The following is a 40,521-nucleotide window of genomic DNA, read 5'->3' on the forward strand; positions in this document are numbered from 1 at the left end:
CCTCCGTGTGGTGCAGTCCTAGACAGCTCCACCACACCGGAGGTCTTCGCCATGATCAAGACCCACCAGCGTCAACAACGCTCGTGATCAATACACCTAGCGGTGTTCCCCGACCAGCCGCCGGGCGGCGGTCAGCGTCCCGTCGGTGCGCATCTCGCCCGCGACGGCGCGCGCCCGGTCCGCCACCGTGGGCGCGAGCGCCTGGTGGAGGGCCGCGCGCAGTGAGTCGGCGGTGGGACCACCGGAGGCCTGTGCGTTGCCGATGCCCAGCTCCTCGACGCGCCGGGCGAAGAAGAACTGGTCGAACATCTGCGGAACGACCACCTGTGGCGCCCCCGCCATCGCGGCGGCCGTGGTCGTACCGGCCCCACCGTGGTGCACCACCACCGCCACCCGCCGGAACAGGGCCTGCTGGTTGACCTCGTCGATCACCATGCAGTCGGGGTGGCCGTCCACGGGCGACAGCCCGGCCCAGCCCCGAGAGAGGACCACCCGGCGGCCGAGCGCACGAGCCGCGTCGATCACCGCCCCGGTGACGCCCTCGGGGGCGCGGACACTGCCGAACCCGCAGTAGACGGGCGGCTCCCCGGCGTCCAGGAACCTCTCCAGTCCGGCGGGGAGCGAGCGGTGGTCCGGGAGTGTCCAGGCGCCGGTCCGGATCACCTCCAGCTCGGACGGCTCCGGCCACGGAGCCAGTACCGGGTCCGCGGCCAGCCACGGGGTCCGGGTGAACAGGTGGTCGCGCACATCCTCGACCGGGGGCAGTCCGACGGCCGCGCGCCGCGCGGTGAGGGCCGCGCCCCACTGGGTGTTCCAGCGTGCGGCGTCCTCGGCCCAGAGGGTGCGGTGGTCCACCGCCCCGTCCGGGGGCCGCTGCCCGAGCATCCCGAAGACCGGGGGCGCGTGGTGCGCCGAGGGCAGGGTGACCGGAGCGAACGCCGCGTAGACGTAACCGATGCCGTGGCGTTCGGCCACCGAGTGCGCCGCGATGGCGAGCGCTCCCCCGGCCACGATGACGTCACAGCCATCGGCGGCCGCGCCGACCGCGTCGAACTGCGCCGCGACCGTGCCCTCGATCATCTGCCGCCGCTGTTCCGGCGAAGGGACGGCGGTGGCGCTCCGCCGCGCCGTCCCCCGCAGCTCGGGGCCCACGGACACATAGGTGACGCCCAGGGACTCAGCCCACTCCCGGAAGTCGGGCGGCGCGCACACCACGGCCTCCTGCCCCATCGCCATCAGCCGGACGGCCAGTGCCACCACCGGCTGGACCTCACCGCGTGACCCGATCGTGGACAGCAGAACCCGCATGTCGCTCCCGTCTCGCGTCCGGCCCTCGGAACGCGAGCAGCGATTTTCGCCCGGTATGGGGGCCTTGCGGCAAGGCCCCCTGTCTGCTATACGGTGTAAATGCGGGGGCGTCGGCCGGCGTGGCACCTGCCTGCGGCCCGTCTGCCGCCTAGGCGCAGGAGGGGCAGAGCCCCTGATAGGTGACCTCGACCGCGGACACCGTGAAGCCGAACCGTTCCTCCGCGGGAAGACCGGCCAGCAGGTCGCCGGTCGGATGCACATCGCGGATGGTGCCGCAGCCTGAGCACACCAGGTGCTGGTGCGGATGGTGCGCGTTGGGGTCGTAGCGCTTGGCCCGACCGTCGGTGGAGACCTCTATGACCTCACCCAGGGAGACCATCTCTCCGAGGGTGTTGTAGACGGTCGCCCGGGAGATCTCGGGCAGCCTCCGGGCCGCACGGGCGTGCACCTCGTCGGCGGTGAGATGCACATGATCGCCGTCGAGGACCTCCGCAACGACACGCCGCTGGGACGTCATCCGCCAGCCGCGCCCTCGCAGTCGCTCCAGCAGGTCACTCATATCGGTTCACCTATTCAGGTTCGGTGGGACTCCCGAAGTTTACCAATGGGCATCCGGGATCCGATCGGATATGGGTTTGGCGCACTTCTTGACTTAGATTCTGTCCATCGTAGGATCGGTTCCGGCGAGAGCCAAGAGACAGGAAGCCTCCAGTACGACAGGAGAAAGAGACGTGACGGGACCACCGCCGGACAGCCCCGCGGTGCAGGCCCTCGGGTGACGGCCTCCCGCGTCGCGCGGTCCGAGCACGTGGCCCCCTGCCTCCCTCCCCCGTCATGCGCGAGGACATCCGCCTCACCGCGTCCGACGGCACCGGCCTCCCGGTCGTCTTCCCGACCGAGGACGCCGGAGTCACCTGCCGGGGCAGCGCCCCGACCGTTCCACCATCCGCAGTTCATGAGCACCGTGATCCGCCTGGTCCGGAAGGATTCCCATGTCTGAGAACCATGACGCAGTCGTCGTAGACGCGAAGACGGAAGGCGGAGGCTGCCCGGTCGCCCACGGGCGCGCACCGCACCCGACGCAAGGCGGCGGAAACCGCCAGTGGTGGCCCGACCGGCTGAACCTGAAGATCCTTGCCAAGAACCCGGCCGTGGCCAACCCGCTCGGCGAGGAGTTCGACTACGCCGAGGCGTTCCAGGGCCTCGACCTCGCCGCCGTGAAGCGGGACATCGCCGAGGTGCTCACCACCTCGCAGGACTGGTGGCCGGCCGACTTCGGCAACTACGGCCCGCTGATGATCCGCATGGCCTGGCACAGCGCGGGCACGTACCGCATCAGCGACGGCCGCGGTGGCGCGGGCGCAGGTCAGCAGCGCTTCGCCCCGCTGAACAGCTGGCCGGACAACGGCAACCTGGACAAGGCCCGCCGTCTGCTCTGGCCGGTCAAGAAGAAGTACGGCCAGGCCATCTCCTGGGCCGACCTCATGATCCTCACCGGTAACGTCGCCCTGGAGTCGATGGGCTTCGAGACCTTCGGCTTCGCCGGTGGCCGTGAGGACGTCTGGGAGTCGGAGGAGGACGTCTACTGGGGCCCCGAGACCGAGTGGCTCGGCGACGCCCGTTACTCCGGCGACCGTGAGCTGGAGAGCCCGCTCGGCGCGGTCCAGATGGGCCTCATCTACGTGAACCCCGAGGGCCCGAACGGCAACCCGGACCCGATCGCCGCGGCCCGGGACATCCGTGAGACGTTCCGCCGGATGGCGATGAACGACGAGGAGACCGTCGCGCTGATCGCCGGTGGCCACACCTTCGGCAAGACCCACGGTGCCGGTCCGGCCGACCACGTCGGCGACGACCCCGAGGCCGCGGGCCTCGAGGAGCAGGGCCTGGGCTGGCGCAGCACCTACGGGACCGGTAAGGGCGGCGACGCCATCACCAGTGGCCTCGAGGTGACCTGGACCAGCACCCCGACCCGGTGGGGCCACGAGTTCTTCAAGAACCTCTTCGAGTACGAGTACGAGCTCACCCAGAGCCCGGCCGGTGCCAACCAGTGGGTGGCGAAGAACGCCGAGGCCATCATCCCCGACGCGCACGACCCGTCGAAGAAGCGTCTCCCGATGATGCTCACCACCGACCTGTCGCTGCGTTTCGACCCGGTCTACGAGCAGATCTCGCGCCGCTTCTACGAGAACCCCGACCAGTTCGCGGACGCCTTCGCCCGCGCCTGGTACAAGCTGACCCACCGCGACATGGGCCCGGTCGTGCGCTACCTCGGCGCCGAGGTGCCCTCCGAGGTGCTGCTCTGGCAGGACCCGCTGCCCGCGCGCACCGGTGAGGCCATCGACGCCGCCGACGCCGCCGCGCTCAAGGAGCAGGTCCTCGCCTCCGGTCTGACCGTCTCGCAGCTGGTCGGCACCGCCTGGGCCTCGGCCTCGACCTTCCGCGGCAGCGACAAGCGCGGTGGCGCCAACGGCGCGCGCCTCCGTCTGGAGCCGCAGCGCGGCTGGGAGGTCAACAACCCGGACGAGCTCGCCCAGGTGCTCCGCACCCTGGAGGGCATCCAGGAGTCCTTCAACGCCAAGGGTGGCAAGCAGGTCTCCCTGGCCGACCTGATCGTGCTCGCGGGCAACGCGGCCGTCGAGCGGGCGGCCAAGGACGGCGGCGTCGAGGTCGAGGTGCCGTTCTCGGCGGGCCGGGTGGACGCCTCCCAGGAGCAGACGGACGTCGAGTCCTTCGCCGCCCTGGAGCCGGCCGCCGACGGCTTCCGCAACTACGTGGGCAAGGGCAACCGCCTGCCGGCCGAGTACCTGCTGCTCGACAAGGCCAACCTGCTCACCCTGAGCGGCCCCGAGATGACCGCCCTCGTCGGTGGCCTGCGGGTGCTGGGCGCCAACCACGGCGGTTCGAAGCACGGTGTCCTCACCGACCGTCCGGGCACTCTGACCAACGACTTCTTCGTCAACCTGCTCGACCTGGGCACGACCTGGAAGTCCACCTCCGAGGCGCAGGACGAGTTCGAGGCCCGCGACGCCAGCGGTGCGGTCCGGTGGACCGGCACCCGTGCCGACCTGGTCTTCGGCTCGAACTCCGAACTCCGCGCGCTCGCCGAGGTCTACGCGAGCGATGACGCGAAGGAGAAGTTCGTGCGGGACTTCGTCGCCGCCTGGGCCAAGGTCATGGACCTGGACCGGTTCGACCTGGTCTGATCCGCTCCACCACGCCACGTCCAGGCCGGCCCGTCACGGGTCGGCCTGGACGCTTTTCGTCCGGTGGTCCGGTGCCGTGTTTCCCGGCTAGGAGCGGGTGGCCGCCGCGGTCAGTTCCGGGGCGACCTCGGCGCACAGGGCGGTGAACTCCGTCAGGTGGCGGGCGGCGAAGTCGGCCGCCTGCCAGGTCTCCGGGCGGACATCGCCCTCGCGCCAGAGGTAGGCCCAGCCCTGGGCGCCGGAGGTCAGCGCTATCCGGCCCGGCTCGTACTCGTCGTCCTCGAACGCGTCGAGGATCTTCCATTCGGTGAGGCTCAGATCGATGAGCAGCAGACCGGGGGCCGCGGCACCGGGTGCGGGGACCAGCCCCGGGTAGACACGGCCTTCGAGGGCGGCGGCGCGCCAGCCGGGGGCGGCCGCGGGGGTGCTCCGGGGCAGCCGGCCGAGCAGATGGGTGAGTACGGCGTCGAACTGGAGGGTGCCGTAGACGAACAGCGCGTTGGGTCCGCCAGCGAGGCGGTCGCGCAGGGCGGCGTCGGGGCCGGTCGAGTGCTCGACGGGGGTGGCGTCCTGCACGTGTCTCTCCGTTCCCTCCGCAGGAGCGGTCGGCGGCTTCCCGGTCACCTTATACGTCGGGTCACGCGGCGGGTGTTTCAGTGCCCGGCGGGAACCTCGCGCCCGGTCCGGGACGGTACGCACCACCAGGCGAGAGCCGCGGCGGTCAGATAGGCGAGGGCGCCGATGGCCATGCTGAGACGCAGTCCGCGGCCGTAGGTGGCGGCCGTGGCGAGCAGGGTGCCGCCGAGTGCCACTCCGGTGGCGCTGCCGAGTTGGCGGGTGGTGTTGAACAGGGCGGAGGCGGTGCCCGAGTACGCCGGGGGCACGGCGCCCATGATGGTGGAGGTCGAGCCGGTGAGCGCGAACGAGGTGCCGAATCCCGCCGCCATCATCGGGACCACCAGCAGCGCGTAGCCGGGGTCGTCCCCCGCCGCTGCCCAGCCGCCCAGCCCCAGGGCGGCCAGCAGCATGCCGCTGACCACCAGCGGACGGTCGCCGGTCCTGCGGGTGAGCCGTCCGGACAGGACGGAGGCGAACATCGTCATCGCCACCGCGGGGAACAGTGCCACCCCGGTGGCCAGGGCGCTGAAGCCACGCTGGTGCTGGAAGTCGAGGCTGGCGGTGAACACCATGCCGTAGAAGCCGAAGTTGAACAGCAGACCGATGGCGGCTCCGCCGCCCAGCGCCGGTGACCGCAGCAGATCCGGCGGCAGGGCGGGGCCACGGGCCAGCCGCTCGCGCACCACGAACGCCACGGCAGCCACCACGGAGAGCCCCACTCCGGCGAGGACGGCCGGATCGGACCAGCCGCGCCGCCCGGCCTCGTTGAGCGCCGCGGTCAGCGACGCCACGGCCGCGACCACCGCGCACTGCGCGGGCCAGTCCAGGGCCCTGCCGGTGACCGTCGGGGAGCGGGCCACATGGCGCGGGGTGAGCACCAGACAGGCGACGCCGACGGGCAGGTTGATGAGGAACACCCACCGCCAGCCCACCGTGGAGACCAGCAGTCCGCCCAGCAGCGGCCCGGCCGAGGCAGCGATGCCCGCCACGGAACCCCACAGTCCGAAGGCCCGTGAGCGGTCGGCCGGATCCGGATACGCCTGCTGGAGCAGGGCCAGCGAGCCGGGGACGATCAGCGCCGCGCCGAGCCCCTCCGCCAACCGGGCCGCGACCAGGAACGGCGTGGTCGGCGCGAAGGCGCACGCGGCCGAGGAGACGGTGAACACCGCCACCCCGGCGCAGAAGACCCGGCGGTTCCCCAGCCTGTCCCCCAGCGCTCCACCGGTCAGCAGGAACCCGGCGAAGACCAGGGTGTATCCATCGGTGATCCACTGGATTCCGGTGAGCGAGGCCGACAGCTCCCGGCCGATCACCGGTACGGCCACATTGATGACCGTGACGTCCAGGATCACCATGAAGTACCCGGCGCACACGGCCAGCAGCGGGACCAGCGACCGGCGGGAGGCGGGTGGCCCGTCCCCGCCGGAAGACTCCGCGAACGCCACGTCCCCAGCTCCATCCCGTTCCCGCATGTTTTCTGACAAAAGCCGCGACAAGGGATGAATACCACAGGGTGCTCAGGCGGAGCCGACACGGCGACCGCGCGGCCGGCGGCGCCGGTAGTAGGAGACGGTGACCGCCCCGGTCAAGGGGCCCCACAGTACGAGCGGCTGGTAGAGGATGCCGACGACGAGGCTTCCGGTGTCCGTCATGTCGGGGTGGGAGTAGGTCCACCACCGGGGGACGTCGGCCCAGAGAGCGGTCAGCGCCACCGCGCCCAGCGCGGCCGGCACGACGGCGGCCATCGGGCGCACGGCCCGCCCGCCGAGCCACGGTATCCAGCGCGGCACGACCTCACCCCACGGCCGCACCAGGCCGATCGTCAGGAAGGCCACGCATTCGCACACCACGCTCAGCGCCAGCATCCAGACCTTCGCGCCCGGAGACCGGAAGTCCGCGAAGCCCTCGCCGGTGTAACCGGCCGGATGTCCCAGCACCAGGGCGATACGCCACAGACCGCTGGGCAGGACGACCCAGGTGGTGGCGTGGGCCGCCCACACCGCCCAACGGGGCGCCGGGGCAATGGGGGTCGAGGATGCGGGGACCGTCTGCGAGCTCATGCAGAACATCCTGCTGAGCCCTTCAGCGCGGGGCGTCGTCCCACGGGGCCGTTCCGCCCGGTCCCGGGGATGACACCGGAAGGGCCCGCTCGGCCACCCGGCGGAAGTCCCGTCCACCGCGCGGACGAGATGCTGGGCGATGTGCCGGGCGAGGCTCCGGGACGCGCGTTGGCTCAATGGGGGGCTGGCCCCCGGGGGTGACACCGGCCATCATGGCGCGGACACCACCCCCACACCTCCGGGACGGACTTCGTGAACGGATCCCTCGTCAGACCGTTACTGGCCACCGTCCTGGTACTGCTGTGCCTCTCGGCACCGGATGCCACCGCCGCCCCGCGGACGGCGCAGCGCGCCCCGGCGGGCGCGGAGGCGGCGCCCACGCCCACCCCGGCGGCGGCCGACTGGAAGGGGCCGCTGAGCACTCGGGGCCGCTGGATCGTGGACGCCGACGGGAAGCGGTTCAAGCTGAAGTCCGGCAACTGGCACGGCGCGAGCGGGACATGGACGGGCTCCGGCGGTCAGGACGAGGACGCCAACCACCACGCGGGCGAGAACGCGGGACGGATGCCGCTGGGACTGGACCGGGCGTCCATCGAGGAGATCGTCTCCGGATTCCGGGAGCTGGGCATCAACAGCGTCCGGCTGCCGTTCTCCAACGAGATGATCCATGACACCCGCCCCGTGACGGACGACGCGGTCGCCGCCAATCCGGAGCTGCGCGGCAGAACTCCCCTCCAGGTGTACGACGTGGTGGTACGGGAACTCACCGCCGCCGGACTCGCGGTGATCCTGAACAACCACACCAACACCACGCGGTGGTGCTGCGCGGTGGACGGCAACGAGCGCTGGAACGCGAGCCGGTCGGCGGCGGACTGGGAGAGCGACTGGCTGTTCATGGCCCGCCGCTACCGGGACAACGAACGGGTGGTCGGCGCAGACCTCTACAACGAGGTACGCCGCTCGGTGTGGGACGACCCCAACTGGGGTCTGGGCGACCGCCACGACTGGTTCGCCGCCTCCCAGCGGGCCGGTGACCGCATCCTGACCGAGGCCAACCCGGACCTCCTCATCATCGTCGAGGGCATCAACTGGACCGGGATCCCCGTCGACGGACTGCCCCATGAGCGACCCACCCTGGAGCCCGTCCGCAGGCTGTCGCACACCCTCGTCGACTCCGGCAAGCTGGTGTACTCCGCGCACTTCTACGACTACACCGGTCCGCGCCACACCGGCGCCACCGGTGTGGGCGAGACCAGCGACCCCCGCTACCGGGACCTCAGCCCCGCGGAGCTGGCCGCCACCCTCACCCGCCAGGCCCTCTACGTGGCCTCCGAACCGGACCGCCACTTCACCGCTCCGGTCTGGATCAGTGAGTTCGGCGTCGGCGGCCGTGAGGAGACCGGTGCGAAACAGCGGGCCTGGTTCGAGAACTTCGTCGACGAACTCATCCGCGCCGACGCCGACTTCGCCTACTGGCCGCTGGTCGGACACCACGAGAACCGCACGGGGAACGGGTGGGCACTGCTGCACTGGGACGCTGCGGGCCACCGCATGGGCCTGTACGACGGGGACGACTGGCGGGCGGCGGCCTGGACCAGGCTGATCGACGCGAAGGGGCGCACCGGTCCCGTCGCCCCGGTGGCACGCTGGTCGATGCTCAGCCCCGACCACGGCGATTTCGTGGCGTCGCGGCGGATGCGCGCACTGCCCGACCCCGACTGGGACCACGGGGCACGCAAGGCCGTCTGCCCCGACGGCCAGCGGCTCATGGGGCTGAGCCACACCGGCAACCGGGGACTGTGCTCGGACGTGTCCGCCGCCTCGCCCGCGGACACCGGCGGCGGACAGGAGGTCGTCCGGGACGAACGGCATGTGGCCCCCGGCCGCGACTGGGCGTCCGGTTACACCAAACTCCAGTGCGCGGACGGGCAGTTCCTGATCGGCTACAGCGTCCGCGGCACGGCGGTGTCGGCCGCCCTGTGCGCGACCGCCGCCCCCGGGAAGCTGGGGACGGACGGCCGCGCGGTGTGGTTCGACCGGGGTGACAACCGCGGGACGGCTCCCCGGGGCGGTGACTTCGCGCAGGGCCGTTACAAGGGGCAGTGCGCGGACGGCGAGTACGCCGCCGGGATCGCGTACACCGGCCGCCTGGGATCGTTCCGCACTCCGGACGCCCTGTACTGCCGGACGCTGGGCTGAGCGGGACGGCCCGGACGCGTCACCGGGCCGTGTGCCGCTTCAGCCGCGCCGTGATGGCGTACACGTCGCTGTTGTTGGACGGACCGCTCCGGGTGTCCCGGTAGAGGGCGTTGTCGGAGAAGTAGCTCATGTTGACCGCCCGTGGGTCCTGGGCGAGTACGACGCGGTAGGCACGCCCCCCGGTCAGCCGCGCCGAGGCGTAGGTGGAACCGCGTACGGTCGTCCAGCTGCCGGTGTTGGGCATCGCGATGACCTTCTGGGCGACCAGGCGGTTGGTGGCGTCGTCGTACACGCGCAGCATCTTCATACCGCTCGACACGCCGGTGTTGACGGGGCCGCCGACCGCCGCGTCGGCCTGGATCAGGTACTCGCCGTCGGACCTGGGCCTGATCCGGGCCGTGATGCTGTCCTTGGCCCCGGTGCCCCAGTCCGCGTAGTACACACCGTGTTCGCCGCTGGTGCGGTGGCCGCCGGTGACCTCGAAGTCCTCGCCGGTGACCTTGGTGACGCGGTCGTGGCGCGGGCCCCAGGAGCAGCGTGGCTTCGCGTGCTGGGAGGTGTTGCCGGAGGAGGTGTAGCGCAGCCGGACGCTGTAGCAGTGCGAGACCTTCTCCGGGCGCGCGGTGCGGTCGGTCCAGACCGGTTCGGTACCGGAGACGCGCTGGTTCTCGGCGATCACCCGGCCGTCGCGGAGGACGTCCATGGTGACCCTGGAGGGCTTCTCGTCCCCGATGCCGAGGGACAGCCGGGCGCGGCCGCCGGTGGTGCTGACCCCGCGCACGGCCGGTGTGTCCGGCCCGTACAGCGCCTCCTTGGAGGAGACGTCCACCGGCTTCGGTGCGGGCGAGGCCGATCCGGGGCGCGGCGCGCCCAGCTCGATGACCAGTTTCGCGGTGCCCTCGCCCAGCATCTCCTCGGTGATGGGCGTACCGGCGGGCAGCCGCTCGCCGTTCAGCCTCAGCGAGGTGACCCGGTAGGCACCGCGCTCCGCGGTGTCCTTCGGGAGGTCGAGGGTGATGTCCACGGTGTGGCCGCGGTAGTTCAGGTGGTGGAGTGCGGCGCGGTCGCCGCCGCGCAGATAGGTGTGGCGCAGTCGGGCCGGGAGGAAGGGCTTGATGTGCAGTCCGTCGCGGCGCGCGTCGATGCCGAAGAGGCTCTGCTGCACCATGGACAGCATGCCCGCGACGCTCCACAGCTGCCGGTCGGAGTTGATCTCCGTCTTGGTGCCGCCGTCCAGGAGGTTGATGTTCTCCTTGTTGGTGCCGAACAGGGCGGCGCCGCGGATCAGGGACCGCGCCTGGAGCGTGGCCACGCCGTCGTTGCCGGACTTCGCGGCCGCGCGCATCAGGTACGCGGTGACGAAGGGCCAGACGGCGTTGTTGTGGTAGGCCGGTACGCCCTGCTGCTGCGGCCACAGCACGGACGGGCCGTAGGGGGTCTGCGGGTAGCCGGCCACCGCCTGCCGGGCCTGGCGCGGTGTGGCGACACCGGTGAGGACGGCCAGCGATGTGCCCAGGGCGTCGTAGCGCCGGACCGGTGAGGGGTCCAGCTCGGTGGTGAGCATCTGGGAGAACTGCCTCTGTCCGGGCAGCCAGAACGCGCGGCGGATCGCCGCGGTGAGCCGGGTGGCCCAGCCGCGGTACTTGGCGGCCGCCGCCTCGTCGCCCGCGTCGGCCGCGAGACGGGCGGCGGTGTCGAGCGCCACCCGGTGCAGGACGTTGGTGGACAGGGAACGTGAGGTGGCGATGGTGGCCACGTCGTCCTTCGTCCAGTCCGGGTAGCTCTGTTCGCGCCAGTCGAGGAAGGAGTGTTCGCCCTTGTAGAGGCCCTGGCGCGGATCGTAGACGACCTTCCGGTCGTGTTCGACGGTGTTGCGGATCGCGTCGTAGGCCCGGCGCGCGAAGGGTTCGCGTTCACCGTCCGGGAGCCAGTCGAGTATCTCGCTCGCGCCCATCGCCCACACCACGCGGTCGGAGGAGCTGGGGTAGCTGCCGCCGGTGCCGGTGTCCTGGATGACCTGGGTGTCCCCCGAGCCGTCGCGGCGGTCGCTGAGCTTGAACGCGAGGGTGTTGCGCATCCGCTCCGGGTCCGCGGGGGTCAGTCCGAGGTCGGCGGAGTAGGAGACGTCGCGGGTCCAGACGTACGTCCATGACTTGCCGGTGATGTAGCAGCCGCCCGGACACGGCACCGGTTCGCCGTCGTTGTACGCGTCATCGGTGAGCTGGTCGGTCTCGTTGCGCCGGGCGTCGTCGTGGGCCATCGCGTACAGCCCGTCCAGCAGGACCGAACCGGAGCGCAGGGTCGGCCGGTCCGCGCTCTCGCGGAAGGTCCGTTCCCCCGCGACCGAGCTGACCAGCCTGTAGGTCCGCAGACAGCTGTCCCCGACATGGGTGACGGTCAGTGTCGCGGAGCCGGTGCCGTCCGCGAACCGGCCGCTCTCACCGGCGGGTCCGCAGCGCGCGGGGCCCTGACCGGCGGCGCGTGCGGGCGCTCCGGCCGCGGGTACGGCCGCGCCGGACGCGGCCACCACCGCGACGGCCACCAGGCCCCGGCCCATCAGCTCCGTCGTTCTGCGCCGTCGCATACGCAGCATGTGTTCACCTTTTGAAGAGAAGAAGGGGAGAGTTGAGGAAGCAGCTCCAAGAATTGCGGTGAAGTTAGCCCCGCGCCGCAGACGCGTCAAGAGATCGGTCAGGGGTTGCCGCATACGGTTCGCCCGGGATGGCGTGCGACGAATGAGACAGCGTTTGCAACGGCCAGATCTAAGGAAATCCGCATTGACAGCACACTTGGCACCCACCTAGCCTGCAAACGCTGCGATCACCACTGGCGGTTTCCGCGAAAGGCCCCGGGGCGAGGTCATCAGGGCGCGGCCCGATGAACCGCTGGGTTCAACCACCGAACCTCTGTCGCGTCGGACGGTGTCGGGGGTGACTACACCCACGGGACCAGGCTCTGCACCCGAGGGGGGAAGTGACCCCGCGTCAGCTGCGACTTTCGACGGACGGCGAGTTCGGCTCTCCTCATGAGGAACGCGGCCCGGACGTCCCCAACGATGGAGGGATGACCGCTCCTGCGCGCAGCACCTCCACGACGCCCTCCGGTGCCGGTACCCACACCCCGGCCGGAGGCCGGCTGCCCCTGCTCGACATCCTGCGGGGTGTCGCCATCCTGGGCACGCTGATGACCAATGTCTGGGTCTTCACCGGACCCGGCGCCGAGTGGGGAATCCTCGAGAACGGCACCGGCGGGCGCGGCTTCGGCTCACTGCCCGCGGCGGCCGAGAGCCTGTTCCAGCGGGTGGCCGACGGGAAGTTCCTGTCGATGCTGACGATCCTGTTCGGCGTCGGGCTGGCGATCCAGTACGACTCCGCCGCCCGGCGCGGACAGCCCTGGCCCGGCCGCTACCGGTGGCGGGCTCTGTTCCTGTTCGCCGAGGGCACCGTGCACTTCGTCCTCGTCTTCGCCTGGGACGTGCTGATGGGGTACGCGGTCACCGCCCTGCTCGTCGCCCGGCTGCTGAACCGCTCGGACCGGGCGCGCCGACGGGTCATGTGGTGGGCGGCCGGGCTGCATCTGGTGGTGATGGGCCTGCTCACGGCGGCGCTGGTGGCCCATGGGAGCGACGGGGACGGCACCGGGGACCGGGAAGGCGTCTCCCGGGACATCGTCGATCTGTACGCGCACGGTGGCTACCCGGACCAGATCTCCTTCCGGCTGGAGCACGCCCTGGTGCTGCGCATGGAACCGGTGCTGTCCTTCGGGCTCCTGGTGTTCCTCTTCCTCCTCGGTGTGCGGCTGTTCCGGGCCGGGGCGTTCGGCATGGACGGGACGGGCCGGCGCATCCGTGGCCGGATGCTCGGCTGGGGCCTGGGGCTCGGGGCGCCGCTCACCGTGGTGGTCACCCTGGCCGGTCAGGACTACACACTGCTGGGACGGTACTGCGCCGCCCCGCTGGTGGCGGTCGGTTACATCGGCCTGATCGGCGCGGTGGTGGGCCGGGTACGGCGCCCGGGGCCGCTCACGACCGGACTGGTGTCGGTCGGCCGGACGGCCCTGTCGGGGTACGTGCTGCAGAACCTCCTGTGCGTCCTGGTCTCGTACGGCATCGGGCTCGGCCTGGCGGACCGGTTCGCGTCGGCCCGTCCGTGGTGGGTGATGGGGCTGTGGGCGGCGGTGTGCGCCGTCCTCATGCTGGGCGCCACGCTGTGGCTGCGCCGGTTCCGCACCGGACCGCTGGAGTCGGTGCAGAAGTGGGCGCTGCGACGCGGGGACGGGGGCTAGACCATGCCCGGCCGGGGCTCACAGGAACCGGCGGATGGGGGCGACGGCGGCCTCGCGGGCGCGTTGCCGCAGCGGTCGCCGTTGCCACCGGCCCGGAAGGATGCGCTCGCTCGCCGCCACATCCGCCTCGAAGTGGGCGTCGAGCGTTGCCGTGAACTCCTGGTCCAGTACGGCGAGCATGACCTCTTCGTCGTGGTCCAGGGAGCGGCGGTTGAAGTTGGTCGATCCGACGAGCGCGGCGACGCGGTCGACGGTGACGACCTTCGCGTGCATCATCGTCGGCTGGTACTGGTGGATGCGCACCCCGGAGGAGGTCAGCGCCCCGTACAGACGCTGTCCGGCCAGCTGGGACACCCGCTTGTCGGTGTGCGGACCGGGCAGCAGGATCTCCACCTCGACACCGCGCCGCGCGGTGGCGCAGAGCAGTTCGGTGAAGTAGTCGTCCGGTGAGAAGTAGGCCGTGGCCACCCGGAAGCGTTCCTCGGCCGACTCCAGCATGGTCCGGAGCAGTGTCTGCATGTCCTGCCAGCCGAAACTGGCCGATCCCCGGACCACTTGGACCACGGCGTCGCCCTGGGGGCTGTGCTGGACGAACCGGTCGTGTGCGTCGAAGAGTTCATCGTGGCACTCGGCCCAGTTCTGGGCGAAGGCGGCGGCCATCCCGTCCACCGCCGGTCCGCGGACCTCGACGTGGGTGTCCCGCCACTCGCCGGGGTTGCGCGCGTCGCCGCACCACTCCTCGGCGATGCCGACCCCGCCGGTGAAGGCTTTGCGCTCGTCGACGACGAGGACCTTGCGGTGGCAGCGGTGGTTCTGCTTGAACGGTGAGAGGTACAGCGGTTTGCGGAACCACGCCACCTGCACCCCGGCGCGTTCCATGGCCCGCAGCTGGTCCTCCTCGATCAGACGGCTGCCGAAGCCGTCGAGCAGCAGCCGGACGCGCAGGCCCCTGGCGGCGCAGTCGGCCAGGGCCCGCGCGAACTCACGGGCGATCTCACCCTTCCAGTAGACGAACGTCATCATGTCCACCGTGTGCTCGGCGGAGCGGATCGCCTCCAGCATCGCGGCGAAGATCTCGTCCCCGTTGCGCAGCGGGGTGAGCGCGTTGCCCTCGGTGGCGGCGACGCCGATCAGGCGCTCGAGTCGTCTTCGTATCCGCATGGCCCGGTCGTCGAGGGAGACGGACCCGGACTCCCGTGCCACGGGCGGTCGGGGAGTCAGCTCGGGCGGTTCCTGGGTGGTGGTCATGGTGTCACCTGGCCGGTACGCGCTAGGGGGCGGGGTGCCACGGGACCCGGTCCGGCGCGGGCCGCGGCGAGCAGACTGGTACCCCGAAGCCTTCAGCGCACTCCTGGCGTCTTCGCAGGTGCCCGCGGATCACCCCGCGGGGGTCGACAGGGTGACCACACAGCTCTGTGTCCACCGCTGTCGCAGCCCCGTGCGCTGGTCGGGGTCGTCCACGGCCGGCCAGCCGAAGGCCCCCGAAGGCGTCTGCTGGCGCAGCAGGAACTCGACGCCGTCGCGGACCACACGGTGGTCGGCCCAGCCGAGCAGGATCAGGCACCGCAGCAGTACGGCCACTTCGTCCAGCTTGTAGTCGTGGCAGGCGGCCGGGAGGGCCGCGGCCAGCCGCTCGCCCACCGCGCGGGCCGCCTCCCCGCCGGGCAGCCGGTGCGGATCGTCCCCGGCGTACTGGACCAGCCCCTTGGCGGTCATCGCGGGTGGCGGGCCGTCCGTCATCAGGGGCGCGGGGTCGGCGGAGGCGACCAGGGCGTTGCCGGTGTCCTCGGTGAGCCAGCCCAGCCGCATCAGCTGTGCCACTCCGCCCACGGCGGCGACGGGGACGGCAGTGAGACCGGTCAGCGCGGTGGCGGTGTCCTCGAGGAAACGGTCCAGCGTGGCGCAGTCGCGGGACGCCGCCCGGAGGCCATGGGCGCATTCGAAGACCACATCGGCTCCGACACGGCGCCACGGTGACGGCCCCTGCTCGGCCTCCACCCGTTTGACGACCGAGGCCAGCGCGGCCTGGGCGAGGGCGGGTTCCGCGAGCGCGCGGGCTCCGCGCGCGGCGGTGGCCGCCGCGGGCAGGGCGTCCTCGAGGTCGGCGGTGACGGCGGCGTCGGCGAGCCAGACAGTGGCCCGGCGCAGGGCGGTCGTGCGCTGCGCGTCGTCCGGCGCGGTGGCGGGCGAGGGCCGTGGGCGGCGGATCACGGTGGCGCCGCGGGCGAGCAGTCCGGCGAGCGCGGCGACGATCGTGGTGTGGTACGCCGTGGCCCAGGAGCGGTACTCCTCGTCGGAGCCCTCGAGTCCCGGGTGGACGATCCCCTCCGGACCGGCGACCCGGCCGTCCGCTTCCTGTACCTCCACCAGGAAGGCCCAGCCCCGCTCGGCTTCCGCCGAGTCGTGGACGCCCAGACAGAGCAGCGAACAGAGCAGTTCCGCGACGAGGTCCGCGTTGCCCCGGCGCCGGGAGAGCAGACACAGCGCCTCGATGAGCTCGACCGCACGGGACAGGTCGAAGCCGGCGGGCCAGCGCGGGACGCGCAGTCCGAAGTCGGTGGCGTAGAAGACCGTATGGGTGATCGCGTAGATGTCGCGGTCCCCGAGCCTGAGCACGGACGGGTCCGCGCAGAACAGCGTCAGCGGCAGGACGTCCTCGACCGGGGGCAGTGGGTGGTCCACTCCGGCCAGTTCCAGGGTGTGCAGCAGATCCAGCTGCCGATAGGGGATGCGCTCGAACGAGGTCGCGTAGCGGCCCGCCACGGACTGCTCGATGAGGTGGTGGAATTCCTCGCTCTCCTGCCCGCACAGCCGGAGCGCCGCATGCGTTCCGGCGTACAACAGAAGCGCGCGTTCATCGCGGCCGACGAGTTCCCGGTAGGAGGGGCGTTTCGCCGCGGCGCTCATCCGGTCGAAGAGCCGCTGATAGTCGCCGTCGAAAGGAGCGGGATCCAGCCGGGCGCGGAGTCCGACCAGCAGAGCCATCTCCACCAGTGCCTTGCGGGCGAAAAGAACGGTACTTTCCTCCGCGGTGTGCGGGTCGAACCGGAAGTGGTGCGCGGCCAGCCAGGAAACCGCTCGCTGCTCGACCGCGCGCCACGGTCGGGGCAGTTCTCCCGCCACTTTCATGGGTACCACAACTGCCCCCTCAACACTGTGCTGCTACCGGGTCGGCCTCGGCTCGCGAGGTCGTCCTCACTGGTCCGCGGCGGCGGCCTCGTCGCATTCGGCCGCGACGACGAGTACGTACTTCTCCCACGCCAGCACATAGCCGGCGACCTCGTCGAGGGTGGTGGTCGCGCGGACCAGCTGCTCCAGCGGTATCTCGAGATGGACCAGTCCGGAAGTCTGCAGAAACTCCAGAGCCTTCCGGGTGTCAATGGAACAGGACATGGCTTTCCTCCATGGCTGGGAAGGGAACCCCCGGCGGAATTGCGCTGACTCACATCGCCGAGGTGGGTCCCAGTCTGTCCATGGACCGAGAAAGTGTCACCCACGCTTTCATTACTCATATCATCAACGGTGGGAATTGAGGAAAGAGCGTGCGTCTCCCGTTATTCACGGGGTGTTTGGGCCGCCCTGGCGCGGCGCTCCGTGCCGAGCGCCGCGGCACCGGCGGAGGCCACCGCGGCGAGCGACAGGGTGAGCACCGCCGGATTGATGTATCCGGGCACATCGTCGGTGGCGTAGTCGCCATGGCCGTTCGTCTCGCAGACGAAGCGCAGCGGAATGTAGTCGATGCGGTAGTCGACGACGTGCTGGACGCGCTGCTCCTCGGCGGGGATCCGGCAGGGGATGATCGGCGAGGAACCGGCGCCACCGTCCTCCGCGGACAGGGCGGTCAGAGCGACGATGATCATGCCCCAGGTGTAGACGGCCATCGCGGCGCCGCCCAGGAGGGCCGCGAGCGTCCGGAACCACACGCCGTCGCCCGTCCGGCGGAGGCCGGCCCGGCCGAGCAGGCTGAGGCCGTGTCCTGTGAGCCCGAAGGCGGTGACCAGCCCGACCACGATGAACAGCAGCACCATCCGCCGATCACACCAGGGCGGTCATTTGTCGGCTGTGACGGAGCCCATACTTCCGGCAACAGAGCTGTCACAGCGGACCGTCCGGGTCGGGGCGGCGACGGGAATGTACGGCACCGTATAGTTCTGAGCGACGCATTCGCTTCCGTCGGCCGGAGGTTCCACGTGACCGCCTCGCCCCACTCAGACCAGGTGCTCGCCGGGCAGACCATCTACCGACCGTGGACGCTGCCGCTGTACGACCTGGTCGCGTTCAAAATCAACTGCCGGTTCCTGTTCCGCGTGCCGGTGTCCGAGGTGCTCGGCCTGTTCGACCGCAATGTCTCCCCCGAACACCTGGACGTCGGCGTGGGCACCGGCTACTTCCTGGACAACTGCCGTACCACGCCCGGGCAGTCCATCACCCTGGCCGATCTCAACGAGCACTCGCTGGGCCACGCCGCCCAGCGGCTCGCCCGCTTCGACATCACCACGGTCAAGGCCAACGCGCTGGAACCGCTGCCGCTGCCGGAGCGGACCTTCGGCTCGGCCTCGATGAACTTCCTGCTCCACTGCGTGCCCGGCACCATCCGCGAGAAGGCCCGGGTGCTGGACCACGTCGCGGCCTGTGTGCGGCCGGGCGGGCGCCTCTTCGGCGCCACCGTGCTCACCCAGGGGGTGCCGGTGGGCGCGGCGGCACGCGTCAACTTCCGGATGTGGAACCGGCGCGGTTTCATGCACAACGCCGGGGACCGTCTGGAGGATCTGCGCGCCGAACTGGCCGCCCGCTTCCCCGACCACACCCTCACCGTCCACGGCTGCACCGCCCTCTTCGAGGCCGAGGTCCCCTGAGTCCCGTGGACGACGGCAGGGCCCGGCGCGCCGTGTGCGCACCGGGCCCTGTGACCGCGCGTCCCTAGGAGCGGCGCGGCACCGGGATGACATACCGGCTGAAGAGCAGATCGCGCAGGACGTCGTCACCGCCCTCGACCAGGGAGACATAGCGGATGTCACGCATCAGCTTCCCGATGGGCAGGTCATGGGTGTACCCGAGCCCGCCGAACATCTCGGAGCCCACGCTCGCCACGTCCCAGCCGGCCTGACCGCAGAACATCTTGGCGGTCAGGGCGGACTTCAGGGTGCCCTGCCGGTGGAAACTGGCGGCGGCGCCCGGATCGGCCATGATCGCGTCGTAGTCGCGCGCGGCGCGCAGACAGTGGCTCTTCATGACGTCGATCTGCATCTCCATCTGCCCGAGCCGCTGGGCGAAGACGGGGTTCTCCATAAGGACTCCGTCGCGCAGCGGCTTGGTCTTGGCATAGGTCATGCAGTGGTCGCGGATGCGACGGGCGACCCCGATCGCGGTGGCGGCGATCAGGATGCGGCTGGCGTTGAGTCCGATCTCCAGCAGCCGCAGCCCCGAGCCCTCCAGGCGGTTGGCGACCGGCACCCGGCAGCCCTTCAGGCTGACCTGGTAGGTGTACGAGGCGCGCAGACCGATCACGTCCCAGCGCTTCACGATCTCGACACCGGGGGTGTCACGCGGGATCAGCACGGCATGGTACGCCTCGGAGTCCTCGGCCGAACGGGCCACGACGACCAGGAAGTCGGCGAAGTCGGTGTTGGTGGAGAAGAACTTCTCACCGGTCACGACGAGTTCGTCGCCCTCGGTCGCCACCACGGTCTCGATCTTGGCGAGTTCGCTGCCCGCCGACCGTTCACTGCCCAGGGTGGCGCAGAACGAGCCGCGCTCGGCCATGGGCGCCAGATGGCGGGCCTTGAGCTCCTCGGAACCGTACAGCTGCACGATGCTGGTGCCGAGCACCGAGATGAAGAGCGTGAAGGCCACTCCGGCGTCGCCGTAGGAGAGCTCGTTGACGATCTCGACGCTGTCCTCGAGGCTCAGTCCGCGGCCACCGAGCTCCTCCGGCAGCCACCAGTTGGCCAGTCCGGTGTCCCGGAACTTCTCGTAGACGTCCGAGGGCTTCTCCCCGAGCGCGTCGAGTTCCGTGTGTGAGCCGCTGAGACACTCCTTCACGAACGTGCGAACGGCCTTCAGGTCTTCCGGTTTCATCTCTCCACCCTTGTCGAGGTCAGCACACGGGGTCACGCGGTGCTCATTCGGCATTCGCCCGCTGTACGAGCGCCTCGATGTCGAGGTCGTCGATCTCGTCCAGCCCGTCCAGTCCGTCGAGCTCGTCGTCCGGCAGGCCGGCGGGGTCCGCCTCCGCCTGCTCCGGCTCGGGGAACAGCAGTTCCCGCAGCCGCTCCGCCAGCGCGGCGGGCGTCGGATAGTTGTAGATCACCGTGGCCGGGACGTGGACTCCCGTGTCCTGCTTGACCTGGTTGCGGAACTCGACACCGCTGAGCGAGTCGAACCCGATCTCCTGGAACGACATATCGGCGTCGATGTCATCGGCGGACGGATAGCCCAGTACCACGGCCGCGGTCTCCAGCAGCAGGGCGACCAGTTCCTCGCGCTGCTCCTCCGGCGCGAGGAGGGCCAGCCGGCCCGCCATCGGGGACTCCCCGCTCCCCTCGGCGGCGGGCCGCTCGGCGGGCGCGGGCAGCGCGGGCTGGACCAGGGTGCGCAGCAGCGCGGGGACGGTGTCCTGCCACAGAGCGGCCCGTTCGATCTGCACGGGCAGTTGCAGCCGCTCCTCCGCGGCGAGTGCCGCGTCGAACAGGGCGGTGCCGCGCGCCGCCGTCAGGGGTGTCATCCCGTGGCGGCGGAACCGCGCCAGATCGGCCTGGCCGAGGGTGCTCGCCATGCCGAGCTCCCACGGGCCCCAGGCCAGCGAGAGCGCGGGCAGTCCGGCTCCGGCGCGGTGCTCGGCCAGCGCGTCGAGGAACGCGTTGGCCGCCGCGTAGTTGGCCTGGCCCGCGTTGCCGACCACACCCACGACCGAGGAGTACAGCACGAAGGCCGACAGGTCCATGTCCTTGGTGAGTTCGTGCAGATGCCAGGCTGCGTCGACCTTGGGCGCGAACACCCGGTCGATCCGCTCGTCCGTCATCAGCTCCACGGTGGTGTCGTCGAGGACGCCCGCCATGTGCACGACCGCGGTGAGCGGTGCCTCCCGGGGGATCCGCGCGAGCTGTTCGGCCAGTGCCGCGGCGTCGGAGACATCGCAGGCCGCGTGGGTGACGCTGGCACCGAGCTCGGTCAGCTCGGCGGCCTGACCGGCCGCGCCGGAGCGGCTGAGGAGCAGCAGGTTGCGCACGCCGTGTTCGGTGACCAGATGCCGGGCGAGCAGGGCACCCAGACCACCGGTGGCGCCGGTGAGCAGCACGGTGCCGTCCGGGTCCCAGCTCTGCCGTGTGGTGGTGGCGGCGTGCGAGGACACCAGACGCGGCACATAGGTCCGGCCGCGCCGCAGTGCGACCTGGGGCGCCCGGGCGTCCAGGGTCTCCAGGGCGCGCCGTGACTCCTCGCTGCCGTCGGTGTCCACCAGGACGAACTGGTCGGCGTGCTCGGTCTGCGCGGAGCGCACCAGGCCCCAGACCGGTGCGAGGGCCAGATCGGGCGTTTCGCCGGGGAGGACGGCCACGGCGCCCGTGGTCACGAGGGCCAGCGGGCGGTCGTGCGGGGCCTCCAGCCGCCGCTGCACCAGCTCCAGGGCCGCATGGGCACTCGCCCGCGCCGCCGCGGGAGCGTCGCCCGCCCCCGCGGTCCCGATATGCGCGATATCGGCCGTGCCGGCCGGGCCCTGCGGAGTCTGCTCGGCGGGTGCCCAGCGCAGCGCGAACAGGGAGTCGGCCAGGGAGCCCCTGGAGAGCTGGTCCGCCGAAGCGGGCATCAGGGCCAGGGATTCGACGGTGAGCACGGGCGCGCCGTCGGCACCGGTGATGGCGAGTGACACCTCGGTGTCGCTGATCCGGGCGACACGCACCCGCAGCCGGCTTCCGCCGGGCGCGTGGCAGGCGACCCCGGACCAGGAGTAGGGCAGCACCGTATGGGCCGGGTCGTCCGAGACGATCAGCGAGAGCAGCGGGTGCAGCGCGGCGTCGAACAGGGCCGGGTGCACCGCGAACCCGCCCGTGGCGTGCGGTACGTGGTCGGGCAGCCGGACCTCGCCGTAGACCTCGTCACCGAGCCGCCAGAGCGTGTGCAGCCCCTGGAAGGCGGGGCCGTAGCCGTAGCCGCGGTCGACCAGCTCCGGGTAGAAGCCGGACACGTCGACCGGTTCGGCGCCCTGCGGGGGCCAGACGGCCTCGGCGGCGGTGCGGGCAGGGGCCTTGGGGACCACATGCCCGGCGGCGTGCCGGATCCAGGCGCTGGAGACGCCGGAGGCGGGACGGGAGTAGACGCCGATGGGGCGCCTGCCGGTCTTCTGCTCCGCCTCGCCCACGACGACCTGGACCTGTACGGCGCCGTCGGCGAAGGTGAGCGGCGCCTGGAGGGTCAGTTCCTCCAGGGTGTGGCAGTCGGTGCCCTCGATCGCGCGCAGCGCCATCTCCACCACGGCCGCGCCGGGGAACACCGCGTGGCCGTAGATGGCGTGGTCGGTGAGCCAGGGTTCGGTGGCGAGGTCGATCCGCCCGCTGAAGGCCACCTGGTCGCCGACGGCGAGTTCGGTGGCGGCGGACAGGAACGGGTGGCCGACCGGCTGGAGTCCGGCGCCCGCGAGGTCGCCCCGCGGCTTGCCGGACTGCGCCCAGTATCGCTGGTGGTCGAAGGCATAGGTGGGCAGGTCCACGGGGCTGCCCTGGACGCCGACGGCGTCGAGGTAGGCCCGCCAGTCGACCGGGACACCGGCGGTGTGCATACGGGCCAGGCCCTCCGCCGCGGCGCGCGCCTCCGAACGCCCCTTGCGGACGAGGGGGATCGCCGTGAGGTTGGCGTCGGTGAGGGATTCGGCGGCCATGGCGGAGAGGACCCCGTCGGGGCCGACCTCGACCAGTGCCTCGGCCCCTGCCTTCACGGCGGCGGCCACACCGTCGGCGAACCGCACGGCGTCCCGTACGTGGCGCACCCAGTACGCGGGCTGTTCCAGCTCGCCCGGTTCGGCGATGGCGCCGGTCACATTGGACACCACCGCGGTGTGCGCGGGCGTGTAGGCGACCGATTCGGCGACGGTGCGGAACTCGTCCAGCATGGGGTCCATCAGCGGCGAGTGGAAGGCGTGCGAGACGCGCAGCCGGGTGGTCTTGCGCCCCTCGGCGGCCAGCGCCGCGGCCACCTCGGTGACCACCTCCTCCACCCCGGAGATCACCACGGCCGTGGGACCGTTGACGGCGGCGACGGAGACGGCCTCTTCGTGTCCGGCCAGCGCGGCCCGGACCTCGTCCTCGTTCGCCTGTACGGCCACCATGGCACCGCCACGCGGCAGCGCGCCCATCAGGCGTCCGCGCGCGGTGACCAGACGGGCCGCGTCGGCCAGCGAGAACACGCCCGCCACATATGCGGCGGCCAGTTCGCCGATGGAGTGTCCGACGAGCACGGCGGGTTCGACACCGAGGGAGGTCAGCAGCCGGTAGGCGGCCACCTCGAAGGCGAACAGCGCGGGCTGGGTCATCGCGGTCTCGTCCAGCAGCCCGGCCCCCGCGGAGCCGGGTTCGGCCGAGACGATCTCGTCGACCGGCCGCTCCAGCAGGGGGTCGAGCGCGGCGCAGACCTCGCGCCAGGCGTCGGCGAACGCGGGGAAGGCCGCGATGAGTTCCCGGCTCATCCCCAGGCGCTGGCTGCCCTGTCCGGAGAACAGGACGCCGACGGTGGGCGGGGCCGTGGCGTGGCCGGTGACCACACCGGACTCCCGCCGCCCCCGGGCCAGCGCCTCGAGGCCGCCGAGCAGTTCCTCCCGGTCCGTGCCGATGACCACGGCACGGTGGTCGAAGGCGGAGCGCCGGGTGGCCAGGGACACGGCCACGTCGGCCGGGTGCGCCGCGGGGTCCCCGGCGAGCGCGTCGGCCAGTTTGCGGGCCTGTCCGGCCAGCGCCTTGGCGCTGTGCGCCGACACCGGCCACACCGTGGCGCCGCGCGGCGCGGTGGCGGGCGCCGCGACGGGCCCGGCCGGATCGCCCTGCTCGATGATCACGTGGGCGTTGGTGCCGCTGATGCCGAACGAGGAGACCCCGGCGCGCCGGGGGCGGTCCGCCTCCGGCCAGTCGCGCCGTTCGGCGAGCAGCCGTACGGCGCCGGAGGTCCAGTCGACACGGCTGGAGGGACGCTCGGCGTGCAGCGTCCTGGGCAGTACGCCCTCGCGCATCGCCATGATCATCTTGATCACACCCGCGACGCCCGCGGCGGCCTGGGTGTGTCCGATGTTGGACTTCAACGACCCCAGCCACAGCGGGTCCTGGCGGTCCCGGCCGTAGACCGACAGCAGCGCCTGGGCCTCGATCGGGTCACCCAGACCGGTGCCGGTGCCGTGCGCCTCCACCGCGTCCACCTCGGCCGGGGACAGTGCCGCCGCGGCGAGGGCCTGGCGGATCACCCGTTCCTGGGAGGGGCCGTTGGGGGCGGTGAGGCCATTGCTCTCACCGTCCTGGTTGATCGCGCTGCCGCGCAGCACGGCCAGGACACGGCGGCCGTGGCGGCGTGCGTCGGACAGCCGCTCCAGCACCAGCACGCCGACGCCCTCGGACCAGCCGGTGCCGTCGGCGTCGTCGGAGAACGCCTTGCAGCGGCCGTCGGCGGCCAGTCCGCCCTGCCGGGCGAACTCGACGAACATCCCGGGGGTGGACATCACGGTGACGCCACCCGCCAGGGCGAGCGAGCAGTCACCGGAGCGCAGCGCCTGGGCGGCCAGGTGCACGGCCACCAGGGAGGAGGAGCAGGCGGTGTCGACGGTGACGGCCGGTCCCTCCAGTCCGAGGGAGTAGGCGATCCGGCCGGACACCACACTGCCGGAGCCGCCGGTCAGGGCGTGGCCCGCGAGGTTGCCGGACACCTCCTGGAGGCGCGGCAGATAGTCCTGGGCCATGGCGCCCATGTACACCGCGGTGGCGGTGCGGCGCAGGGCGGCGGGGTCCTGGCCCGCGTGCTCCAGCGCCTCCCACACGGCTTCCAGGGCGAGCCGCTGCTGCGGGTCCATGGCGAGAGCCTCGCGCGGGCTGATGCGGAAGAAGCCCGCGTCGAAGTCGGCCGCGCCGTCCAGGAATCCACCGGCGGGAGCGAAGTCGGCGTCCACCTCGACCTGCCAGCCCCGGTCCTCGGGGAAGCCGGTGATGGCGTCGACCCCGTCGGCGACCAGCCGCCACAGGTCCTCGGAGGTGGTCACACCTCCGGGCAGCCGGCAGCTCATGCCGACGATGGCGATCGGATCGTCGTCCGCGGCGGCGCCGGGAACGGCTCCCGCGGCGGAGGAGTCCTCGCCCGGTCCGGTGAACTGCTCACGCAGATGGCGGACCACCGCCGCGGGGGTCGGGTGGTCATAGGCCAGTGAGGCGGGCATCTGCAGACCGGTCGCGGTGTTGAGCCGGTCACGCAGCTGCACGGCGGTCACCGAGTCGAAACCGAGCTCCTTGAAGGTGTTGTCGGTGCCGATCCGCGCGGTGTCGGCGTGGCCGAGCAGCACCGCCGCCTCACCTCGCACCAGCGTCCACAGCTCCTGCTCGGACATCCCGGCGGGAACCGGGGCGGTCCCGGCCGCGGTCACCGCGGTGGCGGCGACCTGCCGTGCGGTGGGCTCCTCGACGGCGGCCCCGTCGACCCAGTGGGTCTCCCGCTGGAAGGCGTAGGTCGGCAGCGGCACCCGACGGGCCCCGGTGAACACCCCGCGCCAGTCCAGGTCGACACCGCGGCTGTACAGCTCGGCCATGGACAGCAGCAGACGGTGCGTCTCGTCCTCGTTGCGGCGCAGCGTGGGCTGTACGACGGCGGAGCCGACGGTGGCCGCGGCGTGCATGGTCAGCACCGGGTGCGGGCTGACCTCCACGAACACCCCGAAGCCGTCATCGGCCAGGGCCTGGACGGTGTCGGCGAAGCGCACCGGCTCGCGCAGGTTCCGGTACCAGTACTCGGCGTCCAGCGTGGCGGGGTCGACGCGTCCGGCGACGACGGTGGAGTAGAACGCGACACCGGTGTCGGTGGTGGCGGCGCCCGCCACTCCGTCGAGGACCTCGTCCCGGATCGACTCCACGTGGTCGCAGTGGGAGGCGTAGTCGACGGGGACGACACGGGCGCGGATGTCCCGGGCCTGGCAGTCGGCGACGGCGGCGCGGACCCCGTCGGGGTCGCCCGAGATCACCACGGTCCCGGGCGAGTTCACGGCGCCGATGGAGACCCGCGACTGGTCGACCTGGTCGGCGGGCAGGTCCAGGACGGCCATCAGGCCCCGCCCGGACAGCTTCTCGGTGATGATCCGCGCACGGGCGACGATCAGGCGGATGCCGTCGGCCAGCGAGAGGATGCCCGCCGCGGTGGCGGCGGCGATCTCGCCCTGGGAGTGGCCGATCACGGCGTCCGGCTCCAGACCCGCCGCACGCCACACCTCGGCCAGGGAGACCATGACCGCGAACAAGGCGGGCTGGACGACGTCCATGCGGGTCAGGGCGTCCTCGTCGCCGAGCACCTCGCGCAGCGAATAGCCGCCGAACTCCCGCAGCAGCGCCTCGCACTCGTCCATCCGGGCGGCGAACACCTCGTTGGCGTCCCACAGGCCCTTGGCCATACCGACCCAGTGGGCGCCCTGGCCGGAGAACACCCACACCACACGGCCGCCCTCGGCGGCGGTGCCGGTGACCACCCGCGGTGAGGGTGTGCCCTCGGCCAGCGCGGCCAGGCCGTCGAGCAGTTCCGCCCGGTCGGCGGCGAGGACCACGCCCCGGCTCTTGAGCGAGGAGCGGGTGGTGGCCGTGGAGAAGCCCACGTCCAGCGGGCTCAGCGCGGTGTCCTCAGCGACCCAGTCGTGCAGCCGCCGGGCCTGGGCGCGCAACGCCTGCGGGGTGCGGGCGGACACCAGTACCGGGACCGGAGTGCCGGTCACGGCGGGCTCCTCGGCCCGCGGCGCGGGCTCCGGGTCGGGCGCGGTCTCCGGATCGGGCGCGGCGACGACGAGGTGGCAGTTGGTGCCGCCGATACCGAAGGAGCTGACACCGGCCAGCCGGGGCTCGTCGGGCCAACGGGCGGCGTCGGCGTTGACCCGCAGCTTCCACTCGTCCAGCGGGATGTCCGGGTTCGGACTGCGGTAGTTGAGGCTGGCGGGCAGCACACCGTGGCGCACCGAGAGCGCGACCTTGATGAGGCCGAGCACACCCGCGGCGGCGTCCAGATGGCCGATGTTGGTCTTCACCGATCCGACCAGCAGGGGTCGTCCGGTGTCACGGCCCTCGCCGAACACGGCGGCCAGGGCGCTCGCCTCGACGGGGTCACCCGCCCGGGTGCCGGTGCCGTGCAGTTCGACGTAGCCCACCCGCTCGGGGGCGACTCCGGCGGCCCGGTAGGCCCCGCGCAGCAGGGCGCCCTGCGCCTCGGCGCTGGGCACGGTGAGCGCGCCGGGGCCGTCGTGGTTGACGGCGCCGCCGAGCAGGACGCAGTACACCTGGTCGCCGTCGGCCACCGCGTCGGCCAGGCGCTTGAGCACGACCACGCCCGCGCCCTCACCACGGACGAAGCCGTTGGCGCGGGCGTCGAAGGTGTGGCTGAGGCAGTCCGGCGAGAGCGCCCCGGAACGGGCGAAGGCGATGGTGCTCTCCGGCACCAGGTTCAGGTGCACACCGCCCGCCAGGGCCGTGCGCGCGGCTCCGGACCGCAGGCTCTCGCACGCCATGTGTACCGCGACGAGGGAGGAGGACTGCGCGGTGTCCACCGTCAGACTCGGTCCGTGCAGGCCGAGTTGGTGGGACAACCGGTTGGCGATCAGACCGCGGCTCAGCCCGGCGATCGAATGGTGGGTCAGCGCGTCACCGCCGTGCCGGTGCACCAGGGAGGCGTAGTCGTCGCCGGTGGCGCCCAGGAACACCGCGGTGGCACTGCCGCGCAGGCTCTCGGGCGGGAGGAAGGCATCTTCCAGCGCCTCCCAGCCCAGTTCGAGCACCATGCGCTGGCGCGGGTCCATCACCGCGGCCTCTCTCGGGGAGATCCCGAAGAAGTCCGCGTCGAAGTCGGCGACGCGGTCCACGAAACCGCCCCGTGGGTGCCGCGCCAGCTCGGCGATCCCGGTCGGCCACCGGTCGGCCGGTCCGTCCGCGATCGCGTGCTCTCCCGCTTCCAGCAGCCTCCAGAAGGAGCGCACATCCTCGGCACCGGGAACCCGGCACGACATTCCAATGACGGCGACGGCATCGGGACCCACACCGGTGAGCCCCTGCCCGCACTCGTTCACGCCCATAGAGCTCCAGCCCTCTCTTACCCCTTTGACTGCACGATCCGCGAACGGGCCCCGTGGATACACTTCAGGACGTTTTTTCGCGGACGCGGCGCCCGGGCGGCGGGCGGGGGCGGGGTGTCCGCCCCCGCTCACACGCGATGTGGCCGCGCCGGGGATCCGGCGCGGCCACATCGTTCAGGTGCTGGTCAGAGGAGTTTCAGCGGGGTGTGCTCGTATGCCAGGAGCGGCCGATCGCCTTGACCAGGGACGGCGTCACGAAGATGCGCCGGAAGGGCAGGATGGCGGGCATATACACCTTGCCGAGGAACCCCTTCTTGCGCACCAGCACGGCCATCTGCGCGTGGTGCCTGCCGTTCCCGTCGTCCACCCAGCCGATGTGCATCGCGGCGTGCACGGTCTTGTTGACGACCTCGGTGACCCATTCGTCGGAGGTCTGGAAGACCGACTTCATCGGCACGGTCTTCAGGTCCGGGCCGCGCCGGCCGTTGAGCAGATCATCCGTCAGCCGGTCCCGCAGGGAGGGGTTGCGCGGGCCGACCCCGTGCTTCTCCTTGTCCCAGCCGAGCAGGGCACCGAGCCGCCAGCGGATGGCGAACAGCACCTTGTACATCGGCGACGGCGCGAAATCGGACCCGTCACCGTCGAACTGCCTTACCAGCAGCGCCAGATCGTCCGGGCCCCCGGGGGTGTCCAGGTCCCATACGTCCTCGACCTCGAAGTCCTTGATGAACTCGTGGACCCTCCACGGCCGCTCGGTGAACGCGGTGTTCGGGAGCCTCATCCAAACCTCCATCTCATGTGCGGCGCGAGCGGACCGCCGAGGTGTGAACCCCGGCCACGCGCGGCGGAACCAACCTACCGGGGGCGCTCGCCCGCGGGGCTCAGCCCGCGCCGATTCCGGCCGTCGCCCTGCGCGGACGGAACACCATCCGGGCACCGTTCCGCGGGATGTTGACGACCGTCCGGCTGTGCGCCGACTCCGGCTTGGCGTCGGCCCGCTCGACGTCACACGTGGTCAGGATCTCGGTCAGGGTGGCCTTGAGCTCCATGAGCGCGACCCGGTCGCCCAGGCAGCGGGTGTGACCGCCGCCGAACGGGATCCAGGTGTGCGAGGCGGGCTTGACGCCGAGGAAGCGCTCCGGCTTGAACTCATCCGGCTGCGGGTAGTTGTGCTCGTCCCGGTTGAGCAGGTAGGCGCTGGCCCACAGCCGGTCGCCGGGCTGGTAGCGCACCCCGCCGATCTCGATCGGCTTGACCACCTCGCGGGGGACGATCTGCTGGATCGGCGGGCCGAGCCGCAGCACCTCGTGCACCACGGCGGTCAGGTACTTGTCACCCGCGCCCTCCGCCATCTCCTCACGCAGCCGCTCCACCACGTGGGGAGCGTGGGTGAGGTACTCCATGGCCCAGCAGATGGCCGAGGCGGTGGTCTCGGTACCGGCCAGGAACTGGGTCATGATCTCGTCGCGCATCTCGACCCGGCTGGGCTTGGTGCCGTCCGCGTTGGTGATGCCCAGCATCACGCCCAGCAGATCGTCGCCGACCGCGCCGGAGCGCTCGCGCTGCTCGATGGCCGCGTCCACCATCGCGTGGACCCGGGCGCGGCGGGTGAGGAACTCGTTCACACCGTTGGGCCGGAACAGCCGCATGCGCTTCATCTTGCCGTCGGGGAGGATATGGAACGGCTTCATGGTCGACGGGCGGGAGTTGAACTCCAGCATCTTCATCACCTCCTCGAACATCGCGTCCTCGTTCGCCGGACGGTGCTCACCGAAGAGCACTTCGAGGATGACCTTGGTGGTGTAGTGGTGGGCGAACCGGTGGACCGCGAAGGCCCGGTCGCGCGGCCAGGAGGCGACCGTCTCCCTGGCCAGCCGGTACACCTCCTTCTCCACACGCTTGAGCGCGTCACCGCGGAAGCTGGGCATCACACTGCGCCGCCGCGCGGTGTGCTCCTCCTCGTCCAGCCAGGCCAGACCGTTCTGGCCGGTCCACTTCTCGATGGGGGTGTTGCTGGAACCGGTGTGCAGCACGTCCCGGGGAGCCAGGAACATCTGCTTGACGTCCTCCGGTGCCGAGATCACGTACAGCGGGACACCGGGGATGATCGTCACGCGGAACCGGCTGCCGTGGGTGGCGCGGGCCTTCTTCAGGAACGGCTCCGGACGGGCCCAGATGCTGAGCACCTGACGCATGCGCGCCATGTCCACGGCGGGCAGCGCGGTGGACGGGATGACCTCCTTCGGAGCCGGTGAGGAGTGGTCTATCGGGCACTTGCCCCCGGATGCGACCGCCGCGTCGTGAGCGTTGCTGGAGTGGTCCATTTCGCTGGTTACCTTGCTTCCTTATCTCGTTGCCGCTTGGGTCACGTGCTCTGACTGGTTGCCGCCGCCCGTGCCGGGCGGGGCGGACGGTCTCACCGGGCCGATCGCGAACAGGGCGAGCCCGCTGACGAGGCTGGCGCCGGTCATGATCATGAATGCGGTGCGGAAGTCGGAGAGGCCGGGCACACCGTCGAGCACGGAAGCGATCACGGCGACACCGACGGCCATGCCGATCTGACGGGACATCGAGGACATCCCCGTGCCGGTGGCCACGCGCTCCGGTGGCAGGGACAGGGTCGACGCCGCGGCCAGCGGCGGCAGGATGAGGCCGAAGCCGATGCCGCCGATGATCGCACCGGGCAGGAAGTGGCCGGTGAAGTCCGGGGTGGCGTCCAGCGCGAACGTCCACCACAGGCCACCCGCCGCGAAGAGCACCCCGCCGGCCAGTCCGACCAGGTGCGCCCCGTAACGGACCGCCAGGATACCGCTGGGCACGGCGAACACGGTGGCCGACAGCGGCCCCGGGGCGATCTCCAGGGCGCCGCGCAGGGTGGTGTGCCGCCAGACCTGGGTCAGGAACAGGATGGTGGACATGGCCATCGCCCCGACGCCCACGAAGAAGAAGCCGGTGGCGATGTTGCCCAGGGCCACGGGCCGGATCCTGAGGACGGCGGGTTCGATGACCGGCGCGGGATGGCGCAGCCCACGGCGCACCGTATAGGCCAGGCCGACCGCGCCCGCCACCGACAGACCGATGACCTGGGCGCTGTCCCACCCCCACACCTGTCCCTGGGAGATGGTGGCGACGATGGCGGCGACGGACGCCGCGAGCACCGCGATACCGAGCAGGTCCGGGACCGGTCCGCCCTCGGTGGCGGACCGGCTCAGCGACCAGCCGCCGATCAGCAGCGCCGCCGCCCCGAGGGGCAGGTTGACCACGAAGACCCAGCGCCAGTCGATCTCCGCGAGCAGTCCGCCGAGCGGCAGCGCGGCGGCGGAGCCGACACCGCCGACCGCGGTCCACAGTCCGATGGCGACACCCCGCCGCGACGGCGGGAACAGCCCGAGCAGCAGGCCCAGCGAACTGGGCGCCATCAACGCGGCGCCCACGCCCTGGAGGGCCCGCGCGATCACGAGCACCTCCAGGTCGGGCGCCGCCGCGCAGGCCGCGGACACGGCGGTGAACAGCCCGAGGCCCAGCAGGAAGACCCGCTTGCGCCCGGACCGGTCGGCCCAGCGGCCGCTGGGCAGCAGCAGCGCGGCGAAGGTGATCGCGTAGGCGCTCATCACCCATGACAGATCGGTGAGACTCGCCGAGGAGAAGGACTCCTGCATGCTGGGGAAGGCGATGTTCACGATCAGCATGTCCACCGCGGAGATGAACACCCCGACGAGGACGACCGCGATGGACATCCCCCGGCGCAACCCGTCGCCCCTCATGCCTCGATCCACCTTTCGATCGCGTCCGCGGTATCCGCCGCGGCGGCTTCGATCAGGGCGAAGTGGTCGGCGTCGACCTCGACGTGATCGTCCGTGGTCTGCCAGCGCGGTCCGTCCGGCGCCACCGTGCCGCCGAGCGGCCGGGCCGCCCGGACCATCAGGGTCCTGGCCGACACCGGCTCCGGCCGGTGGCCGGTGAACAGGGGCAGGTAGGCGCCCATGGACAGCCAGCTCGCGTCGTCGATCGAGACCGCGCGCCGCTCCTGGGTGAGGATCTCCGCCAGCATGCCGGCGAACACCCGGCCCGTCGCGTCCTCATCCCCTTCGTCGCCCACGTCGCCGTCGAGCGCCAGTGTGTCGATCATGGCGATTCCGGCGAGCGCGGCCCCGGAGGACTCCAGACGCTCGGCCAGCGAACGCGCCACCACACCGCCCATCGAGTAGCCGACCAGAACGAACGGGGCGTCACCGACGGCCGCGCGGATCGCACCCTCCAGGACCTCCACGGCCGTCTCCCGGGACCTCGGGGAGAGTCCGGTTCCGAAGCCCGGCAAGGAGCAGACGTGGACGTCCCGCACTCCCTCGAACCGGTCGGCCAGGCGCATGAACTGTTCCTGGCCCGAGCCGACCACGTACACATAGGACGGTACGCAGACGACCTTCACCCGGCCCGGCCCGGAGGCCAGCTGCGCCAGACGGCCGTCACCGTCGGGCAGTTCGGCCGCCGAGGAGAACACCGGCCTGGTGTGCGCGGCGTCCAGCAGCCTCCGCAGCGCCTCCGGCAGGGTCCCGTCGCCGGCGGCCTGCCGGAGCCGCAGGCTGACGGTCTCCCCGGCGGCCTCGGGTGCCCCGGTGTCCGGTGCTCCCGAGCCGACCCGCTTGAGCAGCTGCCGGGCGATCTCCGCCGGAGTCGGGTGCTCGAACACGAAGGAGACGGGCAGCCGCAGGCCGGTGGCCTGCGAGAGCCGGTTGCGCAGGCCCACCGCGCTCATCGAGTCCATGCCGAGCTCCTTGAGCCTGCGCTCGACGTCGATCGTGTCGTCGGCGTCATGGCCGAGCACGGCCGCGACATGGGCCGTGACGAGCTCCAGTACGACCCGTTCGCGGTCCGCCTCGGAGACGTCCGCGAGCCGCTGGGCCAGCGACCCGCCGCCCGTCTCGCGCGGGGCGGGCAGCCGGACCAGTCCGCGCAGCAGCGCGGGCAGCGTGCGCTCACGGGCCTGGGCCCGCAGCGCCGCCGGGTCGAGCTGGACCGGGGCCAGCAGGGCGGCGTCCGTGGCGAGGGCCTGGTCGAACAGCGCCAGCGCGCGCTCGGCGGACAGTCCGGCGGTCCCGGGGGACACGGGGTCGCCCTCCCACGGGCCCCACGCCAGGGCGGTGCCCGTGAGTCCGGCCGCGCGGCGCCCGCGCACCAGCGCTTCGGCGGCCGCGTCGGCCGCCGGGTCCTGGGCCGTGCCGCCCCCGAGGGAGGCGAACGAGGAGAACACCACGAAGGCGGTGAGGCCGGTCCGTTCGGTCAGCGCGTGCAGCCGCCGGCCCAGCTCAAGCCCCTCGGGCTCGCCACCGGTGTGTACGACGGCGGCCAGAGGCCGCTCCAGGGACCCGATCACCTCGGCCAGCCGGTCGGGCCCGCAGGTCTCGACACGCGCCCGCGCACCGAGCTCCGCCAGCTCCGCGACCAGCGCGTCCGCGGTGTCACCGGACGGGCCCAGCAACAGCAGCTCGCGCACCCCGTGGTGGGCGGCCAGATGACGGGCCAGCGAGGCGCCCATGGCGGTCGTCCCACCGGTGATCAGCACGGGGCCGCCGGAGTCCGCCCATCGGGGTCCGCCGGTGGCACCGGCCGGGACCAGCGCCAGCCGGGGTGCCAGGAACTGACCTGCCCGGAGCGCGAGTTGGGGTTCGTCGGCGCCGAGGACCACGTCCCACGCGGGTCCGGTGTCCCCGTCCACCTCCACGTCCACATCCACCACGAGGAACCGGCCCGGGTGCGCGGACTGCGCGGCCCGCAGCACGCCCCAGACGGCCGCCTGCGCCGGGTCGGGGACCTCTCCGTCCCGGACCGCCACCGCGCGGCGGGTCGCCACGGCCAGCACGGCGTCACCGGCCGGACCGTGGTCCGCCCAGCGCCGCACCAGGGCCGTGGCCGCGTCGGCCGCGCCCCGCACCGCCGCGGGACCCTCCCCGGTGGATGTGCCGACCACCGTGAGGACGGCCTGTGGTACCGCGGCTCCCCCGGCCAGCGCCCGTTCCAGGTCGGCCAGATCGGTGTAGCGCTCCGCCGCTCCCCCGGCCACCGCGCCCAGCGCGGCCAGCCGCACCGGGGCGGTGCGACCCGGCTGGACCGGAGCCCAGTCGACGCGGTACAGCGAGCTCTGCCCGCGGCGCAGCTCCTCGAGATGGGCGGGATCGACGTCGTGGAAGGCGACCCGGTCCACACCGAGCACCAGCGCGCCGTCCTCGCCGAACACCTCGAGCCGCAGCGTGTCGCCGTCGGAGGTGAGGTGCGCACGGCCGGCGGTGGCACCGGTCGCGGCCAGCCGCACCCCGGACCAGGAGACCGGCAGCCTCGGCGTGTCCTGCTCCGTGAAGCCCGACTGGCCCGCGTGCAGCGCTGATTCGAACAGCGCCGGATGCACACCGAAGTCCGCCCCGCCGAGGTCCTCGGGCAGCGCGAGCTCGGCGTACAGCTCGCCGCCGGAGCGCCACAGCGCCCGTACCCCGTGCAGTGCCGGACCGCAGTCCAGACCGAGACCGGCCAGCGCGGTGTAGAGCCCGTCCACCGGCACCGGCTCGGCCCCGGCGGGCGGCCACTGGCCCGCCCAGCCCACGGCGGGCTCGGTGTCCGGCGCCAGCCAGCCGGTGCAGTGGCGGGTGGATCCGGCGCGCTGGTCACCGTCCTGGCGCGAGTGGACCGCCACCGGGCGGCGGCCGTCGGCGCCGGGGGCGCCCACGATCGCCTGGATCTGCAACGCGGCGCCGTCCGGCAGCAGCAGCGGCGCCTCGAACATCATCTCGTCGAGCAGCGGCGCCCCGACCCCGCGGCCCGCTGCCAGCGCCAGTTCGACCAGCGTGGTGTTGGGGGCGACCGGCAGACCGAACGCGGCGTGGTCGCGCAGCCAGGGCTGGGACTCATGGGACAGCCTGCCGGTGAGCACCCACTCGTCCCGGTCGGCGAGCTGCATCCCCGCAGTGAGGACCGGGTGCTCGACCCGGCCGAGACCGGCGGCGGCCGGATCGCCCGCGGTGGTCCGGCTCACGCTCGGCCAGTACCGCTTGCGCTGGAAGGCGTATGTGGGCAGCGGCACCCGCCGGGCGCCGGAACCGGCGAAGCAGGCGGCCCAGTCGACCTTCACCCCGGCGATATGCGCCTCGGCGAGGGAGAGCAGGAACCGCTTCATCCCGCCGTGGTGGCGCCGCAGCGAGCCGACGACACCGACGCGGCTCGCACCGGTGGCGGCGACGGTCTCCTCCATCGCCACGCCCAGCACCGGGTGCGGGGACATCTCCAGGAAGCATCCGGTGCCGTGCTCGGTGAGCGCGCGGATCGCGGGCTCGAAGCCGACCGGGTTGCGCAGGTTGCCGTACCAGTACGCGGCGTCCATGGTGGCGGTGTCGACGAACGCGCCGAGCGAGGTGGAGTACAGCGGGACGTTCCCGCCGCGCGGCTCGACCGGGGCGAGCGCCTCCAGCATCTCGTCGCGGGCCACTTCCACATGCGGTGAGTGCGAGGCGAAGGTGGCCGGGACCCGCTTGGCCCGGATGTCCTCACGGTCGCAGCGCTCCACCAGGGTGGCGATCGCGTCCAGGTCGCCGGCGACGATGACCGCCGCGGGACCGTTCACGGCCGCCACGGTGATCCGGCCGTCGTAGGGCGCGATCAACTCCTCGACCCGCTCCACCGGCACGGCGAGCGACGCCAGGCAGCCGGTGTCCATCAGCTGTTCGTGGGCGATCCGGCTGCGGACGGCGATGATGCGGGCCGCGTCGCGCAGCGACAGACCACCGGCCACGTAGGCGGCGGCGATCTCGCCCTGCGAGTGGCCGACCACCGCGGACGGCTCGACACCGTGGGAGCGCCACAGCGCCGCCAGCCCCACCATCACGGCGAACAGCGCGGGCTGGACCACGTCGACCCGCTTCAGGGAGGGCGCGTCCGGCGCACCCCGCAGCACATCCTCCAGGCGCCAGTCGACGAACTCCGAGAGCGCCGCGCCACAGTCGGCGATCTCGGCCGCGAACACCGGTGAGGTGTCGAGCAGTTCGACGGCCATGCCCTCCCACTGGGCACCCTGGCCCGGGAACACGAACACCGGTTTGGCGCCGGTGGTGGCGGGACGGCCGTGAGCGGTCCGCTCGGTGACCTCACCGACGGCGAACGCGGCCAGTTCGCCGACCAGTTCCTCACGGTCGGCGGCCACCAGCACCGCGTGGTGCTCCAGGGCCGCCCGCGAGGTCAGCTGGGAGTGCCCGATGTCGAGCGGGGAGAGCCCGGGGTCGGCCACCAGATGCCGCCGCAGGCGCTCGGCCTGGGCGCGTACGGCCGCCTCGGTGCGCGCGGAGAGCAGGACCGGGACGGCGGGAGCCGCGGTGGTGCCGGCCGCGGCGGCCGGGGTCTCGTCCGCGCCCGGCGCCTCCTCGACGATGATGTGCGCGTTGGTGCCGCTCACTCCGAACGACGACACGCCCGCGCGGCGGGGCCGGCCGGTGCTGGTCCACTCCCGTGCCTCGGTCAGCAGCTCGACCTCGCCCGCCTCCCAGTCGATGTGCGGGGAGGGCGCGTCCACGTGCAGCGTCCGCGGCAGCTGTCCGTGCCGCATCGCCATCACCATCTTGATGAGTCCGGCGACACCGGACGCGCCCGAGGTGTGGCCGATGTTGGACTTGATGGAGCCCAGCCACAGCGGGTCCCCGTCGCGCTCCTGGCCGTAGGTGGCGAGCAGTGCGTGGGCCTCGATCGGGTCACCGAGGACGGTGCCGGTGCCATGGCCCTCGACCGCGTCCACCTCCGACGGCGAGAGCCCGGCGTTCGCCAGCGCCTGCCGGATCACCCGCTCCTGGGAGGGACCGTGGGGCGCGGTCAGACCGTTGCTCGCACCGTCCTGGTTGATGGCGGTGCCCCGGATCAGTCCGAGGATCTTCCGGCCGTTGCGCTTGGCGTCCGACAGCCGCTCCAGCACCACCAGGCCCAGACCGTCGGAGAAACCGGTCCCGTCGGCCGACGCCGCGTACGCACGGCAGCGGCCGTCCGGGGAGTTGGCGCCCTGGCGGCTGAACTCGGTCATGGTGATCGGCGTCGTCATGAACGTGACGCCGCCCGCCAGCGCGAGCGAGCACTCGCCCGCGCGCAGCGCCTGCGCCGCCATGTGCAGCGCGACACCGGAGGAGGAGCAGGCCGTCTCCACCGACACCGCGGGACCCTCCAACCCCAGGGTGTAGGCGATACGGCCGGACGCGACGCTCGACATGGTGCCGGTGACGCGGTAGCCCTCGTACTCGGCGGGCACGAGCATGCTGTAGTCGGAGCCGGTGATGCCGACGAAGACGCCGGTGTCGGTGCCGCGCAGGGAGGTCGGGGCGATCCCGGCGTGCTCCAGGGTCTCCCAGGAGGTCTCGAGCAGCAGTCGCTGCTGCGGGTCCATGGCCACGGCCTCGCGCGGACTGATGCCGAAGAACTCGGCGTCGAAGTCGCCCATGCCCGTGAGGAACCCGCCGCCGGAGGAGGAGGTAGTACCGACCCGCTCACCGTCCGGGCTGTACAGCCGCTCCAGGTCCCAGCCCCGGTCGGCCGGCAGCGGACCGATCACATCACGGCCTTCGGCCACCAGCTGCCACAGGTCCTCGGCGGAGGTGACACCGCCGGGGTAGCGGCAGCCGATGCCGACGATGGCCAGCGGCTCGTCCACCGCCCCGCGCCGCTTCCGCGCGGCCGGGAGGTCGGCCTGCGCCGGGCCGTCGACGTGCTGGAGCAGCAGCCGGGTGACGGCCTCGGGGGTGGGGTGGTCGAAGACGACGGTGGCGGGCAACGCCACCCCGGTGCTCCGGGAGAGCCGGTTGCGCAGTTCGACCGCGCTGACGGAGTCGAAGCCGAGCTCCTTGAAGGCCCGTTCACCGTCCACCTCGTCGGCGGAGTCATGGCCCAGCACGGAGGCGACCTGAGCCCGCACCAGTTCGAGCACCACACCGTGGCGCTCCGTCTCCGCCACCCCGTCCAGACGCCGCGCCAGGGTGCCGCCGGACGCGGCACGCCGGGCGGGGACCCGGACGAGGCCGCGCAGGACGGCGGGCAGCAGTCCGGCACGGGCCTGTTCACGCAGCACGGCCGGGTCCAGTTCGACCGGGGCCAGCAGCGGTGCGTCCTCGGCGAGACCGCGGTCGAACAGGTCGAGTCCGAGCTCGGTGGTCAGCGGAAGGATTCCGGCCTGCGCGACGAGCATGGGGTCGGCCGCACCGGTTTCATCGATGCCGCGGCCGTCGGCCCAGAAGCCCCAGGCGAGCGCGGTGCCGGGGAGCCCGGCCGAACGGCGGGCGCTCACCAGCGCCGCCAGGGCCGCGTCGGCCGCCGAGGCGGCCGCCTGGCCCGGGATACCGACGAGCCCCTCGAAGGCGGAGAACGTCACGAACGCGGAGAGGTCCGCGTCCGCGGTCAGTTCGTGCAGCTGCCACGCCGTGTCCACGGTGGCTCGCAGCACCGTCTCCAGACGTTCCTCGGAGAGGTTCTCGATCAGACCCGCGTCGGGCACCACCGCGGTGTGCACGACGGCCGTCAGCGGGTGCTCCAGGGAGCCCAGCAGCGCGGCCAGTTGGTCGCGGTCGGTGACGTCGCAGGGCACGACGCGCACCCGCGAGCCGAGGTACACCAGCTCGGCGGTCAGCCTGTCGGCCTGACCGCCGGGGGCGGCCACCACCAGGTGGCGGGCCCCGTGGTGGGTGACGAGACGCTCGGCGAACGGGGCGCCGAAGCCACCGGTGAGCAGGACGGTGCCGTCGGGGTCCAGCGGCCGAGGGCGGTCCGCGGCCGCGCCGGACACCCGGGCCAGCCGGGGGGCCAGCGCCTTGCCCTCGCGCACGGCCAGCTGCGGTTCGCCGAGGCCGTGCAGCGCGCCCCACTCCGGCTCCCCGTCGGCGTCCACCAGGTCCACCAGCTGGAAGCGGCCGGGGCGTTCGGACTGTGCGGCGCGGAGGACACCCCACACCGCTGCCTGCGCGGCATCGGGAGCCTCGTCCGCGACGGCCACCGCGCCACGGGTGACCAGGATCAGCGTGGCCTCGCCCAGCGATTCGGCGGCCAGCCAGCGCCGCACCAGGGTCGCTGCCCGTACGGCGGCCTCGCGCACCGCCGCGGGGGTCTCCCCGGCGGGGGTGTCGATCGTGGTCAGCACCGTCTGCGGGACGGGTGCGCCCTCCGCGACGGCTGTTTCGAGCGCGGCGAGGTCATGGTGACGCTCGGCCGCCCCGCCGGTCCCGCCGACCTGGCCCAGAGCGGCCAGCCGCACCGGCTTGGCCGCGCCGGCCGTGACGGGCGTCCAGTCCAGCCGGAACAGTGCGTTCTGACCACGGCGCAGCTCCCCGAACCGGGCCGGGTCGGCGGCCCGTACGACGATCCGGTCGATATGTGCCACGGGAGCGCCCTCGGCGTCGAAGACGTCGAGCCGCACCGCGCCCTCGCCGAGCGGGACGATCCGCGTACGGGCCCGCGCGACCCTGTCGCCCACGAGCCGCACACCCGACCAGGACGCCACCGACGGTGCCTTGTCGGCGGAGGGCCGGGGCGCGGTGTGCAGCGCGGACTCCAGCAGGGCGGGGTGGAGGGCGAAGCCGCCGGGCTCGGTGCCGTCGGGCAGCGCGAGTTCGGCGTACACCTCACCGTCGACGGTCCACGCCGACTGCGCGCACTGGAGCAGCGGGCCGCAGTCGAGGCCGAGTTCGGCCAGGGTGGTGTACAGGGTGTCCACCGACATCGCCTCTGCCTCGGCGGGAGGCCACTCGCCCAGCCGGGCGGAGCGGGGCTCGGCGTCGGGGGCGATCCGGCCGCGCGCGTGCAGGACGGGGTCGGCGGACTGCTCGTCGTCGTCCGTCCGCGAGTAGACGGCCACCTCACGGCGGCCGTCGGCGTCGGCCGGACCGAGCGTGATCTGCACCGGTACGTCGGTGTCGTCGGCGAGTGCGAGCGGTGTGTCGAGGGTGAGTTCCTCGACCAGGTCGCAGCCCACGTGGCGGGCCGCGGACAGGACCAGTTCCATCAGCGCGGCGCCGGGCAGAGTGACCGTGCCGAACAGCGCGTGGTCACGGGTCCACGGCTGTCCCTGCTGGGAGACCCGGCCGGTGAGCACCCACTCGTCGCGGTCGCCCACCCGCACGGCGGCGGCGAGGACGGGGTGTTCGACCCGGCCGAGACCGGCCGCCGTGGCGTCGGCGAGACCGGTGGCGTCCAGCCAGTAGCGCTTGTGCTGGAAGGCGTAGGTGGGCAGGGGGACACGGCGGGCGCCGGAGTCGGCGAAGCAGGCAGCCCAGTCGGTCTTCACACCCGCGGTGTGCGCCTCGCCCAGCGAGAGCAGGAAGCGGGCGAGGCCGCCTTCGTCGCGGCGCAGGGAGCCGACCACGCCGACACGGCCCGCCGGACCGTGAGCGGTGACGGTCTGCTCCACGGCCATGGCGAGCACGGGGTGCGGAGACATCTCCAGGAAGCACCCGGCGCCGTGGTCGATCAGGGCGCGGACGGCGGGTTCGAAGCCGACCTGGCCACGCAGATTCCGGTACCAGTACCCGGCATCCATGGTGCCGGTGTCCAGGAAACCACCCGT

20 protein-coding genes are annotated in these 40,521 nt (G+C 72.3%); 4 read left to right on the top strand and 16 right to left on the bottom strand.

Annotated features, from left to right (window positions below):
* Positions 1-96: 96 nt before the first annotated feature.
* Together AC07FT_RS34950 and AC07FT_RS34955 are read right to left on the bottom strand one after the other, a co-directional pair.
* Entirely contained in the window at positions 97-1,308 is a 1,212-nt protein-coding gene (locus tag AC07FT_RS34950) for a glycosyltransferase (RefSeq protein ID WP_479180147.1), read from the bottom strand.
* A 148-nt stretch (positions 1,309-1,456) separates the two neighbouring features.
* Complete coding sequence (locus tag AC07FT_RS34955; protein ID WP_254750971.1) at positions 1,457-1,867, bottom strand: Fur family transcriptional regulator; 411 nt, start codon at positions 1,865-1,867, stop codon at positions 1,457-1,459.
* A 433-nt stretch (positions 1,868-2,300) separates the two neighbouring features.
* Here AC07FT_RS34955 and katG point away from each other — a divergent pair, with 433 nt between their 5' ends.
* Positions 2,301-4,514 (top strand): catalase/peroxidase HPI, encoded by a 2,214-nt coding sequence (gene katG / locus AC07FT_RS34960; RefSeq protein ID WP_479180149.1) that lies wholly within the window; start codon positions 2,301-2,303, stop codon positions 4,512-4,514.
* Positions 4,515-4,601: 87 nt separating this feature from the next.
* Here the strand turns inward: katG and AC07FT_RS34965 are convergent, their stop codons facing one another.
* The 3 genes from AC07FT_RS34965 to AC07FT_RS34975 all read right to left on the bottom strand — a co-directional run bounded on the left by AC07FT_RS34965 (position 4,602) and on the right by AC07FT_RS34975 (position 7,192).
* The gene (locus tag AC07FT_RS34965) at positions 4,602-5,090 is read right to left on the bottom strand and encodes a gamma-glutamylcyclotransferase family protein (protein ID WP_479180150.1); all 489 of its coding nucleotides are present in this window, start codon (positions 5,088-5,090) and stop codon (positions 4,602-4,604) included.
* 77 nt (positions 5,091-5,167) lie between these two features.
* Positions 5,168-6,577: an MFS transporter gene (locus AC07FT_RS34970; protein ID WP_479180151.1), complete on the bottom strand. Its 1,410-nt coding sequence runs from the start codon at positions 6,575-6,577 to the stop codon at positions 5,168-5,170.
* A 72-nt stretch (positions 6,578-6,649) separates the two neighbouring features.
* Positions 6,650-7,192 carry a hypothetical protein gene (locus tag AC07FT_RS34975; RefSeq protein WP_479180152.1) on the bottom strand — a complete coding sequence of 181 codons (543 nt, stop codon included), beginning with the start codon at positions 7,190-7,192 and terminating at the stop codon, positions 6,650-6,652.
* Positions 7,193-7,444: 252 nt separating this feature from the next.
* Here AC07FT_RS34975 and AC07FT_RS34980 point away from each other — a divergent pair, with 252 nt between their 5' ends.
* The gene (locus tag AC07FT_RS34980; RefSeq protein WP_479180153.1) at positions 7,445-9,391 is read left to right on the top strand and encodes a glycoside hydrolase family 5 protein; all 1,947 of its coding nucleotides are present in this window, start codon (positions 7,445-7,447) and stop codon (positions 9,389-9,391) included.
* 19 nt (positions 9,392-9,410) lie between these two features.
* Here the strand turns inward: AC07FT_RS34980 and AC07FT_RS34985 are convergent, their stop codons facing one another.
* A complete protein-coding gene (locus tag AC07FT_RS34985; RefSeq protein ID WP_479180154.1) occupies positions 9,411-11,984 on the bottom strand; it encodes an MGH1-like glycoside hydrolase domain-containing protein in 2,574 nt (857 codons plus the stop codon).
* A 470-nt stretch (positions 11,985-12,454) separates the two neighbouring features.
* Between AC07FT_RS34985 and AC07FT_RS34990 the strand changes: the two genes are divergently transcribed.
* Positions 12,455-13,675: a DUF418 domain-containing protein gene (locus AC07FT_RS34990; RefSeq protein ID WP_479180155.1), complete on the top strand. Its 1,221-nt coding sequence runs from the start codon at positions 12,455-12,457 to the stop codon at positions 13,673-13,675.
* A gap of 18 nt (positions 13,676-13,693) precedes the next feature.
* Here the strand turns inward: AC07FT_RS34990 and AC07FT_RS34995 are convergent, their stop codons facing one another.
* From AC07FT_RS34995 to AC07FT_RS35010, 4 genes are all read right to left on the bottom strand, one after another.
* Positions 13,694-14,923, bottom strand: coding sequence for a phospholipase D-like domain-containing protein (locus AC07FT_RS34995; RefSeq protein WP_479180156.1), 1,230 nt, complete (start codon positions 14,921-14,923; stop codon positions 13,694-13,696).
* 129 nt (positions 14,924-15,052) lie between these two features.
* A complete protein-coding gene (locus tag AC07FT_RS35000; RefSeq protein ID WP_479180158.1) occupies positions 15,053-16,804 on the bottom strand; it encodes a DUF6895 family protein in 1,752 nt (583 codons plus the stop codon).
* Between the two features lie 66 nt (positions 16,805-16,870).
* Complete coding sequence (locus AC07FT_RS35005; RefSeq protein WP_254750985.1) at positions 16,871-17,068, bottom strand: hypothetical protein; 198 nt, start codon at positions 17,066-17,068, stop codon at positions 16,871-16,873.
* Positions 17,069-17,229: 161 nt separating this feature from the next.
* On the bottom strand, positions 17,230-17,703 hold the full coding sequence (locus AC07FT_RS35010; RefSeq protein ID WP_479180159.1) for a hypothetical protein: 474 nt from the start codon (positions 17,701-17,703) through the stop codon (positions 17,230-17,232).
* A gap of 162 nt (positions 17,704-17,865) precedes the next feature.
* On the opposite strand from AC07FT_RS35010, the gene AC07FT_RS35015 reads away from it, so the two are divergent.
* A complete protein-coding gene (locus AC07FT_RS35015; protein WP_479180161.1) occupies positions 17,866-18,531 on the top strand; it encodes a class I SAM-dependent methyltransferase in 666 nt (221 codons plus the stop codon).
* Between the two features lie 64 nt (positions 18,532-18,595).
* Here the strand turns inward: AC07FT_RS35015 and AC07FT_RS35020 are convergent, their stop codons facing one another.
* The 6 genes from AC07FT_RS35020 to AC07FT_RS35045 form a co-directional block, all read right to left on the bottom strand.
* Complete coding sequence (locus tag AC07FT_RS35020; protein ID WP_479180162.1) at positions 18,596-19,753, bottom strand: acyl-CoA dehydrogenase family protein; 1,158 nt, start codon at positions 19,751-19,753, stop codon at positions 18,596-18,598.
* Between the two features lie 43 nt (positions 19,754-19,796).
* Entirely contained in the window at positions 19,797-27,953 is an 8,157-nt protein-coding gene (locus tag AC07FT_RS35025; RefSeq protein WP_479180164.1) for a type I polyketide synthase, read from the bottom strand.
* A 196-nt stretch (positions 27,954-28,149) separates the two neighbouring features.
* Positions 28,150-28,734, bottom strand: a complete 585-nt coding sequence (locus AC07FT_RS35030; RefSeq protein ID WP_471201405.1) for a DUF2867 domain-containing protein — start codon at positions 28,732-28,734, stop codon at positions 28,150-28,152.
* A gap of 100 nt (positions 28,735-28,834) precedes the next feature.
* Positions 28,835-30,277 carry a cytochrome P450 gene (locus AC07FT_RS35035; protein ID WP_479180167.1) on the bottom strand — a complete coding sequence of 481 codons (1,443 nt, stop codon included), beginning with the start codon at positions 30,275-30,277 and terminating at the stop codon, positions 28,835-28,837.
* 21 nt (positions 30,278-30,298) lie between these two features.
* Entirely contained in the window at positions 30,299-31,717 is a 1,419-nt protein-coding gene (locus AC07FT_RS35040) for an MFS transporter (RefSeq protein WP_479180169.1), read from the bottom strand.
* Complete coding sequence (locus tag AC07FT_RS35045; protein ID WP_479180170.1) at positions 31,714-40,494, bottom strand: alpha/beta fold hydrolase; 8,781 nt, start codon at positions 40,492-40,494, stop codon at positions 31,714-31,716. The genes AC07FT_RS35040 and AC07FT_RS35045 overlap by 4 nt, the downstream gene beginning before the upstream one ends.
* Positions 40,495-40,521 lie beyond the last annotated feature (27 nt).

It is taken from the genome of Streptomyces sp. NPDC045899 (assembly GCF_056431485.1).

Excerpts from the sequence above, each read along its gene's own strand:
- AC07FT_RS35030 (WP_471201405.1), bottom strand. The coding sequence starts at position 28,734 with ATGAGGCTCCCGAACACCGCGTTCACCGAGCGGCCGTGGAGGGTCCAC.
- AC07FT_RS35045 (WP_479180170.1), bottom strand. The coding sequence starts at position 40,494 with ATGGATGCCGGGTACTGGTACCGGAATCTGCGTGGCCAGGTCGGCTTC.
- AC07FT_RS34990 (WP_479180155.1), top strand. The coding sequence starts at position 12,455 with ATGACCGCTCCTGCGCGCAGCACCTCCACGACGCCCTCCGGTGCCGGT.
- AC07FT_RS34985 (WP_479180154.1), bottom strand. The coding sequence starts at position 11,984 with ATGCTGCGTATGCGACGGCGCAGAACGACGGAGCTGATGGGCCGGGGC.
- AC07FT_RS35025 (WP_479180164.1), bottom strand. The coding sequence starts at position 27,953 with ATGGGCGTGAACGAGTGCGGGCAGGGGCTCACCGGTGTGGGTCCCGAT.
- AC07FT_RS34975 (WP_479180152.1), bottom strand. The coding sequence starts at position 7,192 with ATGAGCTCGCAGACGGTCCCCGCATCCTCGACCCCCATTGCCCCGGCG.
- AC07FT_RS35000 (WP_479180158.1), bottom strand. The coding sequence starts at position 16,804 with ATGAAAGTGGCGGGAGAACTGCCCCGACCGTGGCGCGCGGTCGAGCAG.
- AC07FT_RS35035 (WP_479180167.1), bottom strand. The coding sequence starts at position 30,277 with ATGGACCACTCCAGCAACGCTCACGACGCGGCGGTCGCATCCGGGGGC.
- AC07FT_RS34995 (WP_479180156.1), bottom strand. The coding sequence starts at position 14,923 with ATGACCACCACCCAGGAACCGCCCGAGCTGACTCCCCGACCGCCCGTG.
- AC07FT_RS35010 (WP_479180159.1), bottom strand. The coding sequence starts at position 17,703 with ATGGTGCTGCTGTTCATCGTGGTCGGGCTGGTCACCGCCTTCGGGCTC.
- AC07FT_RS35020 (WP_479180162.1), bottom strand. The coding sequence starts at position 19,753 with ATGAAACCGGAAGACCTGAAGGCCGTTCGCACGTTCGTGAAGGAGTGT.
- AC07FT_RS34950 (WP_479180147.1), bottom strand. The coding sequence starts at position 1,308 with ATGCGGGTTCTGCTGTCCACGATCGGGTCACGCGGTGAGGTCCAGCCG.
- katG (WP_479180149.1), top strand. The coding sequence starts at position 2,301 with ATGTCTGAGAACCATGACGCAGTCGTCGTAGACGCGAAGACGGAAGGC.
- AC07FT_RS35005 (WP_254750985.1), bottom strand. The coding sequence starts at position 17,068 with ATGTCCTGTTCCATTGACACCCGGAAGGCTCTGGAGTTTCTGCAGACT.
- AC07FT_RS34955 (WP_254750971.1), bottom strand. The coding sequence starts at position 1,867 with ATGAGTGACCTGCTGGAGCGACTGCGAGGGCGCGGCTGGCGGATGACG.
- AC07FT_RS35040 (WP_479180169.1), bottom strand. The coding sequence starts at position 31,717 with ATGAGGGGCGACGGGTTGCGCCGGGGGATGTCCATCGCGGTCGTCCTC.